This window comes from Saccharicrinis aurantiacus (assembly GCF_947489045.1).
Classification (GTDB): domain Bacteria; phylum Bacteroidota; class Bacteroidia; order Bacteroidales; family Marinilabiliaceae; genus Saccharicrinis; species Saccharicrinis aurantiacus.
This window is the reverse complement of record NZ_CANLCN010000029.1, coordinates 1-46,864: the sequence shown is the minus strand read 5'-3', so window position 1 is coordinate 46,864 and position 46,864 is coordinate 1. Positions and strand designations below refer to the sequence as shown.

Below are 46,864 nucleotides of genomic sequence, written 5' to 3'. Positions count from 1 at the left end.
GCTATGAGTCATTTTAAGGCGGAGCCCAATGACTCTGACCACGCCCAGAGGACGTGGTTTTTTATATTAGAATAAACAGAATAGGTCATATAGGTAATCTTATCTGAATTTAAAGAATTGATGTTTCGCAATAGTTCAAGTTTCATCGTCACTAAATAATTTATACCATCTATTCTTGTGTGAGCAATTACAACAACATCTGAAGGTGTGCCTGCTTTTTTTCTACGCCAAATACCTAGCGGGGTATTTACTTAATAAAATTGATGTTTAAAATGGTTAACCCTACCCTCCCCATTCGCGCTGATTTGTAATCGTATTGCAGAAATATTTATTCTAAAGAATAAACCAATACGTGTGACCATTCTTATAATTGTCTCACAACTAAATATTATAACCTAAACAAATAAACCTTATTCTATGTCACTACTGCAAAAGCTAAGTTTATGCTTAATAGTTATGCTATCCGCTAGCCAAATTAATGCTCAAGATCTTTTAATAAAAACCAATAATGATTCAATATTTGGCATTGTAAAAGAAATTGGCGACCTCGAAATTAAATACACGAACCCAGATGTAAGTGAAACCATATTATTTGGGATTGACAAAGCTGATGTAAGCAAAATTTTATTAGAAAATGGTAAAGAATTAACTTTTACCAAAGCCATTAACGACCCTGAAAAATACATCGAGAATAATAAAAACCTTCTAAAGGTCAATTTCCTATCTCCTTTATTTAATAGTTTAAACTTTAGCTATGAACGCAGTTTAGCTCCGGGTAGAAGTATTGAGGCTGCAATAGGAATAATAGGTGTTGGCTACGATATGGATGATACTAACGACCAGGGTGTATTTGCAAAAATAGGCTACAAGTTTATTAAAAGCCCCGATTATTATTTACGCGGTCAAAGATATGCACATCTGTTAAAGGGTGCTTATATTAGGCCTGAAATAGCCATTTCGTACTACCAATTTGATGAGTACTACTATTATTACGATTATAATGGTGGTTACGATAGTTATGGAGGTGGGTATAATTACAATAGCAGTACACCCACAGAAACAAACCTAATGTTTGCTATATTATTAAACTTTGGTAAGCAGTGGGTAATTGACAACGGCTTTGTGGTGGATACCTTTATTGGCTTTGGTTATGGCTTTGGTAATGACGATACTGAACATGGACTTCATAAAGCATTTATTGGTGCTGTTGATGAATTTCCGCTAGCGCTTACTATGGGCATTAGGTTTGGTTGGTGCTTTTAAGTAATTAGAATAATTCCCATACAGGTGCCTTGGAGATGGTTACAAAGCACTCTGCACAACTTACCACGCTCGCGCCAATTTGCAATAGGTGCAATAAAAGCATAAGCTTGCAGACGGAGTGTGAGCAATTGCAGCGGCATCCTTTGTGAGCCCATTATGGCGAAACAAAGATATAGCGGAAAGTGCGACCCGCGTTAACCATGGATGAGAGTTACTTACATGGTTATTAACGAGGGGCACACCATAATTATAATAATGAAACCATTTATTTATTGGAGGATTCCTTGTTTTATGCCGGTGATAAATTCGGCAATATCGCCTTGGCACAGAATGCTCTGGTCGGATATTTGGTAGTTGGCTTGCACATCGTCCATATTTACGCGGATGAGACATGCGTTTGTGAGCTGCTTTGATAATTGCTCAAAGGGCCAACGGATTATTGATGGTGTATTAAAACCTACGCCGAGCTCAAGAAATACTACCTTTTCTTGCTTTATTTGTCGTACATAATTGATGTAGTTATTGTTGGCCGTATGCCAATCGTCGTTTTCTACAAAGTACTGATCTTTGCGAAGGTGAGGCTCTAGGGCTTCGCCACAATTGGGGCAGATTGGTATGAGCGCACTGGGTATTTTACAGTTGCTTTGCTGCGCTGCCATATCGTTTACCATTTTATGGTTGTGGTACAAGGTATTGTTGCAGGGCTTGGAACACTGAAACATGCCATAATCGCCTTGCGTGGCAAATAGCTTGCTGGTATTGAATCCTGCTCTTTGAAATTGCGCATCTACATTGGTGGTTAGCACAAAATAATCTTTGTGTTGCACCACTTCTAGTAGGTCTTTATAAGGCTGACCAACCGGAGCATTGAAACGATTTATTAGAATATGACGCGAAAAGTATGCCCATCGTTCTTCGGGTGTAGCGAAGGGGTAAAAAGCTGCGGAGTACATATCACTTAAGGGATATTTACTGATGAAATCGGCAAAATTATCTTGAAAACGCTTTCCTCCATAATTTAATCCGGCGGCTGTTGATAGGCCAGATCCTGCGCCTATAATAATTTTATCGGCCGCTTTAATACAAGCTATGCTTTGCTCAATTATTTGTTTATCTATCATTTTGCGTTGGCTACTAAAGGTTTATACAATTCATTATCGACATGGGAATAAACATTAAATACCACTTTATTTATGGTGTTGGGATGTTTATGAAGCCACTGACTAACTGTATTTACTGCTATTTGTGCAGCAATATGAGCGGGAAAACCAAATACTCCGGTTGATATGCCGCAAAAAGCAATACTGTTTATCTGCGGCATTTCAGCACATGCTTGCAAACAACTTTCGTAAGCTTTGGCAAGTGCTGAGCGGTGCTGAGGACTTGCATTGCCGTTGGCTATAGGTCCTACGGTGTGTAATACAAATTTTGAAGGTAAATTATAGGCACGCGTAACTTTTACGGCTCCTGTTGGCTCATCGAAACCCTGAAGCTGCATAATAGTATTACAATCATCGCGCAATTGAACACCCGCTGCACTATGTATGGCATTATCGATACAGGCATGCAAAGGACTAAAACAACCTAGCATTTGACTATTGGCAGCGTTTACAATAGCATCGGTAGCTATAGTGGTAATATCGCCCTGCCAAACACTAAGTGCTGTGCCCTTAATATTATTTAATATGGCTGTAGAATCCGCACTGATTACTTGCTTTTCGTTAAGCTCTAACTGAAGTAACTGATTGAGTGTTTCAATATTCTGCGCATCTAAAACTTGTGGATGCAGTGTATTTAATTTAGCATGTAGCGCTCGTCGTTTATCGGCATAGCTATGGGCACTCTCAAGGCCTAATGTTAACAATAAAGAATTAAGCAGGGCTTCTTTGCTTTTACCACTTGGCGTTGATGCAATATAGGGCGAATGCAGATGTATTTGATTTGCGTAATCGCTAATTGTAAGTGCTTGTTTCATGTGTTCAAATTTATTTTTCAATAGTCACATGGAACTCTCAAATAAATTTAATCATCCTCTTGTGTGTAATTTGGATAATTAAATTTACATGTTCGTTTCATATGAGCATTATTTTAAGCCTGGATTATCTAATTCAAATTCGTCGATGGAAAGTGGGATTTCACTTTTAACCAATCGTACTTTTGATAAACTTCGTAAGTTACTTAAACCAATTGTAGCATCCTCAAAGCGATAAATGGCGTGGGTCCAATCGTATAAATCGTATTTTACCTCTAGTACTTTGTTGTACTTGGCAATATCATAAACTATTTGATAGAAATTATGTAACGATTCGTGCGAACTTTTAAATTTAACTTCCTCAATATAATAATTATGATGCCCAATTACCTGCTGCTTACTTCCCACAAACCGTCCTAGCTTTATGTATCTGCTTTGATTGTGCGTTGCGAAATATGACACAAGAATTATGAGTAATATAATGACAAGGAGAATCATAAGCAATTGATGAAAACATTTTAAAATATAGAAAAACCGACCTCGCTAACTTGTGCGAGATCAGTTCTTATGTATTCGCAATATTAGAAGTTAAACTTACCGTTGGTATTTTTAGCTTCTGAATCGGGTACAATTTTTTGAATGGTATCCCAATGCTCTACTACTTTTCCGTCTTCTATTCTGAATAAATCGTAAAAGGCTACTTTCTCTTTCATAAATATTCCTTCAGAAACAGATAGTACAAAGTTTCCTTCGCCTAAAATGAAATGATTTTTTTCGAACACCATTGGCATGCCTGCTTCGGCTAGCGATTGTAGTCCTTCGCCTAAACCTGCTAGTCCATCTTTAATCCCAGGGTTATGTTGCAAATACTGTTCTGTTGAAATATACTCGGTAATTTTATCAGGATTGGCTCCAAAGAAAACATCTTTTATCAGCTTGCTTACCAATTCTTTATTGGCCGCTGTTTTATCAAGGTCAACTACTTTTGTTGTTCCATCAGTTTGGGTACGGCCCGATGCTGTTTCTTGAGCTATTTCTTGCAAATTATCCCAATGTTCAACAATTAAACCGTCCTCGAAACGAAATATATCGATACCTATTTTGGGTCCAAAAAAGTTATACTCGGTATGTGCAATTACATAGTCGCCATCTTCGAAAACACGAACGGTATTGGCTCTGGCACTACCTTCGGGCAAGGCATGAAGAACGGCGCCAAATCCGGCTAAACCATCTGCTACGCCTTGGTTATGCTGTATGTATTTATTGGGGTTAATATAGGCAGCTGCCGAAGGATCGCCTGTTTCTATACTTTTTATTAATGCTACTACTTTTTCTTTGTTTGAAATTTCCATTTGTTTAGATTTTTTATTGTTATTATTTATTGCGCTTAGCGATGAGAATGCCAGTACTAAAATGCTTAATGCTACTGTTAATGTTTTCATGATCAATTGTTTTAATTTGAGTTATCAATTATTTACATTACAAAGATGCGGCAATAAGCAAAGGCGATAAAGGTAAGTTTGAGCCCTTAAATGATAGATTTGCGCCAAGGGCTGATTTTTGGGGATGAATGACGTGAGATGTAAGAATATTAGCACAAAAAAAAAGCAGAACCATTAGGTAAATGATGCTGCTTTTGATTAGTAATTATAAAATTTGAATCCAAAGTTGTGATTTGTTAATAAGCACTAAGGGATTTCATCCCTTAAACCCTGACTTACTTTTTGTTCTTGATGACAAAAACTAAGCCTACCTGCCGGTAGGCAGGGAAAAAACATCAAGGCTGCTTTTTAAATATCTTTTTTATTATGCTAAAACTTAAGTGCGGCTGGGCGATCTTCGAGCAAAGCTCTCAGCTTCCCAGTCTTACTAAAGTTTTAACACAAACAAAAGTCATTTAAAAATGAGGCCAACAAAACAAGGCGCTCTAAATAAACTTTTTCAATTCTTGATTTCTATTAGTTATTTTCTCTAAACTCTGAAGGTGTAGCATTAGCATGTTTTCTGAAATACTTTATAAAGTTGGTGGGTTCATCATAACCTAGCTCATAAGCAATTTCCTTTATGGCCTGATTACTATGCACCAATAATCGCTTGGCTTCGAGCACTACTCGCTCATCAATAATTTGCTTTGGGGTTTTGGCAAGTAAAGCGCTACATGCCTTGTTTAGCTGCTTATCGGATAGGCTTAACTCCGAGGCATAATAATGAACGGACTTCTCCTGCCTAAAGTTTTGTTCTAACAGATCTTTAAACAAAACCACATAATCGAGATTGGCACTTGGGGCTAGTTCTTTAAATCCTTGCTTGCGCATTTCGCGTTCAGAGATGAGCAAAAATACATGCAATAGATTATGCAATATCATATTCTGCGCACTATCGGGCTCTTTGATAAACTCGGTTTCAATGGCATTTACCAAGGCTTTTAACCCTGCTGCTTGCATACTAATTTTAAACCGTGCGGTTTGATACAAATCGCTAAACAGCATACTGGTGTTTAGATATTGCAAATCGTGATGGTTTTTACAAAAGAAGGTATTGGTAAAAATAATACACTTGCCTTGGTAGTTACAGTTAATGTCGTACTTATTAACACTATTTTGGGCTACAAATATTACGGTATTATCTTCCACTTCAACCGGACTAAAATCAACGTAATGTGTACCACTTCCCTTCTCAATCCATAAAATATGGTAAAACTGTGCACGATGCGCAACAGTCATCATTTCCTTTTTGCGAGAAAGAATTTCTTCTAAATCCAGAATCTCGAATTCGTGATTGAGGCCTTCTTTAAAGTGATATCTTTTTATGATGTCGTCCATTGTTCTGTATTTATAGATAAAGGTAGAAAAACAAGATAAATAATGTATACAGATAGAATTTATAATAGAATAGCTAGGACATTAAGTTAAATTTATATATTTGCATCAACTTAAGTTAAATAGGTATCTTATAATACCTAGTAACCCTAATCACCTATACTATGAATAACATTAATTCCATCCCAGAAGGTAAACTGAGATTCGACACCCTTGATATAGCAAAAGGGTTAGGTATAATACTAGTCGTTTATGGACATGTTGCACGGGGCATTAATTCATCAGGAATTGAGTTTAAACTATTTGAGAAGTTTGATAATGCTATTTATGCATTTCACATGCCATTATTTTTTCTGATTTCAGGTTTTCTTTTTCAAAAAAGCATTAGTAAACCGAAAAAAAGAATTTTCTTATCAAAACTTGATACGATATTATACCCTTACTTGATTTGGAGCTTTTTGCAAATATGCATTCAGTATATTCTATCCAATTTAATTAACGGAACTGTTGATATTATTGATGTATATACTTTTTTTCTACCTAGATCACAATTTTGGTTTTTACTTGCATTATTTGCAATTATGACAATAACATTGTTCTTAACAAAACGGCATAAAAATTTATATCTATTAGTATCATCTATCTTATCTATCCTTTTGATAATTATTCCTCTTAATCTAGAATTTGCAGATCAAATCACTGGCAACATATTGTTTTTTAACATAGGAATAGTCTTAAGTACAAATAGACCAAAATTTTATAAACTAATTGAAAATAGAACCCTTTTAATTATTAATAGCATCATATTTATAGTCTTAGAGATATTGTTATTTAATTTAAAAGAATCTTCTATAATTAATCAATTAATATTAGCAATCAGTGGCAGCATTCTCATAATTCAAATCTCCAATAAGAGATTCATGAATATAAATTTCCTAAAAGAACTTGGCCAACAATCGCTTGTAATATATATCCTACATATACTTGTTGGTAGTGGTACCAGAGTGATTCTATTAAAAATATTCAAATTAGATAATTTACACGTTCATCTATTCATTGGTACATTATTTGGAGTTTTTATCCCATTCCTATTGTATAAACTTGGTTTTACAAAACGATTAAGTTTCCTTTTCACCCCTCCTAAAGCAAAAGAGAAAGACACCTCTACTGATAAAAACATTAACGAAGTATACCAATAACCTAAGTATGAGAACTTAAATCTTTAAGGTTATCTAACAGCATTGTTATGTAAGCGATTGCAGCGGCATCCTTTGTGAGCCCCCTTTGGCGAAACAAAGATATAGCGGAAAGCGCGACCCGAGTTTTTCACGAGGGGCACACCATAATCACATTATTAATAAATATTTCCTCTGCAAGTATAAATTGTGTTTATAGCGGTTTGCTACAGTTTTTACCCATGTATTTTACTTACACTCCCCCCTGCTTTATTAAAACCAAGGTTAGCGTACCATATATATTAAATCTATATTTACATCGTTTACTATAATTATTATTTTTAATGATGACAAAATTAAAAACCCTATCAACACTAGTTTTAATGTGCAGTGTAGCAATTTGCTTTGCACAAAAAAAACCCACCTTTAAACGAGGTGAAGATCCAAAACCCAAAGACAAAAGATGGGTACTTATTGAAGAAATGTCGGATGAGTTTAATGGTGATGAAATTGATGAAAAAAAATGGCAAATCTCCGGACAAGGATGGATTGGACGCCCTCCCGGTCTCTTCTTAGCTGAAAATATTAAGCTTAAAGACGGACTACTTCATGCAGAAACCTGTTTACTCAAAGACTCTGTTGTTAAAAACAATAAAACTTATACCCACGGTGGAGCCTATGTGGGCTCAAGAGCAGGGACTACGTATGGCTATTTTGAGGCTAGAATGAAAGCCAACAAAACATTTATGTCTTCAACTTTTTGGCTTATTAATAGTGCAAGAGGCAAAAAAGGTTGCGATAAACGAACTACGGAGCTGGATATACAAGAGTGTGTTGGAACCATAACCGGAAAAGGAAAATGGCTACAAGGATTTAACGAGAGAATGAACGCTAACAACCACAGCCGAAATATTCCGGAAGGTTGTGACTACAAAAAAGGAACTGCGCCTGTAAAAGGTAACTTGAAAAATGGATTGGTAACAGACGATTTCCATGTTTATGCGGTTTGGTGGAAAAGTAAAAGTGAGATTCTTTTTTTCCAAGATGGAGAATTGCTTGGTACTACAGCACCTCCTGCCGATTTTGACCTAGAAATGCATCTTAGAATGGTGGTAGAAACTTACGATTGGAATCCGGTACCCGAAGGTGGTGGAATGGACTTTAACCTCCAAGATCGCACAACATACTATGACTGGGTGAGATCATGGAAACTAGAAGATAAGTAAAACCAGGCTTAGGCAGCAACTTATTTAAGAGCATTATACTAATTCTACATAAAAATAGAATTGATATTACATCATAAAACAATAAGCCTTGGAGAACGAATTCTTCAAGGCTTATATATTTTATTGTACTCTTAGTATTTTTAGATGTTGGCCACTGCGCTGTTGATGCGTGCAATGGTTTCTTCTTTACCAATAAGTTCAGCAATGGTCATTAAATCAGGACCGAAACCACCACCTACTAAGGCCAAACGGAAGGCATTCATCACCAACCCAAAACCTAGGCCTTTGGCTTCGATTTGCGCTGCAATGGCTTCTTTAATGGCATCGGCATTCCAATCAGATACTTGCTCAAGTACGGTTGGTAATTCTGTCATAAAAGCTGGCACATCGCCTTTCCAACGTTTTTTTACCACTTTGGCATCGTACTCAACCGGCGCTTGGAAAAAGAAGAAGGTTTGCTCCCATAAATCGGCCACAAAAGTAGCACGCTCTTTTACCAATGCAATGGCTTGGATCACCAAAGCTTTATCGGCTGATACACTTTTTTCGGCCAATATCGGCTCAAATAAAGTATAGATCTCCTCGTCGGATTTTGATACCAAATATTGGTGATTGAACCACTTGGCTTTTTCGGGATCAAAACGTGCGCCTGACTTATTAACACGCTCCAAAGAGAAGGCTTGTATTAACTCGTCCATGGTGAAAATTTCTTTCTCGGTACCATCGTTCCAACCCAATAGCGATAATAGATTTACAACGGCATCGGGCAAATAACCCGACTCGCGGTAACCTGAGGCTACTTCGCCACCTTCAGGACGCCACTCGATTGGGAACACTGGGAAACCTGCTTTATCGCCATCACGCTTGCTTAGTTTTCCTTTTCCGGTAGGCTTTAAAATTAATGGCAGGTGCGCAAATTCGGGGCGCTCGTTCTCCCATCCTAAAGCTTTATATAACATTACGTGCAGTGGCATTGATGGTAACCACTCTTCACCACGTATAACGTGCGATATTTTCATTTGGTAATCGTCGACCACATTGGCCAAGTGATAGGTTGGTAAACCATCTGACTTAAAGATTACCTTATCATCGAGAATTGAGGTGTTGAATCTTACTTCACCACGAATTAAATCTGTTGCTTTAACTTCGGTATCCTCGGGCATTTTAAAACGAACCACATAAGGTGTTCCGTCGGCAATTAATTGCTTAACCTCGTCGGCTGATAGCGATAGTGAGTTGCGTAGGTCTTTACGCGTGTGCATGTCGTACGAAAACTTACTTTTTTCAGCTTCGGCCTTTTCGCGTAAAGCGTCTAACTCTTCAGCTGTATCGAAGGCGTAATACGCCCAACCGTCGTTAATTAATTGATCGGTATAAGAAAGGTAAATTTCTTTGCGCTCCGATTGCTTATATGGGCCATACTCGCCACCTTGTGCCACACCCTCATCGATAGTCATACCCAACCACCCAAGAGATTCGTTGATGTATGCTTCTGCTCCTTCAACAAATCGGGTTTGATCGGTATCTTCGATACGAAGAATGAAATCGCCACCATGCTTTTTGGCAAATAAATAATTGAATAACGCTGTACGAACGCCACCTATATGTAATGGTCCTGTTGGACTTGGGGCAAAACGAACTCTTACCTTTCTGTCAGTCATATCTTATTTTTTTTGCAAAGATAATTGAAAAACAGATACTACAAAGGTGTATTGATAAGAGTTGGTATAAAACAAAAAAGCGGAAAGGTTAAAAACCAATCCGCTTACTTTATTATATTTTAGATATCTAAATTATCCACATTTAGATGAACCACAATCGTGACAAATCAAACAACCTTCTTGATAAGTTAAGTTTTCTGATTTACAGTTTTCACAAGTTCCTTTTTTAGCTTTTGTTCCGTCTGGAATATATTTTTTAAGTGCGCGCTCAACACCATTCTTCCAGGTATTGATAGACTCACTATCTAACTGAAGACCTGAAACTAAGTTAATGGCATCTGGAATTGGCATTCCGTGACGAAGAACTCCTGAAATTAATTTGGCGTAGTTCCAGAATTCCTTATCAAACTTATGACTTAAACCTTCAATGGTTGTTTTATAACCACGCTTGTTTTGAAATTGGAAATCGTAACGTGATGTTCCATCCTCATCTCTACTCTTAATGATTGTACCGTTCTGAACTGATTTTGGTAATAAGATACCATCCTCATCATCAGCTAAACCAGTAAATATCTCGTAAGGATTTCCATCAATTAATCCTACAAAAGCAATCCACTTTTCTTTATTATTTTGGAAACGAACTACATCTGCTTCAAGCTCAATAGGACGTTTTTTCATAATCGTCATCTTCTCTTCTTTCTCTTCCTCCTTTTTAGTATCAGCTACTAAAACTCCAGCACGAGAACCATCACGATAAACAGTAACACCCTTACATCCGCTTTTCCAAGCTTCAACATAAAGGTTACCCACCAACTCTTCAGTAGCATCAGCAGGTAAGTTAATGGTTACACTAATTGAGTGATCCACCCACTTTTGTACACCTCCTTGCATACGTACTTTATTCAACCAATCTACATCGTTAGAAGTAGCCTTATAATATGGAGATTCTGCAATAAGAACATCTAACTCTTCTTGCGTGTAATTTTTAGTTGTTGAATACCCTTTTGCTTCCATCCAAGTAACAAACTTATGATGGAATACAACATATTCTTCCCAACTATCGCCAACCTCATCAATAAAATCAACGCGAACTTCAGCATCATTAGGATTTACCTTACGACGACGCTTGTAAACTGGCATAAACACCGGCTCAATACCTGAAGAGGTTTGTGTCATTAAACTAGTAGTTCCGGTAGGGGCAATAGTTAATAAGGCAATATTTCTACGGCCATAAGTTTTCATATCTTTTGCCAACTGATGATCAGCCTCGAACAAGCGGTTGATGAAAGGATTTTGTGCTTCTTTTTTAGCATCAAAAATTGGGAATGCACCACGCTCTTTAGCCATACTCACTGATGAGCGATATGCAGCAAGAGCTAATTCTTTATGTACTTGAATAGAAAAATCAACAGCATCATCACTACCATAGCGTAATCCTAAAGCAGCTAACATATCACCTTCTGCAGTGATACCAACTCCTGTACGACGTCCTTCTTCCGCTTTAGTACGAATGTTAATCCATAGATTCTTTTCAACAGCCTTTACCTCTTCAGACTCAGGATCTTCGTCTATTTTTGCAATAATAGCATCAATCTTTTCTAATTCAAGATCGATAATATCATCCATGATACGTTGGGCATAACCCACATGTTTTTTGAATTTCTCAAAGTCGAATTTAGCCTTATCTGTAAATGGGTCGTTAACATACGAATATAAGTTAACTGCAATTAACCGACAGCTATCATATGGACATAATGGAATTTCACCACATGGGTTAGTTGATACTGTTCCGTAACCTAAATCTGCATACGAATCAGGTACCGACTCACGTATAATAGTATCCCAAAATAAGATACCTGGTTCAGCTGATTTCCATGCATTATGAACAATTTTATTCCACAATGAACTTGCATCAACCTCTTTTGTATATTTTGGATTTTTAGAATCTATTGGATATTGTTGACCATAAGGCGTACCATCAACAACAGATTGCATAAATCCATCATCTATTTTTACAGATACATTGGCTCCTGTAATCTTGCCCTGCTCTAACTTAGCATCAATAAACGACTCTGAATCAGGATGCTTAACTGATACACTTAACATTAATGCACCTCTACGACCGTCTTGTGCAACCTCACGAGTAGAGTTTGAGTAACGCTCCATAAAAGGTACAATACCTGTAGAAGTTAAGGCCGAATTCTTAACAGGAGAACCTTTCGGACGAATATGTGACAAATCATGCCCTACTCCACCTCTACGTTTCATTAACTGAACCTGCTCTTGGTCAATTTTCATAATACCTCCGTAAGAGTCAGATTTTCCATCATTACCAATTACAAAACAGTTAGATAGCGATCCAATTTGAAATTGATTTCCAATCCCTGCCATTGGTCCACCTTGAGGAACTATGTATTTAAATCGATCAAACAATTCAAACAACTCATCTTCCGACATTGGATTAGCATACTTCTTTTCGACTCTAGCAATTTCAGAAGCTAAACGACGGTGCATCATATTAGGATCTAATTCGTAGATATTACCATCTGAATCTTTCAGTGCGTATTTGTTAACCCAAACACGTGCTGCTAGCTCGTCACCTTCAAAATATTTTAATGCTGCTTCGAATGCATCATCATTTGTGTAGAGAGATGTTTTTTCATCGTTTTTTTTGCCGATTTGTGAAACTGCCATAGTATCGAAATTTATTAAGTATCTTATTTTGTTGTGATTATAAAAATTGGCTGTTGCTATTTTGTATGTTGTAAATGTAATGAAGGGAACTATTTTTGGCAAGGATAACTTTTAAACACAACGCAAAGTTGTCCAAAAAAACAAGCTTAAAACCTACTACACAACCCTTTATGTTTTTCAAAAAACTATAAAGTTGTCCAAAAAGTATTTTTTATCAACAGTTATCAACAAATAACTTCCAACTATTGGAATATATAAATAGAGAGTGTATGGTGATTTTTTTATAAATAAGACCCAAAAATGGTTAATTTCCTATAACAAGATTTTGCCTTCCAAAATATGGAAAAGTAATAAACACATCTCAATAATTATCTATAAAAAAGAAGATTTACGACTAACGGTCTACTCTAAAAGTTTTGATAGAATTGCCTGAGTTGCACCACGCATTTTAGTAACGTAATCTTTTGAGGCATCTTGAGCACTGTTTAAAACAACACTATCATTGAGTAGGGTATTTACGTTCGCATCAAACTCTGATTGGTTGTTAATACAGAAAGCTCCTTTTAATTCAATCAGATCACACGCCTCTTGATACTTTTTATATTTTGGCCCAAACAAAACAGGTAACCCAAAGGTACTTGCTTCAATTGTATTATGAATACCACTGCCAAAACCTCCTCCAATATATGCGATGGTTCCGTATTGATACATTGAGGAAAGCATACCCATTGTATCCACAATCAAAACCTGAATCTTTGACAAGTCAACTCCCTCAGCCTTGGTATAGCGTATACTTGGAACATTTAGCTGCGACTCAATTTGAGCAATATGATCTTCATGAATTTCGTGAGGCGCCAACAGTAGCTTTACATTTGGATTATTATGGATATAGTTTATTAATAACTTTTCGCCTGCAGGCCATGAACTACCACCAATGATCACCTTGCAATCACTTGTAAACTCTTTGACCAATTCGTAAGTCTTTGCATTTTTAGATATTTCGTATACACGATCAAAACGCGTATCTCCTGCAACTTCAACATTACTTATACTAATAGACTGTAATAAATTCTCTGATTGCTGGTCTTGCACGTAAAGTTTTGTAAAAAAAGTCAACATCTTTCGATTAAAACCTCCGTACCACTTAAAGAAGATATGTTCCGGGCGAAATATTGAAGATACAGAGTAAATCTCAATATTAAGATTTGACAGTGTTTTAAGATAATGATACCAAAACTCATATTTAACAAAGACAACTTTTCGAGGATTAATGGCTGAAATAAAACGCTTAACCAACTTTGGTTTATCTGCAGGCAAATAAAAAACATAATCAGCATACTCGTAGTCTTTCTGCACCTCATAACCCGAGGGCGAAAAAAAGGTAAGTACTATTTTCTGGGATGCATCCTTCTGTTTGATTGCCTCCATAATAGGCCTTCCTTGCTCAAATTCTCCTAATGATGCACAATGAATCCAAATGGTTTTTTCATTAAGGTTGAGGCTCTCTATTGCCTTCATAGTTTCTTTTCTACCATGATGAAGCTTGTTAGCCTTATCTTTAAATGGTGCCAAAACACGCAATACAAAACCGAAAAACTGAATTCCTAAATTATAGATGAGCAACATATCTTATTAAACTAGATTATAATTTTCGCAAAGGTAAATATTTGAGCATAAAAAAAGCCCTGCTAATGCAGAGCTTTATAATATGATAGTAATAAAATTACTTAGTTACAGCTTCAACACCTGGAAGAACTTTTCCTTCTAAGTACTCTAAAGAAGCACCACCACCTGTTGAAATATGGCTCATTTTGTCAGCTAATCCACTTTGGTTAACAGCAGCAACAGAATCACCACCACCAATAATAGAAGTTGCAGCAGAAGCAGCAACAGCTTCACAAACACCAAATGTTCCTTTTGAGAAGTTAGGCATTTCAAAACATCCCATTGGGCCATTCCAAACAATAGTTTTAGCACCTGCAATTTCTGCAGAATATGCTTTTACTGTATCAGGACCAACATCAAGTGCCATTCTTCCTTCTGGAATTTCAACACCTACAACTTGAATATCTGCATCATCAGCAAATTTGTCAGCAGCTAAGTTATCTGTAGGTAACATAAAGTTAACTCCTTTAGCTTTAGCATCAACTAAAATTTGTTTTGCAGTATCAATTAAATCATCCTCAACTAAAGAACCACCAATTCCGTGACCTTGAGCTTTTAAGAATGTATAAGCCATACCACCACCAATAAGGATAGTATCTACTTTTTCGATTAATGATTTTAATACCTCTAATTTACCAGAAACTTTAGCACCACCTACGATAGCAACAAAAGGACGCTCTGGATTAGAAACAGTATCACCTAAAAATTTGATTTCTTTATCTAACAGGTAACCTGCCATTTTTTCGTCGAAATATTTAGCGATAATAGTAGTAGAAGCGTGAGCACGGTGAGCTGTACCAAAAGCATCGTTTACATATACATCAGCTAATTCTGAAAGTTGCTTAGAGAATTCCTCTTCGCCTTTAGTCTCAGCATTGTGGAAACGTAAGTTTTCTAATAACATTACTTCTCCCATTTTAAGATCATCAGCCATAGCCTTAACCTCAGCACCAACACAGTCAGGAGCCATTTTTACATCAACACCTAATTTAGCAGATAAATGTGCTACCACGTGCTTTAATGAGAATTTTTCTTGTACTTCTCCCTTTGGACGACCAAGGTGAGACATTAAGATTACAGCACCACCGTCAGCTAATACTTTTTTGATAGTTGGAAGAGCTGCTAAAATACGAGTGTCATCAGTAATCTCGAATTTATCGTTTAACGGCACGTTAAAATCCACACGGATAATCGCCTTTTTTCCTGAGAAATTATAAGTTTCAATTGCAGGCATGTTAATAAAATTATATGGTTATTATAAAATAAAATTCAATTCAGTATGGTGCTATACCTTAACTCATAAACACCATTTATCACTTGTTGCGCAAATATAACCAAACTAAGTTTAAAAATGATATAAATTAGCTTTTAGAAAGCACTAACAAAAGTTAATTAACCCAGCTTAAATTGATCAATTAACACTTTTAAAGTTTCATCCTTAATTTTTGGTCCATATACAACAAACCAGTCGTTTAACAAATTTGCTCGGTTATAATCAAAACGCAATTCCGATTTCCAATTAATAAAACGAGCACCCGCAGCTTCAGCTACTGCCTGACCTGCGGCCGTATCCCATTCCATAGTAGGCCCAAGACGCGGATATATATCTGCAACACCTTCTGCTACTTTACAAATTTTTAATGAGCTCCCAACTGATAAGAAATCAATTGACCCATATTCATTTTTTAATAGATCAACAAACTCTTCAGTTTCTTTTGAGAGATGACTTACGCTTGCCATAACTTGTAGGCTAACATTATTGGCACGAGATGGAAGTTTAACCTTCTCCTGATTTAGAAAACTCGAACAATTTTCATTTTCCCAGTTACCTGATAGAATTACTTTAAAGGCCCCTTCTTCTAATGACCCATAATATAATTCACCCTTAGCCGGCACAAACACAACTCCTAAGACAGGATAGTTATTCTCAACCAAGGCAATATTTACGGTAAACTCACCCGTTTTTTTTATGAATTCTTTTGTGCCATCAATAGGGTCGACAACCCATAATTTATCCCAATCTTTTCTCGATTCATAAGAATCATGCTTACCCTCTTCGCTTAATATTGGAATTTGAGTTGAAGTTAAAGCCTCAACAATAATATTATGAGCAGCTTTATCAGCAAGGGTTAGAGGTGAATTATCGCCTTTAATCTCAACACCAAAATCACCACTTCTATAAATTTCCATTATTGCTTTACCCGCATTAACGGTAGCCTCAATGGCCTTATTTAATAAATCACTCATATTGTTATATTATTATTTTCATCTTACTTTTAGAGTTCCACCTAAAAGGTTCCTTACCAACACCTGAAATAGCAAGAAGGCCTGGCGAATTACCTTCTGATATTGCGCCAAAATTATTCCTATTAAAAAAGTCTAATATCGATTCGGAAGAAATTAAATCAGCATACGCATTATAATCTTCCGCATTTAACTCAGAAAAACTGGTCAATCGCGGTAAAGCTTTAATCAACTCATTTAGTTCAGAAATATTATTAAGGTCGCATTTTACAGAGATATTACCCGCTTTCACAAATTGTCTTAATCTCAATAATTGCTCCTCTATATCTTGCAAAAAGAAAGAGGAGGATACCGATGAAATTAGTTTAGGAACAACTAAACCATTTACGTGCTCCATAAAGGGTTCTTCAGAAAATTGAACACGCTCACGAACCTCAATAATTCTTCCAGAGGTATCAAAGGTGATAACCGGAAATTTACCAATACTATTGTCTGGTCTAAGGTAATAATGAGATGCTATTTTCCTCATTCAATAGAAGTGTATCAACGGGTGGAATAAATTCTAATTCAATTTGCTTAACACGAGCTTTTATCAACTCTGTTGTATCATGATTCAAAAGGTATCCCGATATTTTCACAATTGTATCATTACCCTCCTTACCAACAAATAACTCAGCTTTTGTATTATTATAAGTAGATGGCAGGTGATATTGTAATGTATCAAAACTACTATCCTTATACATGGCAATTAATTCTAACTTTACACTATCGGCTAAGTTCCCTTTTAGGAACTGATAAAAGGCACTTAATCGATAAGAGTCTGCATCAATAGTATCAACATCAAATTCAAAAGGAATTCTTCGATCAATAGTATCCTTATCATTAATACTAAATTTCTTATCAAGTTTCCAGATATTTCTACGCTCTTTCTCTTTGCGAATAGACTCTTCTTTCGCTTTTTGATCCTTAACTATCTGTTGCCATTCGGCCTCTTTATGCCCTAATTTTGAAAGAACACTTTCATAAACTTCTTGATAAATCTGAGGATGTGATAAATACCATGAAGTTATGGTATCAAATAATTCTTCTGTAAGATTATGCTTCTCCAATACACCTTGGTAATAAGCCGAAGCCTTAGAGTCAATATCTTTATTATTCAAACGTAACTGACTAATAGTCGCCTCTGATAAATGAACATCAGCAAGTATTTCAGCAAACTCTTCTTCATCGGGGAACCCCTTAGGTAGTCTATCTTGAATACAAGAGACCAAGCAAGTAGCTATTGCCAAAAGAATTATTAAATATTTCATATGCATAGAAGACAAAGTATAATGCTATTAATGCCCATCAGCTCTCACCATTGTACGAATGGTTTTTAGAAAGATTACAAAGTCTAATTTAAGAGACCAATTATCAATATAATCCAAATCCATTTTCATCCACTCCTCAAAGGAAATATTATTACGACCTGAAACCTGCCACGTACAAGTGATACCAGGTTTCATAGATAACCTACGCAGTTGCCAACGTTCGTATTCTTTTACCTCCTGCGGTACTGGTGGACGCGGACCTACAATGGACATGTCACCTAATAAAACATTGAAAAATTGAGGTAACTCATCTAAACTTGTTTTACGAAGAAACTTACCAATACTCGTAATCCTTGGATCATTTTTCATCTTAAAAACAGGACCGTCCATTTCATTATCCTCCATAAGCTTTTTCTTAAGCTCCTCGGCATTGGTTACCATTGTTCTAAACTTATAAGCATAAAATTTACGACCTCGTAAGCCAACCCTTTTTTGCTTAAAAAACACAGGCCCTTTAGAAGTAAACATTATCAACAAAGAAATAATTACAAATACAGGTGAGGCCAAAATTATAATAGTAAATGAAGTCATAAAATCAGCTACAGCCTTAATTCGCATTGCCAAATAATCCATAGGAGTATTTGCAATTGTTAATAAAGGCATGGTGCTATAATGATGTATATGCGCTTTACTTTTTAATTTATTAAAAAGAGGAGAGTACATTCTAAATGTTACACCAACTTCGGAACATGAGAAAATTAGTCGTTCGATGGCCTCAACATTCATACCATCTTCAATCAAAATTAACTCATCGATGGTTTTTTGCTCAAGAATCTGATCGATATCGCTATCCATAGACAACCATGTAAATTGATTGCCATATTTTTCCTTTAATTTTTCATCTCCTATGATAGCTGTAATCTTGTAGCCCCATTCTTTATATTTTATCACTTGATCAATAAAAGAACTGGCAGAATGATCACCCATAATAATTATAGACCGTGAGTTACGTCCATGTAATCGCGCCCTTTTAAAGAATGAATATATCAAAACTTTAAAACTGAACATTAACAGCAAATTTACACCAGCAAAATATATTAAAGGATCAATACCCACATAGTATAAATCAAAGCCAAGAACAGCTAAACCAAGAATACCAACACCAATGCCGACAAGACTTACACAATTAAAAAAAATAGCTGAGTATGGCCGAGATCTATGTATCTGTGCTAATCTAAAATACTTACCTAATGTAAACCAAACAAATGCTATAATGAGATGCAGTATAACAGAATCTTTATATCTAAGAAAGGAAAAATGACCAAAGTATAAAAATAAGGATAAGTTAAAAGATACCCATCCGATTAATACTTCTATGATTGCAAGAAAATTATTTACTACTGATTCTTTTTGTCTCAGCATCTATTTAAGTTTATGGTATTATTGATCAAATTTTAACAGCGTACAAAGATATAAAATTAACCGATGATACCATTTTCGTTTAAGAAAATATCAAAAACACTTAATTAAAAGGCTTATACTTTAAACCTAAAGACCAACCAAAACTATTATATAATTGTCCACCGTCATAAGCTATAGAACTAGAAAACTGAAGCTTATCCAACTTTTTTGGCATATAGTTTAATTCTAAAAAAGAATATACTTGTGTTTTACCACCTTTGTAGTAGTAATTATCAACTTCCTTCCAACTTTCTCTTGTAACATACTCTTCACTATAAGAGCCAAAATTATTTGTAATTGTTGTTTTAAAAAGATAGCTCAAATCAGGAGTTATATTCCCTTCTAGTCCAAGGTGAACTGCACGAACTCTGGTATTCATAAAAACTCTGCTATTTTTCCATTCTTCTTCTGGGTTATAAGCACTAGCCATATGATAAGTATGATACAAAGGATTCCCTATATTCTGTCCATGATAAGTCCAACTATTATAATAAACACCATTATTATTGTAGTCATCACGTCCTCCGAATTTATGTCCATTATTGGTTTCGTTTCTTATATGTTCCCAAACTTGGTCCTTTTGCCAACCTGTAGAAGTTTGATCAAAAACCTCATGCATAAAACGATCATAATCATCATTAATATCATCATCCCAAATAATAGCTCCCTGATTATGCCCATTATAAGAGACTGGATAATAAGGATCGGGAGTTCCTTGCCCTGACTGATGATCAGTCCTAATAAATTCTATACTAAATTTATTAAGCCACTTAATATCCTTAACATCAGCTATAACACCGATTTTAAAATCTTTATTATTAAATCGCCAAAAATTCATTCCTGAGCCATCCGCAAAAGGCTTTTGCAAATATGCTTGTACACCATGTTTACCAACATTAGTGTAAATCCCGAAATCCCAAAAACCTTCATGAGCACCTGCAGCATTCGTAGCTTCTCCCCCTCCTAAAGTTTCTGAACCTGAGGCAAAAAAAGTTGCCCAATAATCTACGGGTATTTTTGTCCCATCCGCTCTGACACCTCCATGTAAGGCACTATGAACGATTCCTGCATATGGTTGTATTTTTCCTTTACCAAAACGGCCGTAAGCCCATTTCTCATGCAATAGCACGTTGTCAGCGCTATTACCTTTACCATTTGACGTTCTATCATCATTTAATACACCCTCTGAGATACCTCCTCGAATTGCAAACCAATCATTTGTAAATCCTAATGGTAGATATTCATATATACCTACAGTCAACTTAGGAACAGGTCTTGCATTGCTATTATAAAGAAAACTACCTACAGTAATTCGATCATCATATGCAACAGGAGAGTAGGCTTCTTTACCTAGAGAGAAATTTAGAAAATTAAATGCTTTCCCACTAATAAATATTTCTTGAAGAAAACTATCATCAACCTTATCTTTTCCGACAACAGAAATACCGGTTTTTAAACTAATATTTCTATTATCAAGAATTTGATAAGACAAGCCTGCTTGTAGAAAAAAGTTTGACTGATCCAATGAAGAAACGATACCCCAGTTATTTACATGCTGATAGTGTGGAACAATTTGATCATTAGAGCTAACTAGTCCGAATGTATTAATATTAACATCTAACTTATCTTGAGAATTTACGAGAGGAAATATAAAAATTAGGCCAACTGCAAATAAACACCTCATTATCTTCATAACATTATTAAAATTGGTTTCTGAAAAAGTTTTAAAATAACCATACATCAAGATATTAGCATAAGGGATTAATTATAGTACTATAATGCTTACTATAAAAAATAAAGATTTCTGCTTACAGTAGCATAGTTACACCATTGCTTTCTAGGTTATATTTTAATACATCCCTTTATTGCCACAATCGTTAAACCAATCACGTAAACCATTCTCAAATCCATAAGGCAATTTAATACCACTTTTCTCTAACTTTTCTCCTGAGATATTAGTTGAAATCATCAGCTTTTTTACCCGATCAGGATGAATCCCAATCTTTTTTCCTCCCATAGCTCCAAGAATTTGAGAAGCAACAATCATTAATTTCGCACTAACCTTGAGTTTTGGTTCTTTTAAATTAGCTACTTTAGATATATGATGTACTATGTTATCTATCCGAGGAGCAGAAGGGTAACAGAAATTATATATCCCTGAATTAGTTTGGCCCAATTCAATTAATTGTAAACTAGCATAAACTAGATCTTTAACGTAAATACAAGCTTTTTGAGTATCTCTTCGTCCTGGATAAAAGAAGACTCCTTTTTCTATTGCTGTATACAAACGGGTGAAGTTACCACCTTCGCCAGTACCAAATATAACACCAGGTCTAAGAATAACCAATCGCCTGTTTTCCAAATCTTCTTTCTGCCATATTTGATGATTCTTCTCAGCAACTAATTTAGATATACCATATGGTGTATTTGGTGTTTCTAAGGTATCTTCTGTTTTATTTTCCTCTGAGGCACCATAAGGTGCTATTGAACTTGTAAAAATAATATTATCGATGCCTTTTTCAGAAGCAAAAGAACACACATTTTTAGAACCCTTAATATTAGTTTCAAAATAATCAAAATCAGGATGCCCAGGTGTTTTATGAATTGCAGCCAAATTAATTATTATATCACTTGACGAGAAGTCTCCCAAAATAGTGATAGGCAAACGTACATCCTGCTTGGGATCATCCTTAATATCATACGTTATAACAGTTCCTAAGTTATTTTCATTGATAAACGAAATAAAATGTGAACCTACAAATCCGGCAGAACCAAATATAATTATCTTCCTATCTTTCATTAAACTCCTTGTACTTTTGTGTAACAAATGACAATACTTTATCCTTAAATATCTGCTCTGAGAAATTTTCGGCATGTTTTCGAATTGCATTTTTATTCAGACTCCCTACTAAACTATCATTATTCTTTATACATTCTGTTATACTATCAGCAGTTTGTTCTTTAAAGAAATAACCAGAGACTCCTTCTTTTACAGTTTCAAGGGAACCTCCAACACCGTAAGCGATCACAGGAGTTCCGCAAGCCTGCGCTTCTACTGGTATGATACCAAAATCTTCGTTTGCAGCAAAAACAAAAGCCTTTGCTCTTTGCATATATGACTTGAGTGTATTAAAATCAACATATCCAAGCATCTGAATGTTCGCATTGGCTTTAGCTTGAATTTTTTTAAACTCTGGCCCATCACCAATAACCACTAATTTTTTTTCAGGCATTTTATTAAAAGCTTCTACTATAATGTCCATTCTTTTATAAGGAACCAATCTACTTGATGCTAAATAATAGTCTTCTTTTTCTTCATGCAGAGAAAAGGATGTAATGTCAACATTTGGGTAAATCGTGGTAGCAGTTCTTTTATACACTTTATTGATGCGTTTGGCAATATATTTTGAATTACTGATAAAGTGATCTACTCTAAAACTTGATGCTAAATCCCATATTCTTAAACGATGAAGTGTATATCTTGCAATAAAGCTTTTTAAACCTTTACTTAATCCCGCATCTTTCAAATATTGGTGGTGTAAGTCCCATGCATAACGCATTGGGGAGTGACAATAACAAATATGTAGCTGATTACTATTTGTTAATACACCTTTGGCAACAGCATGTGAAGAGGAAATAATTACATCATACTCATCTAAATTAAATTGTTCTATTGCGTATGAAAAAAAAGGCAAATAAACTCTGTATTTCTTTTTAGCAAATGGTAATTTCTGAATAAATGATGTGGTAACTTTATTATTATCAATTCCTAATTCATCGCAAACCTTAGGGTCAGATACCAAAGTGTAAATCTTGGCATTTGGGAAGATATCAGACAGGGCTTTCACAACTTTATCTGAACCTCCTACCGAGGTTAACCATTCTTGTATTATTGCTACTTTCATTTTTAAAGTAATTAGTAAACCTCACAGCAAATATACTGCCAAGCCAAACCCTCTATTAAAATTATTAGTTTGAAAATTCACACAAAAGTACAAAAGATGGTACTTAATGGAAATAAATTAACAAGCATTTATTAACAAACTATTAAAATATAGTAAAGCTAATGATACACTAATAAAACAATGGTTGCGTAAATTTTAAGCAAATAACTCTTTTAATATGGTTATATGCTGTTTTTGTGACACCTTCCAGTCAAATTTCTTTACATATTCTTGGGTATCTTTAGAAGAAGTTTTAAGGGGAGTAAGTTCAATTAAATCTCTTAATTTATTTGCATCAAATGGGTCAAAAAACTCAACATAGTCTCCACACACTTCAGGCATTGGTTGTGCTCTTGAACAAATAACTCTTGCGTTTGCTGACAAAGCCTCTAAAGGTGGCAATCCAAAACCTTCATATAGCGATGGAAATATAAAAGCCTCAGTGTTCTGATACAATGCAACTAAAACTTCATCATCAACAAAACCCGTGAACTTAACTCTTTCATTGCCTTCAACTAAATCTCTTAAGTTCTTATCTGCTTTTATAAAACCCTCTTTTTTTCCTACAATTACTAGGGTGAGGTTATTATTGCATTTAAAAAAAGCATCAATTACTACTTTCAAATTTTTATGCGGTTTAACATTACCAACACATAAGAGATACTTCCCTGTTGTTATAGGTGCAATTTTATTTGCTCCATCATTAATTTTCGAATTAAATTTATTAAAATCAACACCATTATAAACAACCTCTATCTTATCATTAAAGCCCAAATATTTAACTAATTCCTTTTTACTAAAGTTAGAAACAGTAATCACCTTATTTGACAACCGAACACTACTCCAATACAATATTTTTGCATATAAATATTCAACGTAAGAAAAGTAATTTCTGTTGGCTAAATGAAATGCGTCATGAATAGTAGTTACTCTATATTTGGCTCTTACAGGCATAAACGTAGATGCAAAATGTGGCGCCCAAAAAACATCACATTTCTCTACTTTAAAGGGGAGCAAAAGCTGGCCTATAGGTGAGTAAATTGAATACTTAAATTGAATTAGCGCAACATTATCGTATTTTAAATAAAATTTCGCATCTGACGTATTATTTACTATTAAATGAACACTCGCAAAGGCTTCAATTATACCATCTATAACTTCTCGAATATAACGTCCTATGCCTGATTCATTAATCATACGAGCATCTATTGTTATAGATTTAGTTTTAAGAATTGACATCATTACTCATTTTTATTAGCTAAGTTACCCTGTTTACTATAGTATATTTCTGCACCAACAGCTAAACCATAAAGCATCCAAATGTAAGGACGAAGAATGCTGGACTCGAAATTCATTATAAAAAGAACTGTTAATAATGCTGTACTAAATATTTTTTTGTATAAAGTATTTTTTATCCTCAAGCTCGAACGCACAATATTAACTAGGAATAAGGCAAAAATACCGAAAGCAATCCATCCTCCTTCAGCAATCAGTTCAATATACATGTTAATTACAGGTTTATCATAAGGAGATTCAATAGACGGATCAACATTGTAAAAATATTGACGTGGATTATCTCTTGAAGCACCCATACCAATACCAAAAAAATTCTCTTTAATAGTTTGAATTCCAAGCTGTACTCTAGGCCACCTATTTCCCGCCCTTCCAATTAATGTTTCGCGCAGATCTTCAGACTCAATAACCATTCGAATTGTTGATGCTAATAAATCTTCAGAATACTGTATGTAATAATAAACCCCGATAAAGGCAAGACAGGAGGCAATAATAAGGTAAGTAATTTCTCTTACAGATTTCTTCTTAAAAACATAATAAAACAAGAACACCATTAACATGATTAACATGTAATTAGCGCTTTGTGTAGATATTAAAACAACTAAAATTAGAAATATATCCAACAAAGATTTTTTTAAGCCTTTATTGAAAAAGTTTATAATCACATAACTAGTGTATAATATTAACGAGATTGCAAAATAAGATGGCTCAAAGTAAAATAGTTGAGCTCTTTCCTGAAGTCCTGCACCCCAGATAAGGGCAGCCAATATGATTTGGAAACGATAACAATAAACAATGATTAGTAGAGTACGAGATGTGCTTCTTTTTGCCGACTCTCGAAAATAAGTAAATATACAGAAGTAGGATATAAATACCCATATTATATAAATAAAGGACTTTACTTTTGTTGGTGAAAACAATACTGGAGGCAACAAAGCAATTGCAAATAATACAATCAATGCAATAGACCTATCGTAAAGAAGTTCATCTCTATTAAGAAACTTAATAGAGTATAACATTATTGGTATAAATGACACTCGCAATGAACCTCCTATTTGTGGTAAGTCCATTCCAACAAAAAAACAAAAGAGAAATAGAACTACATCTCCTTCATTAATCTTTATATTCAACTTGGACCAATCAAATTTACTCATATATTATTTCTCTTTACCAACAAGAACGTCACGATAAACACTTATATATTTTTCTATATCGCTAGTTTCATCAGACGCAATCATCTCTTTTATAGTATATTTTAAAGAATGAACATCGATAACCCCCATAGATATATCAGTAATTATATTAGTTAGTTCTATGCTTGAGTGATAAATAAAACCCGTTTCATTTTCACGAATCATTTCCCCTATTCCACCCCTACCTGTTGTAATTACAGGTATTCCATAAGAGTAAGCTTCGACTAAAACACGTGGAAATGGTTCATACCATATTGAAGGAATAATAAGCACATCAACTTGTTTGTAAAACTCATTCGAATCAACACGCCCTAGAAACTTAATCCTGCTATCACTCTTGGATTCTTGATAACACTCCTCAAAATAATTCCCTTTATTTTCACCTCCAATTAATAAATTCACATTACTTATTGTTGCTGATTTAAATGATTTAATCATCTCCAACACCCCCTTATTGGGATTTATTTGACCTATAAAACCAAAAGTAATGTTCTCAAGATTTATCTTCTTATTATAATTAACCAAAGGAGCCTGCGTACGAATTACATATTGTTTTGCATTAATAAATAATCCATATTTTAAATGTTCATTTAGCGTAAACTCACTAACGCCAACTACTGCATTAACATATTTACTCAATACCTTTTTGGGGTAAGATATTGATTTGCAAACAAAACATCGTTTTTCGCAAACCGTATTATTTAAAAATAAATTAGCATTCACACAAATACTTGCATAACTATTTAAAGTTAAAACCGTTGGTATATTTAGTTTTTTACAATGCTTCCAAATAGATGAAGGAATATCGCTTACGTTTCTGATATGCAAAACATCTGGTTTCTCTTGTACTAATATGTTCTTAATATCTTTAGGAATGCTTTGATTATAGGCTTCAGTAATATGCCAAATTGCTTTCTCTATTTTATTTTTTTGAGCTGACTCGCCAGACCAATATAGATTAGGTGTTTTTATGCGATAAACTTTTATTCCATCAATATATTCAATATCTCGACTCTCTTTATAAGCTGCTATAATAAAAACATCAATTCCTTTTTTAAGAAGCCCCTCAGCAAGCTGCTTAACTGAGTACTCTCCTCCTCCCTTATAATGTGGGTGATATGATGATGAAACAATACATATTTTCATTTTTCTTGTATTATTATTGAAATAATTTTTCGTAATCAACGATAATTTTTTCAAGTTTATAATTAGCTATGCAATCTAAAATAATTAATTCCGTATTCCACTTTTTAGATTGAGCCAATTTAATCGCATTCTCCAATACTTCCCCATCATACATATCTATAATTATACCGTTACTATTATTTATAATTTCGCTTATCCCTCCTTTATAATTATTAGCCAAAACCGGTAAACCGCAACAAAGTGCCTCTAAAACAGCATTTGGAAATCCCTCCCAGTGGGAGCTAGATAAAAACATATCAGCTCTGTTTAATATAGCATATGGATTATCTACAAAATTGTAAAGGGTTACATGATGTTGCAATCGAAGTTGATCAATTAGTTGTTCATAATGAGGTTTCAAACTACCTCTACCAACAATATGAAGATGATAATTTGTATTATGAGCAAATCTACTAAATGATCGTATTAATTCTTCGTACCCTTTTTGCTTTTCAAATTTGCCAATAGTAAGAAGATTATATTTATTCGAATCAAATATTATTGTAGATTCACAATTTTGTAGTTTTTGAATAGTAACTACATCTATTGGATTAAATATTTTAATAATTCGATCTCTCGGAACATTATAATTAGAAACCAAATCGTCTAGCATATCGCTACTTTGTGCAATAACATTATCTGATTTTCTTAAGGATACCTTGCACAAAGAGTTCATGATACATGACACATTCTCTCTTTTACTAATAACACCTGTTTCTCGAACTATTAGCTTAGTATATTTAGGTAAAAGTGGCTTAAATAAGGATACGATACTATTTAAGCCAAACATCGAACTAAATAATATATCTGGTTTATATTTCCAAATGGCAAATAATAGTTTAAAGTATACCAAATATTTTAAGATTCCTTCTCTTTTCTTTAGGTCTATAATATCCTGCGAATCTATATTTGAGCAATATTCTCCCGAGTTATTTAATAGAATAAGTTTACATGTATACTTGCGCTTATCCAAAGCACTCATTAAGTTCAACACTACACGTTCAGCTCCACCTCCATTAAGATTGGGCAAAAGAAAAAATATTTCTTTTTGTTTACTCATCAATTATTTTTTGATATTCCAACTCTATAAAAATAAAAAAATCCCCAACTATAAACTTAGGTGGAGATTTATGCAAAGAAACTAATTAAAAATGTAATTCGCTAAATTTAGTTAGCTTCGGTAGGCATTTGCGAAGCCTTGGTTTCTCTTGATTTTATAATAGCATTAGTATCGATAATTAATTTATTAATGTCATCTATTAAAACCTCAAGCTTTGGGTCGGCAATCTTTCTATTTAAAAAAGGTAAATAGGCTACAATATCTGTACATGCCAATACCAGATCTCTTTTCAATTCAGTTTGCGAAATACCCTGATTTGCTTTGCCTTCGTTAAGCTTAAGAGCATAAGCTTCGTAGGCCTCTTGACTTGCCCGTAAGGCATTAACCCATGCATCGGCATAAATTGATTGAAGCTCTTCTAAAGTAAATTTAGTGGCAATATCATTTAATAAATTACGCGTACCCGCAGATTGCTTCGCGTAAGACAAATTATTTAAGTACCATCCGTGCTTGCGAATGATGCTTTCTAAACGAGCAGCTAACTCAACCTGCGCCTGATTTGTAGAAAATTTAAAACTGGATACCATTCCTCTGAGGCCTAAAAATGCACTATCGCGTTCAATATCGAGCTCCTTTTTACCTGTGCCTGTATACTCAATATCTCCAGTCAATCCGGCTGCCTCAAAAGCATCTACCTTTTGATCAAAAGGAATTTTAAGAAATTGTAAATCATCTAAAGCTTCGGGCGAGATTTGTGCAATATTAATAATGCCTTTTACTCTTGTTGAATAGGTTTGAAGTTCTTTGTTTTGGATTTTTGAAAAATTTAAAGTTTCCATATTTGATTAAATTTGAGTTTAATAGTTACTAAAATTAATCAATAAGTTCAGTAATACAAATACTTATAGAGGAATAAAAAATCATAAACAAAGCTATCACAGACATTTACCATTAAAAATATTATATCCTAAATATGTCTTAGATTTCGCTACTAAATATTTTTATGGTTCAATAAGGTGGCCTTTTTTTATGGCAATTCTTTTTTCATCTAAATTCTGTGGCCGATTTGAATACAGAAAAAAAATTATTTAGATATGGAATCAGATTTTAGTGCTAAAAAATATTTTAAAGTACTTCAGCAAACATATTGCCTGCTATTTTTTTTAGAGATATCGGCTCAAAAACACTAACTATTGTATGTCACGTATTGGCATGACGGATAAGTATATTTATATCTATACCTTTCTTTACTTTAGCGGGCGTTCCTGCAATCATAACGTTACTTTCTTTAATGCTTTTATATACAGTAGAATTAGCAGCTATAGCAATATTATTAGCCAACTTTATATCTCCATAGATAACAACACCTGGTGCTATATAAATATTATCTCCCAATTGTGGTGCCAAAGAAGAACCACCTGAGGCTCCAATATTAGTAGATGCATGTATGCGACAATTCTTCCCTATTTTAGCATTTTTATTAACAACTATTGTACCGTAGTGAACAATAGCAAGGCCTGGTCCGAAAACATTTATTGGAATAGAAAAACTTAACTTAAGAGAGAGCCTTCTAAACCGTAATTTTAGGAAGGCTAAGTGAAATTTACTGAATATGCTAGTTTTACAATTAGTATAATATTCAAGCTTTCTTAAAGTTTTTTGAAACTGCCAAATGTAATTAGGGATAAAAAAACTTTTTAGAGATATCTTAATATTAGGTTTAATACCAAGAGCTAAACTATCGCGAGTAAGATAATATTGATAATCTTTTTTTGATTGTATCATTTTAATATTACTATAATCCTATTACAAACAATTATTAAACAACTTACAAAATGTAACTAAAATGATAAGGTATATAATTCTACCCTCAATATTAGGCTCACTTATTAACCTGGTTTGAAATCGAAATTTTAATTATTTAAACATTAAATAATTTATCCTGAGAGAAATCTCGGAACAATCCGGCTTTTACAGCCAACATATAGGTCCTTATAGTATATGCTTCTCTTTGTAAAAGTGAATAGCAAATAAAAAAAGTCAAGTAAATAACCATATTAAGAAAAAATAGTAGTTTATTTTTTACCAAAAAATTATATTGAAAATATATAGAATTTCTAGTGGAAAAGAATAATTGATTTTTATTCGAAGTATATAGATTTTGGAAACGCTTTGCCTTAATTTTACTCCATGAATTATCAACATCTTGAATAATAGCCATTGGAACTAAAACAAGGCTTCCACCAAAACTATAAATTCGTTTTGTATATTCTAAATCATCGCAGTATAAAACAAACCTTTCATCAGGATAACCGATATCCTTAATTATACGTTTATTAAAAAATAAGCCCCCATAAGGTCCAAATGGTATTTCAATTGGTACACTTAAGGGTGCATTGGGTTGATTAATTTTTCTCCTTCTAAATTTATCCAGCAGATTAAATCCAAAAAAAGCATTCTTATTAGCATAAGCCGCTTTGATACTATGCCCACTTACAATATCAGAATACGGCTTCCTACCTTCTCTATAAGCAACCATCATCGATTTATCATTAAAAGAGTTACAATTTTTCCTTAACACTTTTAGTGAACCTGCTGTGATTACATTATCATCATCCAAAATCATTATATACTCACAATCAACATTCTCAAAAACAAATTGAATTCCTTTTGAAAAGCCTATTGCCGAACCTTGATTTGAGCTAAAGCTAATAATATCTATACATATACCTAAGCTTTGGTATCTTTCAATAGTTTCTTTGGTCTTATTAGAGCTATTATTATCTACAATTACAATATTATCAACCTTTTCTCTTACAAGTGAATCAATCACTTGAGCCAAAAAAACACCCCTATCGCCATAAGTAACTGTTAAAGCACAAACCTTACTCATTCTGAATTATATTTTTAATTTTAAAAAATCGATAAATAGTTTCAAATAGATAGGTTAATACGACAACAACACCAAAAAACATGACATGACTAACAAATCCAAATAGATATCCCAAACCTATTAATGACAAGTAAAAAATTACGGTAATTATATTTCCAATGGCATATATTTTATATCTTCCATACATCTCAATAATCTTATCTGGATATATTCTCAAAATAATAATTAGAGGAACTAATAATAATAACCGAATTAAAGGTAGGGCATTTTTCATTTGGCCTCCTCCTACAAATTTAATAAAATCAGATAAGAAAAACAGAGAGATCAGTAAGCTAACGAACATTCCTACAAAAACAACAAACACCATCTTCTTTAAGAATTTGATATTTTTCTCACGCATAATTTTAGGATAGGTAGCTGTATTTATAAGAGTAATAAAAACTTTTATAATATTCATAATCTTTATACCAAGATCATAAATTGCGACCTCTGATGACCCTAAAAATAGTTTAATAAAAATAACATTAAAATTATCTCTTATCGAAATAACTGCCATGCTTCCAAATAAAGGTAAACTTTCATTAAAGTACTTTAAAAGTACACTCTTCGCTTGAAACTTAAATGCCACCTTATGCTTGATGAAGATAATATATAGAGCAACAATACCTCCAAATAAAACACCAATTCCATTTAATAATGGCACATATAAATAATCAGATTCCGTTTTTATGAAAACAAATATCAAGCAAAAGAAAATTAGCTTACTTGTTAATGAAATAAACGTGACATATTTCATCCTCTCAATCCCTTGAAAATACCAGATGGGAAATAGCCATTCGTTAATACAAAATAGAAATGATAAGAAATAAAGTGCTTTATCCTCCCAAAAGGAGGGGATACAAGCAACTATAATAAATAGTATGAGAAAAGACGTAACAAATAAAAGAGTCCTGATAATTAAAACTGATGATACTATTCTAGAGAGTATTGGTGCTGAATCCCGATGTATTGAAACTTCTTTGGTTGCAGAAAGTTGAAAACCAAACCGAATAAAAATAGCAAAATAATTACAGATAACTTGGGCAAAAATAACTTTCCCCCATATTTCTAATCCTAAAGTTTGAACCAAATAAGGGTAAGTTGCTAGTGGCAACAACATTGTTACTATTTGTAAAATACTTAAATACCCAAAGTTTGATAGTAAAGATTTATGATCTGATATCAGTAATTTAATTTTAGTAAGCACTATTAATAACCTTTTTTAAACCATTTCACAAACTCACCAACTCCTTCTTTTAAAGAAGTTTTAGGCTTATAACCTACTAACTTTTCTAATTCCGTTGTATCAGCATAGGTTCGCTTAACATCACCATCTTGCATTGGATACATTACCTTTTGTGCTTCGGTACCCATAGCTTCTTCCATAATATTAATAAAGTCAAATAGTTTAACGGGTTTTGAATTACCTATATTTAAAACTTTATATAATTCATCATCGGCACTAAGGTCATACTTTATAACCCGTGCAACTCCTTCAACAATATCATCAATATAAGTGAAATCACGCTCCATTTCACCATTGTTAAATACCTTAATTGCATCACCTTTTTTTATCGCATTGGCAAATAGCATAGGAGCCATATCTGGTCTTCCATATGGGCCGTAAACAGTAAAAAATCTTAAGCCCGTAGTGTTAAAGTTATACAGGTGGCTATAGGTATGTGCCATTAATTCATTACTCTTCTTTGTAGCCGCATATAGACTTACAGGGTTATCTACTTGGTCATGTTCTGAGAATGGTACTTTTATATTCTGTCCGTATACCGATGAGCTAGATGCATATACTAAATGCTTAATTTTATAGTTTCTACAGCATTCTAATATATTTACAAATCCAACTAAATTACTCTGTACATAAGCATCAGGATTTTCTATTGAATAACGAACACCCGCCTGAGCAGCTAAATTAACAACATGCGTAAAATTATTTTTTTTAAATAGACTTTCAAGAGCTGATTTATCGCATAAATCCATTTTTGCAAATTGATAATTATTATACTTATTGCTTAAAACTAGATTTGCGCTTTGATCATCTTCGACTAAGTTTCTATCTATTCCAGATTGGCTTAATCTAGAATATTTCAAATTTATATCGTAATAGTCATTAATATTATCAATACCTATAATATTATGGCCCTCTTTAACTAACTTTTCAACTAAATGAAAACCAATAAAACCTGCTGCTCCTGTAACTAGAATAACCATATTAACACTTTAAACTATTATAGAATTGATATCCTATGCTTTATATATACCAAACTAACTCCAATGAAGCCTCCTAAAAATACCCCCAAAATAATTAACAGGCTTCTCCTTGGCCACGATTTATCATGTGGTATTATTACAGGCTCAAGAAGAGTAAATGCTGGCGTACTCTCAACTAATTTTAATTTAGCCTGCTCTAATTGACTTGATAAAGATTTAAAAACAGCTAGATTAGTTTCATATCTATCACTTAATTGTTGATACTCATAACTAGTTCTCTCCATTACTGTATACCTATGCTTATCTTTATAATCGAAAAAAGCAAGCTGAGCTTCTTTATAAAGACGCTCTTTTTCAACAAATTGTTCTTGAAGAAAATCAACACTTTGCTTGGCTTGTTTTGTTTTATATGCGGTAATATATTCTTGGAGTATATCAACGGCTTTTTGCACTTTTTGTGCAACTAGAATAGGTTCATAATCATCTGCAGTAATTATAACTAGTCCCGATTTTTTATCAACCTCTACACTAAAAAAGCCGTCTAGCTCTTTTAAAACTTCTACTTCATTATCCCTTAGGCTAATTACACCGTAATCATTATTATCTACTACACCATCCTTTGTAAAAAGGCCTTTTATAGTCCAAGGTAGCTTTAATGTATACATTAAAACTTTCTCTGAGAAACTAGGAATCGTATCCGCTAGCATATAATTATAAAGAGAGATCGGCTCTGAATACTCAAGATAATTAAACTCACTGTGCATCATTTTATTTTTGAATGGGTAACTTTCAACCACTTGAGGATACAATGCACTTTGTATACCCATTACTTCATTTCCCATCAAGGATCCTACATTCAGTCCTGCCATGCCTGCTAAAGCTCCTAAGCCTCCCAAACCTGAAGAGCCAGAATCATCAGTTGGCAATAAAACCGCTGTTGAGGTATATTGTGCAGGACTAAGAATTCCAATAAGAATTGCAATAATAACAGCAATTCCGATAGTTTTTATAATTAGTACTTTTTCATACCAAAGTGTTTTAGAAAAGGCAACAATATCAATTTCTCCATTTACGAAGATTCTTGGCTTATCAGTATTTTCTTGATTCATATATATATTTTATCCTAAGAGAAAAAATTTCCGTTATAGATCTGAAGGAAATGTATTAAACATCATAATACCTATAACGTCTACCTCTAATTAACAATATTCGATATAGTTAATCCTAATGTAGCTAAACTTGAAAGTATTCCAACCCAAGCGGCAACTGAAGCGGCATTTCTTACTGGTCTAGTAGGTACAATTACCTCAGCTCCTGGCTCTAATTTCGGATATTTTCTAATACCTAAAAAACTTTTAGTATCACTGGCTGTCCCATTAGGGTAAACCACATATACCTTATTCTTTTTCGCTTGAACAGCAAAACCTCCAGCTCCACTAATATATTTCTTCAATTTCCTTCCCTTAGTATAGGTTGATGAGATAGGGTTTAATACTTCACCAGTTACCTTAACCACTTGGCTTTTTCTAGGGACAAATATCTCATCTCCATCCAGTAAAAATACGTCATCCTTACCTCCAGGGTTCTTCATTATCTCATCCAAACTAATGCCAACAACCTCAAAATCTAAACTAGTAGACTTCACATCTGTACTTCGTGATATTAGCTCATCCTTAAGCATTACATTCTTAGTATCCTTCTCTATTTGACGTGTTAACATAGCTCCTTTGGGATAAGCATTAGGAGAGAAACCTCCACATCGCGCAATTAAGTCAGAAACACGGTCTTTATGAGTCGTTAAAGCATATTGTCCGCTATAAGCAATCTCCCCTGAGAGTGTAACAACAGACTGCTCGGCAAAACCTGGTAATTGACGTATGAATATTTTATCAAAAGGTTGTAATTCAAAGTCACCATCATTACCTAGTAGTTTTAAGTCTCTAGAAATTTGTTTTTGATAAACCTGGGATACTTTATCTGTTAAAGTAGCTTCTTCTTCTTTTCCTAACCTACGGGCAACCTCTATAAATGCCTCAGAGGCTGATTCCAAGAAACCTCCTGATTCATATACGATATCACTAAGTGTCATGCCTTCTTTATAATTAAAAGGCCCAGGTTCTTTGACTTCACCATAAATCTCAACAGTTCTAAACTCACGTAAATCGTGTATTGAAGAAATACTTATATTATCATCTTTCTGAATATCAAAATCAACTTCGCCATTTACAACATCAGCAACATCAAAAGAAATACTGGTTAAAGTAAAATCTTTTGCGAGGCGAGTTATAACTCCCCTTTCTAAAAAAGCATCTTCTCGCAAGCCATCCGCATTTTCAATTAATTTCGATAATGTGAGACCTTCTGTTATTTCATAATTTCCAGGACGGTATACAGCACCTGTGATAGCAACAATATTTTGAAACCTGTTTAAAACCTTACCTGCAACAATACTATCACCATTGGCAAGTTCTATTTTACTATAATTATCCTCGAGCACATCAATAAATTCCTGATCTCTACCATTTTTACGGTAAAGTTCTAACCTGTGCGTATAAGCATTTTCATTAAACCCACCAGCATACTCAACAACATCCGTAACGGTTTCTCCTTTTTTTGTTTCAAAAAGACCCGTTCTTTTAAACTGTCCTTCAATAATAATTCTTTGACGATAAGGTTCTATTATTATTACATCCCCATCACGCAGTGTAACATTATTATCAGCTTTTCCTTTAATCAAATAATCATATATATCTATATTCTGAATTACTTTTTCGTCACGAATAAGTTTTATATCACGAAAGGAACCATTTTCACTAGGACCTCCAGCTAGATATAAAGCACTAAAAACAGAAGCTGTTCCGGGCACGATATAGGTACCAGGACTTGAAGCCTCACCTATTACATTAACACTCACCGCTCTAATTTGAGCAATACTAACTGATGCAAAGGTCTTTGGGTTATCGGAAGACAAATCAGCGTATATTCTATTAAGCTTTGATTTTATCTTTCTTTCAGCATCTTCAAATGACATACCTCCAATCATCACTTGACCAATTTCTGGTATGCTAACATTCCCATTTTGATCGACAGTCAATTGATAACCCATTTGCGAATTTCCCCATACATCAATAACAATTACGTCTCCCAAGCCAATCAAATAAGATGGCGAGATCGGTGCTGTAGCATTAGGCTCAAACGTAAGTTTATCAGTATTAAAGAATGCGTATCCAAATAATTTCTTTTCTTCAACAACAGTCGGTTCTTTCTTTTCTTTTGAACTTACCTCCCCTTCTTCAAAAACCTTTGGTTCAGGCAATTCTGAAACTTGAGAACTTCCTCCTCCATTAAGCTTATGCTCCTGAATTCGTTGCTGTAATTGAAGAATTTGGGCGTCGGACATCCCTCGCGCTTTAGCAAGTGCCATAGCCTCTTGCTCAGGTATTCCACGACTATCCATCTCTGTAATAATTCGTTGAATCTGATCATCACTTAAAGCACCAACATCAACAGTTGCAGGATCAATATCTTGTGAAACAACATTTTTTGAAAGAAAAAAACATAGAAAAAATAAAAACAGAAAAGAAAACTTAATTCTCATTTTATTAAAAAATCAATTACTTAAGCCCTTAGTCAATACAACCTCCGACCCAATTTAACACTTTAAACACAAAGTATCAATAAACTACCCACACAAAGAAAGCATGTAGTACTACATGCTTTTATATAATTATTATAAACTTCGTAATCTAATAACACCAAACAGATGTTTAATCTTTAAAATAGTTGCGTTGAAAAATTAACAAAATCCCTATTCCAATAGAAATAGCGGAATCTGCTACATTAAAAACAGGTCTAAAAAAAACAAAATGATCACCTCCCCAAAACGGTACCCAATCAGGGAAATATCCATCTACAAGTGGGAAGTAAAACATATCCACTACTTTCCCGTGTAGAAATGAGGCATAACCTCCCCCTTCGGGCAAAAATGTAGCTACTTGCGGATAACTATCACTAAACAACAAGCCATAAAATGCACTATCGATTATATTACCTAATGCACCTGCTAAAACAAGTGAAATACTTACAATTAAACCTGTTGGCGCCTTCTTTTTAGTTAGTTGATATAAATAATACCCTATTCCGAATACAGCTACTATTCTAAAAACACTTAAAAGAACCTTACCGAACTTACCGGCTAGTTCCATACCAAAAGCCATACCATTATTCTCAATAAAATGAATAATAAACCAATCGCCAATAATATTAAACTCCTCTCCAAGCATCATATTGGTTTTAACCCATATTTTTAATGCTTGATCAACAATTAATACAAGAGCCACAATAACAATTGGGCGTTTTAATAATGATAACATACCTCTGTAAATAAGAAATGTGGCAGCAGACTTTTGGTTTCAATAGCCGCTACCACACAGAATAAGTTTATAATAATCTTAAATTATAGTATTCATTAAGGAACTTAAGATATCTATTTTTGATTCTTTTTGGCATCGATACTCAATGTAGCATGAGGCACTGCACGTAATCGCTCTTTAGAGATCAACTTTCCAGTTTCTCGACATACTCCATATGATTTATTCTCAATACGAATTAATGCAGCTTGTAAATGCTGAATAAACTTCAATTGACGTTGAGCTAGCTTACCAGCTTCTTCTTTAGACAATACAGATGCTCCTTCTTCTAAAACTTTAAAAGTAGGTGATGTATCTTGAGTATCATTACCATCGCCATGTGTAATGGTATTTCTCAAAAGTTCATAATCTTTTTTGGCTTTATCCAATTTACCATTGATTATGTCTTTGAACTCTTGTAACTCCGCGTCAGAATATCTTGTTTTTTCAGCCATAGTGGTAGTTTTTTTGTTATGAAACTTGTTTTTTTACTGCTATGTAAATTTCAACACCTGCTTCTATCTCAACAACAATACTATTGTTTTCACAGTTTGAATCTACAAGCTTAACTTTATCTGCTAATGTTTGAGCCGCAATATAATCTTTATAGTTAATTACGGCATTATTTATAATGTCATTTTTCTGAATTTCAACAATAACTTTATCTGTTACATCAAAACCTGAATCCTTTCTAATATTCTGTATACGATTTACAAATTCTCTGGCAATTCCTTCCTGACGTAAATCATCTGTAATGTTAATATCTAAGGCTACAGTTAACTTTCCTTCGTTTGCAACTAACCACCCAGGAATATCTTCAGACATGATCTCAACATCCTCTAACAATAACTCAACTTCTTGATCAGCTATAGTTAGATTCATCTTTTCATCACGCTCAATTGCTGCAATATCCTCTTGACCCATTTGATTAACAACGGCAGCAATTTGCTTCATTATTTTACCATATTTAGGTCCCAAAGTTTTAAAGTTGGGCTTAATCTTCTTAACTAAAACCCCGGTAGTATCGGTAAGAAATTCTAGCTCCTTCACATTAACCTCTGAAAGTACTAAATCTTTTACTTTTTCTAATTGAGTTTGGAATGAAGAATCTAAAACAGGCACCATTATTTTTTGTAATGGTTGACGAACTTTCAAGCTCACCTTACGGCGAAGGCTCAATATCATTGATGAAATATCTTGTGCATATTCCATTCTTTGCTCAAGTTCAGTATCAATTAGACCAACATTAACTTCTGGAAATAAAGTTAAATGCACAGATTCTTCTTTATTATTTCCTGAAACAGCATTTAAATCTCTGAACAATTGATCCATAAAAAAAGGTGCAATTGGAGCAGAAATAATAGCTACCGTTTCTAAACATTGATAAAGCGTTTGGTAAGCAGCTAATTTATCATTAGAGTATTCACTTCCCCAAAAACGCTTACGATTTAAACGCACATACCAATTACTTAAATTTTCTGTAACAAAATTCTGAATGGCTCTACCCGCCTTTGTAGGCTCAAACGCATCAAAGCTTTCAGTTACTTCTTTTACAACAGAATTGAGTACTGAAATAACCCATCGGTCAATTTCAGGACGTTCATTCATTGGAATCTGAGCTTCATTACCACTAAAACCATCAATATTGGCATATAATGAGAAGAAAGAATAGGTGTTATATAGAGTTCCAAAAAATTTACGTTTTACTTCGTCAATCCCTGACTCATCAAACTTTAAATTATCCCATGGTTGCGCATTGGTAATCATATACCAACGCAATGGATCAGAACCATGTTTCTCGATAACTTCAAATGGATCTGCCGCATTCCCTAGGCGTTTAGACATTTTATTACCGTTCTTATCTAAAACAAGACCGTTTGAAATAATATTTTTAAATGCAACTGAATCAAACAACATAGTTCCTAATGCATGAAGCGTAAAAAACCATCCGCGAGTTTGATCAACCCCTTCAGCAATAAAATCGGCAGGAAATACTAAATCTTCTTTACTTGTTTCGAATGGATAATGCATTTGCGCATATGGCATAGCTCCTGAATCGAACCAAACATCAATAAGATCGGCCTCGCGAATCATCTTTTCACCATTATCGGCAACTAAGAAAATTTCATCAACATAAGGTCTATGCAGGTCAACTAAATCATAATTTTCTTTTGAAAAATCACCCGCTTTGAATTCGCCATAAGGACTTTTAGCCATTACGCCTGCATCAACAGCCTTATTTATTTCTGTTACTAATTCTTCAACAGAACCAATACATTTTTCTTGTGTACCATCTTCCGTTCTCCAGATAGGAAGTGGAGTTCCCCAATAACGAGATCTAGATAAATTCCAATCAACTAGATTCTCTAACCATTTTCCGAAACGACCGGTTCCTGTAGATTCTGGTTTCCAATTAATGGTTTTATTTAACTCCATCATTCTTTCCTTAACTGCAGTAGTTTTAACAAACCATGAGTCTAAAGGATAATAAAGAACAGGCTTATCTGTTCTCCAACAATGAGGATAGTTATGTGTATGTTTTTCAACTCTGAAAGCTCTGTTACATTGCTTTAACATTACTGATAAATCAACATCTAAAGACGGATCTTTATCTGTTAACGTTTCATCATAAGCATTCTTAACAAAGCGGCCAGCATATTCTAAATAAGCATCAACATCAACAAAGTTTTTTATAAAATCGGCATCTAAATCTTCTAAAAGAAAATATTTACCGGTTTTATCAACCATTGGATTTTGCTTCCCCTCTTTATCTATTAAAATAAGTGGAGCAATTCCGGCAACTTTAGCAACTCTATCATCATCTGCACCAAAAGTTGGCGCAATATGAACGATACCGGTACCATCTTCTGTAGTAACATAATCGCCCATGATGATGCGGAAAGCATCGCCATCTGGCTTCATCCAAGGAATTAATTGTTCGTATGAGATGCCTTCTAATTGCTCTCCTGTGATCTCCTCTTCAATTACTTGAAAAGGAACTTTTTTATCACCTGGCTTATAGTTTTCGAATGATAAATCAGCATTTTTTGCGTTGAAATAAGCCGAAACTAAGTTTTTAGCTACTACAACCATAATAGGTTCACCCGTATATGGGTTAAACGTTTTTACTTTTTGGTAAGCTACTTTAGGACCTACTGCCAATGCTGTATTAGACGGTAAAGTCCAAGGTGTTGTTGTCCAAGCTAGGAAAAACAACTCTCCATCTACACCATCAAAAAGAAAATTAGATGTATCGTTTTTAACAACCTTAAATTGAGCTGTACATGTAGTATCTTTTACATCCTTATAACACCCAGGTTGGTTCAACTCATGTGTACTTAATCCAGTACCCGCTGCTGGCGAATATGGTTGAATAGTATATCCTTTATATAGAAAATCTTTTTTATAAAGTTCTTTAAGAAGGTGCCAAAGTGTTTCGATATACTTGTTGTCGTAAGTGATATATGGATTTTCCATATCGACCCAATAACCCATTTTATGGGTAAGATCTTGCCACTTATCAGTGTATTTCATTACATCTTTCCTACAGGCTGCATTATACTCAGCAACTGTAATTTTTTTACCAATATCCTCTTTGGTAATACCAAGAGTTTTTTCAACACCTAGTTCTACCGGCAAACCATGCGTATCCCATCCTGCTTTACGTTTTACTTCAAACCCTTTCTGGGTTTTATAACGACAGACGATATCTTTAAGTGAACGAGAAATAACATGATGAATACCTGGCAAACCATTCGCAGACGGTGGCCCTTCGTAAAAAACAAAAGTAGGATTACCTTCACGTGTAGTCACACTCTTTTCGAATGCATTATTTGCTTCCCAATCCTTTAAAATATCTTTATTGGTTTGAGATAAATCTAATCCTTTGTATTCTTTAAACTTACTACTCATTTCTCTTATTATTCACAATTTTGTAAAAAGTTGTGCAAATATAGAAGTAGTATAGCGTAAAAGCAAATGTATTAAAGTATGTAAAAAGGAGATTATCACTATTTGTTTATATTTGCTGCTCATAACGAAAGAACATGAACTTTTATACTCTATTCAATCTCAGTAAAAAGATTAAAAGCGCCAATATAAAACTATTGGGTGTTTATACACTTCACCTTTTGGGTCGACGCCATTTATCTATCCGGATTGATCCATCTCTAAATTGCAATCTTTTTTGCAAGATGTGTTATTTCAGCAATATGGAGCAGCGTAAAAAAATGAAAGGCATTATACCTGAATCAGATTTCGCACCTATTGCCAATACACTCTTTAAAAAGGCTTTTCAGGTGTACATAGGTTGTGGGGCAGAGCCTACCACTCATAGAAATTTCACCTCGCTAGTTAGACTAGCTCGCCAATACAATGTTCCTGATATTGGGATAGTGACAAATGGCCAACTACTCACCGATGACCAAATTAGAGAACTAATTGAATTAAAATTAAGCGAAATTACAATTTCCTGTCATGGTGTCAAAAAGGATACTTATGAGCACTTTATGACTACATCTAAATACGATCGTTTTTTAAGCACCCTTGAGCGAATCAATCGCTTTAAGGAAGAAGCAAATTCTAAGTTTCCAGAAATTAGAATTAACTACACGGTGAATAAAAAAAACTTAAGCGAATTATCAAATTTCTTTAATGTTTTTGAGAAGTATAACATCAGAACACTACAAATACGACCAGTACTTAATATTGGAGGGAAGTATTCTGACGCAATTGAACAGGGTCAATTTGATGAGTATAATAAAATACTCGCAGATTTAAAAGATTACAGCTCACAGAACAATATACGCCTATTAGCAAACACAACAAATGTAGAATTTAAAAAGAAAAATAGAGATGGTAAGGTTGCCGATGCAGTTTACACTTACATTGGACCTAAAACAGAAGAGCAATTAGGTAATAGATGGGAAGAAATGACTTTTAAAAAGTACATTAAAGCTACTGGATGGAGAAAAAATACACTTCAGTTTTTATTTAAAAAACAAAATAGCAAAATCAATAAGTCTGTAGCGAATTATGAGATAATTAGTTAAGGCGCCAACACCAGGTTAACGCCAAAACCTAAGGTATCTTTATCTTGCAAACAAATTTACTTTTATTGATTTTGCAAAAGCCCTTAATTCTTTTTCAGTCTCATCCCAACCAATGCACTCATCAGTAATAGAAACACCATATTCTAGTTTACTAAGATCTGCACATAATTTTTGTTTGCCGAATTTGAGGTTACTCTCAATCATAACCCCCATAATAGACTTATTACCATCTAAAATTTGTTGTTGAATTGACTTTAAAACTAATGCTTGATTTTTAGCACTCTTATTACTATTGGCATGACTGCAGTCAATCATAATTCGCTCAGCTAAACCAGCTTTTCTTAGGCGTTCTTCATAAGCCTTAACATCTTCAGCTTCATAATTTGGACTTTTTCCTCCTCGCAAAATAATATGTGTATCAGGATTTCCAGCAGTTCTAATTACAGCTACTTTCCCATCAGGTTCAATGCTAATAAAATTATGCGGTGCAGATACTGATTCTAGTGCATTAATGGCAATTTCAATATTTCCATCAGTACCATTTTTAAACCCTACAACTGAAGACAATCCGCTGGCCATTTTTCTGTGACTTTGTGATTCTGTTGTTCGTGCACCAATAGCAGTCCATGATATTAAATCTTGAATGTATTGAGGAGTAACGATATCGAGTGCCTCACCAGCAACGGGTAAGCCTAATTCTGCAATATAAATTAATAACTCACGAGCTTGTTTCAAGCCCTCTTCAATTTTAAAACTATTATCACACTTAGGGTCATTAATTAAACCTTGCCAACCAACAGTCGTTCTTGGCTTCTCGAAATAAACACGCATTACTAAATAAAGGGAATCCTTTAGTTCGTCTGCCAACTTCTTTAACCCACGCGCATATTCTTTAGCTGCTTCAATATCATGTATTGAACAAGGACCAACTACAACAAGCAACCTTTTATCAGCGCCGTTTAATATGTTTTTTATAGTAGCCTGTCCTTCTGCAACATTGGCAATAATTGCTTCGTTTAAAGGATAAAGATCTTTTAATTCGTTCGGTGTTATAATGGCCTGCTCGGCATTTACATTTATATTTTCAATTCTTTTATCAGTCATCTATGTGGTATTAAGGTATAAAACCAATGTGCTTTATATTTGGCTCGCAAATAACTGATAATTCTCATATTTTGCAAAAATATAAGGGTAATTATTTAAGGTTTAGGCATAATCCTATAAACGAGCAGCCCATCGCACCTCAACACCTCTAAAATCGAGTACCTCATAACAAATACCAGCACTACATGCGGGTCCACCCCTTCTCTCTCCTACAAAAACATTAAACGTGTGTTTATTGTGTGGCTTGTATTGAACATTCCCTCCAATCCAATATTTTGAATCTTCTGTTACAAATGAATCTGTACTATACTCTCCTTGCAGTCCTAAAAATAGCTTTGATTTATACCGAAAGGTTAAGCCGCCATAAAAATTATTCACACTCTCTTCATACCTCGTAAAATCCTGACCTTCTATATCAAACACTACTCCAAAATTCGTACCTAATGATTGATCTATACTTGAACCTATCGAAATACGATCTTCTTCTCCCTTAAAAGGATCCTGAGCAAAATCAACAAATACTTTTAAATCAGTATTAGAAAAAACACTACCTGAATATTCAAGAAACCACTCATGATAAGTTAAATCTTCGCCAAAATCGTTGTTAGCCAAAGTATAATTAGCTGTAATTATAGAAAATAAGTTTATATTATAGAAAACTTCTAATTGAATACCCGTTTCATTAGTGGGTTGTAAAACATGCGTACTTCTATTTAATAATTTATAAGAATGCTCCTTAACCAATGCAGGCGGTTCATTAACCCCTGCGCCAAGTAAGAAATTCTTATAATTTTTATACTCCAAACTTAAACCAAATGAGTTAATATAGGCATTTAAACTTCCATACGCTGCATAAGAATCACCTTTTAGGTCATCCTTACCTTTACCCCCAAGGTAACTTGCATAACCAACATAATAACTAAAGTAATTTAAAAAACTACCCCCACTATGAAGCATTCCATAATAGCTTTCTTCCAATTCATTATTCACTGATAAAAAAGAAGCCCCAATTCTTTGATCTTTGATCTTAAAATGGGTTTCAGCACCCGCAAGCTCATCATATCTCCTCTGCTCCCAACTTTCTGTTGGTGGATACAAATTATTCAGAGAATACCCCCAAAGTGCTTTTATCGTCATATTCTTTACCTGAAGAGTGGCGGATGCACCCAAAATATCAGTGTAAAAATATTGTTTACTTCTAAAACCCAAATCTTCTATTACAGCATTCGGAATCTGATAATTACGCAATAATAATCCTTTTCCTAATACCTCTTGATAATTGCCAACATTAACAGAAATTTTCTCTGTTTGATAATTTAGCTGAGCACTCGACAGATTTACGTAGTTCCTATCCTCATAAGGCGTTTGGTATAACTGAAGTCCTGTTGATAACCTAAAATCCTGATATTGATAATCTAATAATGCACGCGTGTAAATTGAATTAAAATCACCAGACTCGTCGCTAGGTATATTACCATATTGATATTCATTTAGCATACTTCCATTAAATTGTGCATTTACAATTATAGGAACAAACAATATAACTAATGTTAACCACAAATATTTAAGCATATAAAGAGGGCTTTGCATTATAAGTATTTCTCTAATTCTTCTTCAATCCTTTTTTCATCACCCTTAACAAAACCCTCATGTCTATAAATTACCTTATTATTTTTATCAACAATCAATAAAGTAGGAAGGGACAATACATTTAAATCATTCATCAAATTGTTATTCATATCGAGAATAATAGGGTAATGAATATTTAAACTTTTTATAATAGGCTTTACTTTTGACTGACTACGAGGACCATCAGTATTAACACCAACTACAGAAACACCTTGATCTTTATACTTTGTATAAATACCTTCAATATATGGCATCGACTTCAAGCAAGGTTTGCACCACGATGCCCAGAAGTCCAACACAGTAAGACCCTCTCCTTTTAAACTTGAAAAGGTTACTGTATTGTTATCAAGACTAGTGGCACTAAAGTCACGAATGGTTTGTGATTCCATAGAAACACAAAAGAATACAGTAAAAATAATTGAGAAACATATTTTCATAACAGTCGATTAATTGTTTAATTGCTCATTTACAACAGCAACAACATCGGCTATATCATTTGATGCTCCTCTTGTACCTTTAAATACAACATCTCCATTCTTATCAATTACAAGCAATCTATCATAAGTAGTACCCATATCGCCAGCAACTTTTGAACCATTTAATAATAACCTAAAAGAAGCGCTAGTACTTGATTTAAATCCACTAACAGCATTACTATTACCATCCCAAACGTCAATTCCTATTAATTGATAGTCGTCTTTATCAGCATAAGCATCAACTAAATTACTTTCAATTGAATTTACAGCTGCTTTACATGAAGGACATGAGTTACCAAAGAAAAAAAGCACAGTTACTTTATCCTTTTGATCAGATAACCTAAAAGTACCACCATTTAATTCTTCCAATGAAAAATCACCAGCATCACCCAAAACCACATCCCCTGAATCGTCAACATCTGGTTCACTAGCGCCTCCATCACTATTACTATCCTGATCTTTCATTTCCATCTCATCCTCCATCTGTTCTGCTGCATCATCTCCTTTATCACACGAAATCATGCTCACCAATAAAAATCCGAAGAGTAAAATCACACTATTTAGTTTCATAACTATAAAATTTAATTATTGATATTCATTCTAAATAACAAACAAAGGTTAAAAGCATAAAGTTCAATGAAACCTAGACTGACTTTTTGGGTGTGCCCCTGTGGGTCGGGCTTTACGTTGTATCTTTGCTTCGCCATAATGGGCTCACAAAGGATGTCACTTCAATCCCTCACACAAGAACTATTCATGTAGTAAAAGTATAAAATTCAATGTCCATTTTAAGGTACAAAAAAAGCCTCACAGAAACTCTGCAAGGCTTTACCATTATTGATGTATTATCTGTACCGAGAGGCGGGCTTGAA

Annotated in this window: 38 protein-coding genes; 4 read left to right on the top strand and 34 right to left on the bottom strand. The window is 34.1% G+C overall.

The window, feature by feature from the left end; genetic code table 11:
* Positions 1–417: 417 nt before the first annotated feature.
* Positions 418–1,263: a hypothetical protein gene (locus QMO11_RS20705; RefSeq protein ID WP_282039779.1), complete on the top strand. Its 846-nt coding sequence runs from the start codon at positions 418–420 to the stop codon at positions 1,261–1,263.
* 269 nt (positions 1,264–1,532) lie between these two features.
* Here the strand turns inward: QMO11_RS20705 and QMO11_RS20700 are convergent, their stop codons facing one another.
* From QMO11_RS20700 to QMO11_RS20680, 5 genes are all read right to left on the bottom strand, one after another.
* Positions 1,533–2,384 (bottom strand): SIR2 family NAD-dependent protein deacylase, encoded by an 852-nt coding sequence (locus QMO11_RS20700; protein ID WP_282039778.1) that lies wholly within the window; start codon positions 2,382–2,384, stop codon positions 1,533–1,535.
* Complete coding sequence (locus QMO11_RS20695) at positions 2,381–3,238, bottom strand: protein-ADP-ribose hydrolase (RefSeq protein WP_282039777.1); 858 nt, start codon at positions 3,236–3,238, stop codon at positions 2,381–2,383. The genes QMO11_RS20700 and QMO11_RS20695 overlap by 4 nt, the downstream gene beginning before the upstream one ends.
* Before the next feature lie 108 nt (positions 3,239–3,346).
* Complete coding sequence (locus QMO11_RS20690) at positions 3,347–3,643, bottom strand: hypothetical protein (RefSeq protein ID WP_075603517.1); 297 nt, start codon at positions 3,641–3,643, stop codon at positions 3,347–3,349.
* Positions 3,644–3,816: 173 nt separating this feature from the next.
* A complete protein-coding gene (locus QMO11_RS20685; RefSeq protein WP_282039776.1) occupies positions 3,817–4,677 on the bottom strand; it encodes a nuclear transport factor 2 family protein in 861 nt (286 codons plus the stop codon).
* A 516-nt stretch (positions 4,678–5,193) separates the two neighbouring features.
* Positions 5,194–6,057, bottom strand: a complete 864-nt coding sequence (locus QMO11_RS20680; RefSeq protein WP_282039774.1) for an AraC family transcriptional regulator — start codon at positions 6,055–6,057, stop codon at positions 5,194–5,196.
* Between the two features lie 161 nt (positions 6,058–6,218).
* Here QMO11_RS20680 and QMO11_RS20675 point away from each other — a divergent pair, with 161 nt between their 5' ends.
* Together QMO11_RS20675 and QMO11_RS20670 are read left to right on the top strand one after the other, a co-directional pair.
* Positions 6,219–7,253 (top strand): acyltransferase family protein, encoded by a 1,035-nt coding sequence (locus QMO11_RS20675; protein ID WP_282039773.1) that lies wholly within the window; start codon positions 6,219–6,221, stop codon positions 7,251–7,253.
* Positions 7,254–7,573: 320 nt separating this feature from the next.
* Positions 7,574–8,455, top strand: coding sequence for a family 16 glycosylhydrolase (locus QMO11_RS20670; protein WP_282039772.1), 882 nt, complete (start codon positions 7,574–7,576; stop codon positions 8,453–8,455).
* Positions 8,456–8,595: 140 nt separating this feature from the next.
* On the opposite strand, the gene gltX is transcribed toward QMO11_RS20670, so the two are convergent.
* From gltX to ileS, 25 genes are all read right to left on the bottom strand, one after another.
* A complete protein-coding gene (gltX, locus tag QMO11_RS20665) occupies positions 8,596–10,116 on the bottom strand; it encodes a glutamate--tRNA ligase (protein WP_282039771.1) in 1,521 nt (506 codons plus the stop codon).
* 132 nt (positions 10,117–10,248) lie between these two features.
* A complete protein-coding gene (locus tag QMO11_RS20660; RefSeq protein ID WP_282039770.1) occupies positions 10,249–12,810 on the bottom strand; it encodes an adenosylcobalamin-dependent ribonucleoside-diphosphate reductase in 2,562 nt (853 codons plus the stop codon).
* A gap of 402 nt (positions 12,811–13,212) precedes the next feature.
* Positions 13,213–14,436 carry a 3-deoxy-D-manno-octulosonic acid transferase gene (locus QMO11_RS20655; protein WP_282039768.1) on the bottom strand — a complete coding sequence of 408 codons (1,224 nt, stop codon included), beginning with the start codon at positions 14,434–14,436 and terminating at the stop codon, positions 13,213–13,215.
* Positions 14,437–14,533: 97 nt separating this feature from the next.
* Positions 14,534–15,709 (bottom strand): phosphoglycerate kinase, encoded by a 1,176-nt coding sequence (locus tag QMO11_RS20650; RefSeq protein ID WP_282039767.1) that lies wholly within the window; start codon positions 15,707–15,709, stop codon positions 14,534–14,536.
* 158 nt (positions 15,710–15,867) lie between these two features.
* Entirely contained in the window at positions 15,868–16,722 is an 855-nt protein-coding gene (cysQ, locus tag QMO11_RS20645) for a 3'(2'),5'-bisphosphate nucleotidase CysQ (RefSeq protein ID WP_282039765.1), read from the bottom strand.
* Between the two features lie 4 nt (positions 16,723–16,726).
* Positions 16,727–17,248, bottom strand: coding sequence for a hypothetical protein (locus tag QMO11_RS20640; protein ID WP_282039763.1), 522 nt, complete (start codon positions 17,246–17,248; stop codon positions 16,727–16,729).
* The gene (locus QMO11_RS20635) at positions 17,217–18,029 is read right to left on the bottom strand and encodes a DUF4296 domain-containing protein (RefSeq protein WP_282039762.1); all 813 of its coding nucleotides are present in this window, start codon (positions 18,027–18,029) and stop codon (positions 17,217–17,219) included. Before QMO11_RS20635 ends, QMO11_RS20640 begins: the two co-directional genes overlap by 32 nt.
* A 27-nt stretch (positions 18,030–18,056) precedes the next feature.
* The gene (locus QMO11_RS20630; protein ID WP_282039761.1) at positions 18,057–19,451 is read right to left on the bottom strand and encodes a sugar transferase; all 1,395 of its coding nucleotides are present in this window, start codon (positions 19,449–19,451) and stop codon (positions 18,057–18,059) included.
* Between the two features lie 100 nt (positions 19,452–19,551).
* The gene (locus tag QMO11_RS20625; RefSeq protein WP_282039759.1) at positions 19,552–21,174 is read right to left on the bottom strand and encodes a hypothetical protein; all 1,623 of its coding nucleotides are present in this window, start codon (positions 21,172–21,174) and stop codon (positions 19,552–19,554) included.
* A 165-nt stretch (positions 21,175–21,339) separates the two neighbouring features.
* A complete protein-coding gene (locus QMO11_RS20620) occupies positions 21,340–22,290 on the bottom strand; it encodes an NAD-dependent epimerase/dehydratase family protein (protein WP_282039757.1) in 951 nt (316 codons plus the stop codon).
* Positions 22,280–23,395, bottom strand: coding sequence for a glycosyltransferase family 4 protein (locus tag QMO11_RS20615; RefSeq protein WP_282039756.1), 1,116 nt, complete (start codon positions 23,393–23,395; stop codon positions 22,280–22,282). Before QMO11_RS20615 ends, QMO11_RS20620 begins: the two co-directional genes overlap by 11 nt.
* A 195-nt stretch (positions 23,396–23,590) precedes the next feature.
* The gene (locus QMO11_RS20610; RefSeq protein WP_282039755.1) at positions 23,591–24,673 is read right to left on the bottom strand and encodes a glycosyltransferase family 4 protein; all 1,083 of its coding nucleotides are present in this window, start codon (positions 24,671–24,673) and stop codon (positions 23,591–23,593) included.
* Positions 24,674–24,675: 2 nt separating this feature from the next.
* Positions 24,676–25,881 (bottom strand): O-antigen ligase family protein, encoded by a 1,206-nt coding sequence (locus QMO11_RS20605; protein ID WP_282039753.1) that lies wholly within the window; start codon positions 25,879–25,881, stop codon positions 24,676–24,678.
* A 3-nt stretch (positions 25,882–25,884) separates the two neighbouring features.
* Positions 25,885–27,066 carry a glycosyltransferase family 4 protein gene (locus tag QMO11_RS20600; protein WP_282039752.1) on the bottom strand — a complete coding sequence of 394 codons (1,182 nt, stop codon included), beginning with the start codon at positions 27,064–27,066 and terminating at the stop codon, positions 25,885–25,887.
* A 13-nt stretch (positions 27,067–27,079) separates the two neighbouring features.
* A complete protein-coding gene (locus QMO11_RS20595; RefSeq protein WP_282039750.1) occupies positions 27,080–28,165 on the bottom strand; it encodes a glycosyltransferase in 1,086 nt (361 codons plus the stop codon).
* 107 nt (positions 28,166–28,272) lie between these two features.
* The gene (locus QMO11_RS20590) at positions 28,273–29,004 is read right to left on the bottom strand and encodes a DUF6261 family protein (protein ID WP_282039748.1); all 732 of its coding nucleotides are present in this window, start codon (positions 29,002–29,004) and stop codon (positions 28,273–28,275) included.
* 361 nt (positions 29,005–29,365) lie between these two features.
* Entirely contained in the window at positions 29,366–29,950 is a 585-nt protein-coding gene (locus tag QMO11_RS20585) for an LbetaH domain-containing protein (RefSeq protein ID WP_282039747.1), read from the bottom strand.
* A gap of 136 nt (positions 29,951–30,086) precedes the next feature.
* Positions 30,087–31,058 (bottom strand): glycosyltransferase, encoded by a 972-nt coding sequence (locus QMO11_RS20580; protein WP_282039745.1) that lies wholly within the window; start codon positions 31,056–31,058, stop codon positions 30,087–30,089.
* The gene (locus tag QMO11_RS20575; RefSeq protein ID WP_282039744.1) at positions 31,051–32,304 is read right to left on the bottom strand and encodes an oligosaccharide flippase family protein; all 1,254 of its coding nucleotides are present in this window, start codon (positions 32,302–32,304) and stop codon (positions 31,051–31,053) included. The genes QMO11_RS20580 and QMO11_RS20575 overlap by 8 nt, the downstream gene beginning before the upstream one ends.
* Before the next feature lie 2 nt (positions 32,305–32,306).
* Entirely contained in the window at positions 32,307–33,323 is a 1,017-nt protein-coding gene (locus tag QMO11_RS20570) for an NAD-dependent epimerase (protein ID WP_282039742.1), read from the bottom strand.
* Between the two features lie 17 nt (positions 33,324–33,340).
* Positions 33,341–34,432, bottom strand: a complete 1,092-nt coding sequence (locus tag QMO11_RS20565) for a Wzz/FepE/Etk N-terminal domain-containing protein (RefSeq protein ID WP_282039741.1) — start codon at positions 34,430–34,432, stop codon at positions 33,341–33,343.
* An 86-nt stretch (positions 34,433–34,518) separates the two neighbouring features.
* Complete coding sequence (locus tag QMO11_RS20560) at positions 34,519–36,921, bottom strand: SLBB domain-containing protein (protein WP_282039739.1); 2,403 nt, start codon at positions 36,919–36,921, stop codon at positions 34,519–34,521.
* Positions 36,922–37,090: 169 nt separating this feature from the next.
* Positions 37,091–37,696, bottom strand: coding sequence for a lipoprotein signal peptidase (locus tag QMO11_RS20555; protein WP_282039737.1), 606 nt, complete (start codon positions 37,694–37,696; stop codon positions 37,091–37,093).
* Positions 37,697–37,809: 113 nt separating this feature from the next.
* Entirely contained in the window at positions 37,810–38,187 is a 378-nt protein-coding gene (locus tag QMO11_RS20550; RefSeq protein ID WP_282039736.1) for a TraR/DksA family transcriptional regulator, read from the bottom strand.
* 16 nt (positions 38,188–38,203) lie between these two features.
* The gene (ileS, locus tag QMO11_RS20545) at positions 38,204–41,644 is read right to left on the bottom strand and encodes an isoleucine--tRNA ligase (protein WP_282039734.1); all 3,441 of its coding nucleotides are present in this window, start codon (positions 41,642–41,644) and stop codon (positions 38,204–38,206) included.
* Positions 41,645–41,778: 134 nt separating this feature from the next.
* On the opposite strand from ileS, the gene QMO11_RS20540 reads away from it, so the two are divergent.
* Positions 41,779–42,783 (top strand): radical SAM protein, encoded by a 1,005-nt coding sequence (locus tag QMO11_RS20540; RefSeq protein ID WP_282039732.1) that lies wholly within the window; start codon positions 41,779–41,781, stop codon positions 42,781–42,783.
* Between the two features lie 39 nt (positions 42,784–42,822).
* Here the strand turns inward: QMO11_RS20540 and QMO11_RS20535 are convergent, their stop codons facing one another.
* From QMO11_RS20535 to QMO11_RS20520, 4 genes are all read right to left on the bottom strand, one after another.
* Positions 42,823–43,887 (bottom strand): 3-deoxy-7-phosphoheptulonate synthase, encoded by a 1,065-nt coding sequence (locus QMO11_RS20535; protein WP_282039730.1) that lies wholly within the window; start codon positions 43,885–43,887, stop codon positions 42,823–42,825.
* Between the two features lie 114 nt (positions 43,888–44,001).
* A complete protein-coding gene (locus QMO11_RS20530; RefSeq protein ID WP_282039728.1) occupies positions 44,002–45,459 on the bottom strand; it encodes a DUF6029 family protein in 1,458 nt (485 codons plus the stop codon).
* Between the two features lie 17 nt (positions 45,460–45,476).
* Positions 45,477–45,953, bottom strand: coding sequence for a TlpA family protein disulfide reductase (locus tag QMO11_RS20525; protein ID WP_282039726.1), 477 nt, complete (start codon positions 45,951–45,953; stop codon positions 45,477–45,479).
* Between the two features lie 9 nt (positions 45,954–45,962).
* Positions 45,963–46,562 (bottom strand): peroxiredoxin family protein, encoded by a 600-nt coding sequence (locus tag QMO11_RS20520; RefSeq protein WP_282039724.1) that lies wholly within the window; start codon positions 46,560–46,562, stop codon positions 45,963–45,965.
* Positions 46,563–46,864: the final 302 nt, after the last annotated feature.

Bases quoted from the DNA above. Each gene is read 5' to 3' on its own strand.
- QMO11_RS20535 (WP_282039730.1), bottom strand. From the start codon at position 43,887: ATGACTGATAAAAGAATTGAAAATATAAATGTAAATGCCGAGCAGGCC.
- QMO11_RS20625 (WP_282039759.1), bottom strand. From the start codon at position 21,174: ATGAGGTGTTTATTTGCAGTTGGCCTAATTTTTATATTTCCTCTCGTA.
- QMO11_RS20580 (WP_282039745.1), bottom strand. From the start codon at position 31,058: ATGAGTAAGGTTTGTGCTTTAACAGTTACTTATGGCGATAGGGGTGTT.
- QMO11_RS20705 (WP_282039779.1), top strand. From the start codon at position 418: ATGTCACTACTGCAAAAGCTAAGTTTATGCTTAATAGTTATGCTATCC.
- QMO11_RS20700 (WP_282039778.1), bottom strand. From the start codon at position 2,384: ATGATAGATAAACAAATAATTGAGCAAAGCATAGCTTGTATTAAAGCG.
- QMO11_RS20635 (WP_282039762.1), bottom strand. From the start codon at position 18,029: ATGAAATATTTAATAATTCTTTTGGCAATAGCTACTTGCTTGGTCTCT.
- QMO11_RS20585 (WP_282039747.1), bottom strand. From the start codon at position 29,950: ATGATACAATCAAAAAAAGATTATCAATATTATCTTACTCGCGATAGT.
- QMO11_RS20595 (WP_282039750.1), bottom strand. From the start codon at position 28,165: ATGAGTAAACAAAAAGAAATATTTTTTCTTTTGCCCAATCTTAATGGA.
- QMO11_RS20570 (WP_282039742.1), bottom strand. From the start codon at position 33,323: ATGGTTATTCTAGTTACAGGAGCAGCAGGTTTTATTGGTTTTCATTTA.
- QMO11_RS20695 (WP_282039777.1), bottom strand. From the start codon at position 3,238: ATGAAACAAGCACTTACAATTAGCGATTACGCAAATCAAATACATCTG.
- ileS (WP_282039734.1), bottom strand. From the start codon at position 41,644: ATGAGTAGTAAGTTTAAAGAATACAAAGGATTAGATTTATCTCAAACC.
- QMO11_RS20620 (WP_282039757.1), bottom strand. From the start codon at position 22,290: ATGAAAGATAGGAAGATAATTATATTTGGTTCTGCCGGATTTGTAGGT.
- QMO11_RS20550 (WP_282039736.1), bottom strand. From the start codon at position 38,187: ATGGCTGAAAAAACAAGATATTCTGACGCGGAGTTACAAGAGTTCAAA.
- QMO11_RS20670 (WP_282039772.1), top strand. From the start codon at position 7,574: ATGATGACAAAATTAAAAACCCTATCAACACTAGTTTTAATGTGCAGT.
- QMO11_RS20520 (WP_282039724.1), bottom strand. From the start codon at position 46,562: ATGAAACTAAATAGTGTGATTTTACTCTTCGGATTTTTATTGGTGAGC.
- QMO11_RS20610 (WP_282039755.1), bottom strand. From the start codon at position 24,673: ATGTCAATTCTTAAAACTAAATCTATAACAATAGATGCTCGTATGATT.
- QMO11_RS20525 (WP_282039726.1), bottom strand. From the start codon at position 45,953: ATGAAAATATGTTTCTCAATTATTTTTACTGTATTCTTTTGTGTTTCT.
- QMO11_RS20675 (WP_282039773.1), top strand. From the start codon at position 6,219: ATGAATAACATTAATTCCATCCCAGAAGGTAAACTGAGATTCGACACC.
- QMO11_RS20560 (WP_282039739.1), bottom strand. From the start codon at position 36,921: ATGAGAATTAAGTTTTCTTTTCTGTTTTTATTTTTTCTATGTTTTTTT.
- QMO11_RS20555 (WP_282039737.1), bottom strand. From the start codon at position 37,696: ATGTTATCATTATTAAAACGCCCAATTGTTATTGTGGCTCTTGTATTA.
- QMO11_RS20530 (WP_282039728.1), bottom strand. From the start codon at position 45,459: ATGCTTAAATATTTGTGGTTAACATTAGTTATATTGTTTGTTCCTATA.
- QMO11_RS20630 (WP_282039761.1), bottom strand. From the start codon at position 19,451: ATGCTGAGACAAAAAGAATCAGTAGTAAATAATTTTCTTGCAATCATA.
- QMO11_RS20650 (WP_282039767.1), bottom strand. From the start codon at position 15,709: ATGCCTGCAATTGAAACTTATAATTTCTCAGGAAAAAAGGCGATTATC.
- QMO11_RS20660 (WP_282039770.1), bottom strand. From the start codon at position 12,810: ATGGCAGTTTCACAAATCGGCAAAAAAAACGATGAAAAAACATCTCTC.
- QMO11_RS20540 (WP_282039732.1), top strand. From the start codon at position 41,779: ATGAACTTTTATACTCTATTCAATCTCAGTAAAAAGATTAAAAGCGCC.
- QMO11_RS20685 (WP_282039776.1), bottom strand. From the start codon at position 4,677: ATGAAAACATTAACAGTAGCATTAAGCATTTTAGTACTGGCATTCTCA.
- QMO11_RS20655 (WP_282039768.1), bottom strand. From the start codon at position 14,436: ATGTTGCTCATCTATAATTTAGGAATTCAGTTTTTCGGTTTTGTATTG.
- QMO11_RS20605 (WP_282039753.1), bottom strand. From the start codon at position 25,881: ATGAGTAAATTTGATTGGTCCAAGTTGAATATAAAGATTAATGAAGGA.
- QMO11_RS20590 (WP_282039748.1), bottom strand. From the start codon at position 29,004: ATGGAAACTTTAAATTTTTCAAAAATCCAAAACAAAGAACTTCAAACC.
- QMO11_RS20615 (WP_282039756.1), bottom strand. From the start codon at position 23,395: ATGAAAGTAGCAATAATACAAGAATGGTTAACCTCGGTAGGAGGTTCA.
- QMO11_RS20600 (WP_282039752.1), bottom strand. From the start codon at position 27,066: ATGAAAATATGTATTGTTTCATCATCATATCACCCACATTATAAGGGA.
- cysQ (WP_282039765.1), bottom strand. From the start codon at position 16,722: ATGAGTGATTTATTAAATAAGGCCATTGAGGCTACCGTTAATGCGGGT.
- QMO11_RS20640 (WP_282039763.1), bottom strand. From the start codon at position 17,248: ATGAGGAAAATAGCATCTCATTATTACCTTAGACCAGACAATAGTATT.
- QMO11_RS20680 (WP_282039774.1), bottom strand. From the start codon at position 6,057: ATGGACGACATCATAAAAAGATATCACTTTAAAGAAGGCCTCAATCAC.
- QMO11_RS20565 (WP_282039741.1), bottom strand. From the start codon at position 34,432: ATGAATCAAGAAAATACTGATAAGCCAAGAATCTTCGTAAATGGAGAA.
- gltX (WP_282039771.1), bottom strand. From the start codon at position 10,116: ATGACTGACAGAAAGGTAAGAGTTCGTTTTGCCCCAAGTCCAACAGGA.